Source organism: Serratia sp. CMO1 (genome assembly GCF_015689115.1).
GTDB lineage: Bacteria > Pseudomonadota > Gammaproteobacteria > Enterobacterales > Enterobacteriaceae > Serratia > Serratia marcescens.
Map to the genome: position 1 here is coordinate 3,577,353 of NZ_CP065032.1, position 57,671 is coordinate 3,635,023.

The following is a 57,671-nucleotide window of genomic DNA, read 5'->3' on the forward strand; positions in this document are numbered from 1 at the left end:
ATCGGGAAAATCGGGTTTTATTGAGCGAGTTATTCAATTTATTGCAACGACTGCGCCCAGTCGCGCCAGTAGCGGCAGTGCTGCGCATTCAGCTGTTCCAGCGCCTGCGCCGTTTCGTGCCGCCAGTAGCGCAGCAAGGCTTTCTGGCCGCTTACGCCCGCCTGCTCCACGCAGGCCGCCGGGGATTGCCGCCGCTGCAGATGGCCGCGCAGCGCGGACAGCGGCAGACTGCTGGCCAACAGCAAACGCTGCAATGCCCCCAGGCTGGCCTCCAGCGGCCGATGGGCGAAAGCGAACCCGGCAAGCTCGCGCCAGTCCTCTTCGCCGAGCGACGTATCGCCGTCGTCGCCCGGGATCGCCAGCGTCAGCTCGATACGCTGCCGCAGCCAGGGCCAGTCACGCGCCAGGTGCTTGTGCGCCGCATGCCGCAGCGCCTCCCCTTGCTCGCTCAGGGGCAAGATAGCCATCGCGGTATAGCAGCCGCTGCTGGCCTCCGGCTTGCTGCCGATGCGCACCAGCTCGAAACCGCAGGATTGCCAAAAGCGCCACAGCGGCTCGGTATAGCCGAAGCTGACCGACAGGAAGTCCAGACCCTGCGCCTGGCAGCGTTGCCGCTCGACCAGCTGACGCGCGATACCCTGCCGCCGCAGCGCCGGCAGCGTCGCGATGCGGGTAATGCGCCGTGACCGCAGCGTCGGCGCCCACCACTGGCCGCCATGCGCCGCCAGCGACTGCGCCACCAGGTTGCCGCGCGGCCGGCGGCGGCCGGCCCACACGTCGTGCGCCAACTCGGCGCTCAAGCCGCCTTCTTCCGCCAGCCACACGGCGCCGACCACTTCCTGTCCGGCCTGCGCCAGCCCGAAATGCATGCCTGGCGCATCCATCAGCCGGCGTAAGTCCAGCGGCGAGGTGCGGTAATGCGCGCTGCTCAGCAGAGCATAGAAACGCGCCAGCCGCTGCGGATCGGCGCACAGTTCACGCTGTTCCGCCTGGCTGTAATCGATCGCCTGGCCGTCCGCCGGCCAGGCGGGCAGCTCGTTGAACAACAGCGCATTGTCCGTTATCCGTTCCAGCGCATCCCCCTGCGCCCAGCGCATCGGCTGTTGCAGGCTCAACGCCTGATAGGACGGCAGCCCGGCGCAAAACTTCAGCAGAAAACCGCGGCCGGTGCCTTCATAGCCCTGCACCGTGGTGGTCAACAGCACGCGAGGAAAATAACCGATCAACTGCTGCAACAGCGGCGCGGGGATCGCCGCCGCCTCATCCACCAGCAGCCAGCCCACCTCACTGACGTCGCCTTCCCGGCACTGCGCCAGCAAGGCATCGGGCGCCCAAAACTGCGCGCGCCCCTGCGCCCATTCCCCGGCCACCTCAGTGGCGGCGCGGCTCGGCCCGGTGATCCAGCAAGTCAGCGGCGACTGCGCCACCAGCATGCCGGCCAGCGTCGATTTGCCGCGGCCACGGGCGGCGGTCAGCACCCACACGCCGGACTCGGCCTGCAGCAGCGCCGTCAAGATCGCCTGTTGTTCCTCGGTCGGGCGGCCATCCGGCGGCTGCCACCCCTCACGCGCCGGCAGCGCGGCCAGCGTCAGGGGCTCATCCTGCCGCCAGATCGTCACTTCGCTGTCATCGGCCAGATGCTGCTGCAGATGATGAATGAAATGCGGCGTGGTGATCGGCTGCGGACAATCGCTCCAGCGCAGACTGTCGCCGTCCGGCAACTGAGGCCATTGCCGCCAGGGCGGCGTCAACAGCAGCAGCCAACTGCCGGCGCGCAATGCGCCGCACAGCGCCGCCAACGCCTCCACGTCCAGCGACTGACCGGCGTCGAACACTGCGTGCAGCCGCTCCTGCCCCAGCAATTGGCGCACCGCGCGGCTCGGCAAAGCCGTCAGGCCGGGCGGCGGGTTTTCCCCCACCCACGGCCAGTCGCCCGGCAGCGTCGCCGCCAGCCGCTGCGCCTGTTCGCGGCACCAGTCAGGTTCACCGCTGAGCACCAGCAGGCGTCGGATGCCCTGCCGCCGCATGAGTTGTTGCGCTGCCTGTAACATAAGGCTGTATCTCAATCCGAAAAAAATGCCGGAGTCAGGCTCCGGCACTTGAGGCGTTAACGGGATGCAAAGGTATTGCAGGTATTGGGATCGCCGCTGTCGAAGCCTTGTTTAAACCAGGTGTAGCGCTGCTGCGAGGTGCCGTGAGTGAAGCTGTCCGGTACAACGCGGCCCTGGCTCTGCTGCTGCAACCGATCGTCGCCAATCGCCTGCGCGGCGTTCAGCGCCGCCTGCAGGTCGCCCTCTTCCAGCATCTGCTGCTTCTCGGCGTATTTACCCCACACGCCGGCGAAGCAGTCCGCCTGCAGCTCCATTTTCACCGACAGGCGGTTCACTTCCGCCTGGCTGGCGCCTTGCTGCATCTGGCGCACCTTCGGCTCGATGCCCAACAGGTTCTGCACGTGGTGGCCGACTTCGTGCGCCACCACATAGGCCTGAGCGAAATCACCGCCGGCGCCCAGTTTGGTCTTCATGTCCTGATAGAAAGACAGATCGATATACACCGTTCTGTCGCCCGGGCAGTAGAACGGCCCCATCGCCGACTGACCGGTGCCGCAGCTGGTGCGCGTCACGCCGCGATACATCACCAGCTTCGGCGGTTGATAGGTTTTGCCCATGCGCTGGAAAATCTCTTTCCAGTTGTCCTCGGTCGAAGCCAGCACCACCGAGGTGAATTTGGCCAGCTCATCGTCTTTCGGACTGATGCTGGCGCTCTGTTGTTGACCCTGCGGCGCGACGTTACCGCCGTTCAACAGCGGCGACAGATCGATGCCGTAATAACCGGCCACCAGCACCACCACCAGAATGACGATGCCGCCCTTGCCGCCCACCGGCACGCGGAAACCGCCGCCACCGCCGCCCAAACCTGAAGACTGCCCGCGACGATCCTCAACATTGTCACTTTCCCGACGCCCTTGCCAACGCATAAATACACTCCAGATATTTCCCCTGCTCGTTGAAGTTGCGCCGCGATCGTAAGCGCAAAGGCAGCTTCAAGCCTGAGTGGGATAGGTTTTAGTCATCTCGCATCCATCATTATAAATGGTCTGCCGCGGAGGAAATGTAGAAATTTTCTGGAAAAACGCAGAATAGCGGGACGATCCGGCCGGATCGCCCCGAATGGCGGTGCCGACGCTTAGTCGAGTTTCACGCCGATGCGGCGCGCCACTTCTTCGTAGGCTTCGATCAGGCCGCCCAGGCTTTGACGGAAACGGTCTTTGTCCATCTTGTCCAGGGTGTTTTTGTCCCACAGGCGGCTGCCGTCCGGCGAGAACTCATCGCCCAGCACCACTTCGCCGTTGAACAGACCGAACTCCAGTTTGAAGTCGACCAGGATCAGGCCGGCGTCGTCGAACAGCTGGGTCAACACGTCGTTGGCGCGGTAGCTCAGCTCGCGCATGCGCGCCAGATGCTCTTTGCTCACCCAGCCAAAGGTTTCGCAGTAGGATTCGTTCACCATCGGATCGTGCATGGCGTCGTTTTTCAGGAACAGATCGAACAGCGGCGGGTTCAGCACCAGGCCTTCTTCGATGCCCAGACGCTTCACCAGCGAACCGGCGGCGCGGTTGCGGATCACGCACTCCACCGGCACCATGTCCAGCTTCTTCACCAGCACTTCGTTGTCGGACAGCAGACGCTCCATCTGGGTCGGGATGCCGGCTTCTTCCAGTTTGCTCATGATGAAATGGTTAAACTTGTTGTTCACCATGCCTTTGCGATCGAACTGCTCAATGCGCTGACCATCCAGTGCTGACGTATCGTTGCGGAACTCCAACACCAACAGATCGGGATTCTCGGTGGTGTAAACGGTTTTTGCCTTTCCGCGATACAGCTCAGCTAGCTTTTGCATCTTACTTACTCCAGTGATGTATCCCCGTTGTCTCCCGAGCGCGGCCCGAAATTAGGGGGTATAGAATTGACCTAATGAATTCTTTGGCGTGCCGGACACTATTGTGCCAAACCTGCGACGCAAACGATACCGTATAGACAAAACAAAAAGGGGCCGAAGCCCCTTTTTGATTAGTTAACGCTGGTTTTGCTGAAGGCTGACTGGAATGCCGCCACCAGTGCGTCGTTTTTCGACTGGGTGAGCGGTTTGCCTTTCGGATCGATGAATTGCAGGCTGGTGCGGTTGTTGAGATCGCCGACCTGCAGTTTGTAATCGCCTTCCGTCAGTTCAGGATCCTTGACGCCCAACGCATCCCAATCGCTGCTGCTCAGGGACTTGTAGGTCACGGCGACGGTGCCCTGCGGACGGCTGCGGTCACCCACTTTCATCCCCAGTTTTTCGAGCGCCGGCGGCAGGCGATCCCACACTACGGTGTACGGGCCGCGCACCACCAGCATCGGCAGGCCGGTGTCATCGGCGCCGCTCTGCACGTCCAGCGCGCCGAAGCGGCTGGCCGTCTGGCTGCTCGCCAGGTTATCCTGCTTGTCCAGGCCTTCGATCAGGGTGTTGATCATCATGCCGTTGTAGCGCTGGATCTCAGACTGATCGGTCACCTGCTCGGTCTTGCCCTGCTGCTGCAGGCCAACGCTTTTCACCACCAGCGCCTGCTGGTAGCCCTGCTGCTGCACGCTGATCTGATAACGGCCTTCGTACTGGTTGTCTTCGTCCAGACGGTTCCACTTCACCCAGTCGGTGGTCAGGGTCTGACCGGCGTCCTGGCGGGAAGCGATCGCGATGTTCTTCGCCTGCAGCAGGCTGACCACGCGCGACCACAGGTTCTGGTTCTGCGGGCTGTTTTCCAGCAGCAGCGTGCCGCTGTCGCCGGCATATTGCGCGCGCGAACCGCTCAGCAGCGCCAACGGCTGCACCGGCGGACGAATGTCCAGCTGCTTGCCGACGTTGCCTTGCACCGTTGTGGCCGGCACGTCATAGTTGCCGCTCTGCACCGGCAGGATCATGCCGGACGGCGCGTTCAGCGCCTTGAGCGGAGCCGCGTCGAGGTAGGCCTCGTCGCCGCTGACCTGGCGCTTGTAGCGCTGATCGCTGCTGCAGGCTGCCAGCATCATCACCAATGAGATGCCCACTACTTTTGCTACCGTCGACTTTTGCAATGAATAAGCCATCAAATTTCCCTTAGAGTTACAGCAAACCGACGCTTTTCAGCGCGCGCTCCACCACCGGGCGGGCGGCTTCGCTCAACGGCGTCATCGGCAGACGCAGCGTATCGGTTGCCATCAATCCCAACGCCTTACAGGCCCACTTCACCGGAATTGGGTTTGCTTCTACAAATAGATCCTGATGCAACGGCATCAAGCGCTGATTTAAGCGGCGCGCTTCGGCAAATTTGCCCTGCGCCGCCAGCGCGCAAAGTTGCGCCATCTCGCGCGCGGCCACGTTGGCCGTCACGGAAATCACCCCTTTGCCGCCCAGTTGCATGAAGTCCAGCCCGCTGGCGTCGTCGCCGCTCAGCAAAATGAAATCTTCATCGTCAACCAGCACTTGGATCTGACTAACGCGACTTAAGTTCCCCGTCGCTTCTTTTACAGCAACAATATTCTTGATTTTCGCCAGCCGAGCGATGGTCGGCGGCAGCATGTCGCAGCCGGTGCGCGAAGGCACGTTATACAGGATCTGCGGCAGTTCGGTGCTCTCGGCGATCGCCTTGAAGTGCTGATACAGCCCTTCCTGCGTCGGCTTATTGTAGTACGGCGTCACCGTCAGGCAGCCCACCACGCCGGTGTTGGCGAAGCGGGTGGTGAGCGCGATGGCTTCGGCGGTGGCGTTGGCGCCGGTGCCGGCGATCACCGGAATGCGGCCGTCGGCCAACTCCAGCGTCTGCAGCACCACGTCAACGTGCTCGTCATGGGCAAGCGTTGCGGACTCGCCGGTGGTCCCTACGGAAACGATCGCCGCGGTGCCACTGGCTACATGATAATCGATCAATTTTTTCAGGCTCGCGCGATCGACAGCACCTTTGTCGTCCATCGGCGTAACCAGTGCAACAATACTTCCCGTAAACATTGGCCGTCCCCTCCACAAACAAGTCACTCATGGTACTTTTGCTGCCTATCCAAAAGCAAGCGCACAACCGCGTTGTAAGCGCTTGGCAGGCGGTTTTTTTTATGTTTACCATGGTAACCCCATTGAGCACGACAGGAAGCGCTATTTTGCCTCAGTCAGACGAACACTATCTCGTGATTACCGCGCTCGGCGCCGACCGCCCCGGAATCGTCAATACCATCACCCGCCACGTCAGCAGTTGCGGATGCAATATCGAAGATAGCCGTCTGGCCATGCTGGGAGAGGAGTTCACGTTCATCATGCTGCTGTCCGGCAGCTGGAACGCCATCACCCTGATCGAATCCACCCTGCCGCAAAAAGGCGCGGAGCTGGATCTGCTGATCGTGATGAAGCGCACAAACTCGCACGAAAGGCCGCCGATGCCGGCCACGGTGTGGGTGCAGGTGGAAGTGAAGGACTCGCCGCACATCATCGAACGCTTTACCGATTTGTTCGACTCCAGCCAGATGAATATCGCCGAACTGGTCTCACGCACGCAGCCGGCGGACGGCGACCTGCCGCCGCAGCTGTATATCCAAATCACCGCCCACAGCTCCGGCGATCGGGACGCCTCAAATATTGAGCAAGCCTTCCATCGCCTATGTACAGAATTGAACGCGCAAGGCAGTATTAGCGTGGTGAACTATCCACAGCATGACGAGAAAGATGGAGAGTAGTGATGAGCCCATTGAAAGCCGGTGACACAGCGCCGAAATTTAGTTTGCCTGACCAGGACGGTGAGGAAATTAATTTGGCCGACTTCCAGGGACAGCGAGTATTGGTCTATTTTTATCCGAAGGCGATGACGCCGGGCTGCACCGTGCAAGCCTGCGGCCTGCGGGACAACATGGACGAATTAAAAAAGGTCGGCGTCGAAGTGCTGGGCATCAGCACCGACAAACCGGAAAAACTGTCGCGCTTCGCCGAAAAGGAGCTGCTCAACTTCACGCTGTTGTCTGATGAAGATCATCAGGTGTCACAACAGTTTGGCGTGTGGGGCGAGAAAACCTTCATGGGCAAGACCTACGACGGCATTCACCGCATCAGCTTCCTGATCGATGCCAACGGCAAGATTGAAAAAGTGTTTGATGATTTCAAAACCACCAATCACCACGACATCGTTCTGAACTACCTGCAGCAGTAATTCTCACGAAGCGCAGCGGCCTGCTGCGCTTCGTTTCTTCCCTGTCAGTCGGCCTTGTCTTCCACCTCGACCCGCAGTTCATCCGGCCAGGCATGGATCACCGCCTTCACCAGCGTCGCCAGAGGTATGGCAAAAAACACGCCCCAAAAGCCCCACATCCCGCCGAACACGATCACCGACAGGATAATCACCAGCGGATGCAGGTTGACCGCTTCGGAGAACAAAATGGGCACCAACAGGTTGCCGTCCAGCCCCTGCACCACCAGATAGGCGACGATCAGCGTCCAAAAATCGGCGCCGACGCCCCACTGGAACAGCGCCACCACTACCACCGGTATGGTGACCAGCACCGCGCCGATGTAGGGGATCAGCACCGAGAACCCCACCAGCACCGCCAGCAGCAGCGAGTAGCGCATGTCCAGCACGGCGAACACCAGGTAGGTCGCCACGCCGACAATCACCATCTCCAGCACTTTGCCGCGAATATAGTTGGTGATCTGCTGATTCATCTCGTTCCAGACCTGCCCCGCCAGGCCGCGATTGCGCGGCAGCACGCGGCGCACCGCGTTCAGCAGCTGTTCTTTGTCCTTCAGCAGGAAGAACATCATCATCGGCACCAGGATCAGATAGATAGCCAACGTCAGCAGGCCGACCAGCGACGCCAGCGAGAATTTCACCACCGATTCGCCCATGCCGGACAACCGGCTGCGCAGGTTTTCCGCCATCATGTCGATGATGCCGGCATCCACCAGCGCCGGATAACGCTTCGGCAGCGTCGCGGCGAAGTTATAGAACTGATTGAGCATGCCCGGCAGATCGCTCATCAGATTGATGCCCTGCTGCCAGGCGGTCGGCGCGACGACGAACACCAGCAGCATGGCGACGCCCGAGAACACCAGCAGCATGATGCTCGCCGCCCAGGTGCGCGAACAGCCGATGCGCTGCAGGCGCGCGGTCGGCCACTCGAGCAGATACGCCAGCACGATGGCAACCAGCAACGGGGTCAGAATGCCGTGCAAAAAATAGAGAATAAGGAACCCGGCAACCAGGATCACCAGCAGCGCGATGGCCTGAGGATCGGTGAAGCGGCGGCGGTACCACTGTAATAACATCTCCAGCATCAGAGCGGGCTCCTTGAGATTTGGCGGGCGGGCATGGCGATTCCTGTGATGGGCCTGATTAAAGCATAGATAGAACGGGCGCACGCGGGATGTGCAAAGCACTCAGAGTACTCAAAGTTCGCCATACATCAACAGCGATCTGGCTGATTTTATCGCGCGGGCAGGCGATCGACGCAAAAATCCGCAGACGCGGCGACTGGCTCGATGAGCGGCCCCGAACGGGGCCGCGGAAGATTACAGCGAAGTAGCGACAGAAAGGGGCGAACCGACCGCCAATGCGAACAACAACACACAGCCAATCGCGATCGCCGCCGCCAGATCATTTTTCATTGTCCCGTCCCCTGATGCTTAAACTGGTTATCGTCACGAACTCTGTCGGTTCTACGTTCACGGCCTTTTCCGATGCACGTCATTAAAAACCCCCGCCTAAGCGGGGGAGAAAACGTTCTGGTGCATCAAGTGTTACAAGGAGGTCATGAGGGATTGCTAACCCTAAATGACTATTTCAAGCTAGGATTATTCCCAGAACATGGCAAGCGATCGCGTCGAGGTTATCCGCACTTTGGGATAAACCTCATAAAAAAATCCCGCACGGCAGCGGGATGAAGGGATGATAACGTCATGAATTTTTTATGCGGACAATGAGGCGGTATTGTCGTCATTTGGCGACAATACCGCGCCGGCACGGTGGTCACAAGGGAAATTTGGCCACGGTGAGGAAATCAGAATTTCGCCAATGCCCGCGATCGTGCGCCCGTCAGCATCAACGAAAAAATGGGATTTTCGTCAGACAGCCACCGGGAAAAAACCGGTAGCATGGCCGATATAATCCCAAATGCCGTAGGGGGAAAAATGAACAGCAAACCGTGTGAATTTGATGAAGCCATCTGTCTGGCGATCGGGCGTGGCGTTTGCGAAGTCGTAAAGATAGGAGATGAAATCAGCGTCTTCTCCCTGTTGGAAGCCATCGAGAGCTTCATCGAACGGCAGGCGCTCAGCGAAAGCGAAATCGCGGCGGCGGACGACGCGCTGGATTTGATCAGCGTCCTCACCCATCGGTCATGCTGAAAAACGCCCCCCCGGTGGCGAAGGAACCGGCGACCCATCGCATGTGGGCCGCCGTCGTTTCTGTATCGATTAGAAGTCGTAAGTTACCGACGCTTTCAGCGTCCTCGCCTGTCCCTGGAAGACGTAAGTGCCATTGCTTTCTACGCCAGACCAATACTTCTCATTCGTGACGTTGTCCAACCCCACACGCCATACCAGCGTATTTTGATCCTCATTCAAACGCATGCGATAGCGAAGGCCGAGATCCAGGGTCGTGAAACTATCGAGCTTTTTGGTATTGGCGGAGTCGGCATATTGCGAACCGGTATGCCGCACTTTCGCCGTTGCCGTCAGGCCATCGACCGGCTTGATATCGTACTCCGCTCCCAGCACCGCATAGAAGTGCGCTACGCCGATAGCGTCTTTGCCATCGTTACGGCCGCCCTGGGTTTTGGTCAGCTCGGGCGAAAGCCAGGTAGCGCTGCCGTTGAGGCGCAGGCCGAATGCCGGCTCGCCGAACACATTCAATTCCACGCCGCGGTTGCGTTGTTCGCCGTTCAACGTGTAGTAGTTGTTGCTGTCGATCAGGGTGGCCGGCTTTTTGATTTCAAACAGCGCCAACGAGCCGCCTACGCGTTCGAAATCAACTTTCACGCCCACTTCATTTTGCTTGGAACGGGCGATACCGGTACTCTGCCCGAAGTTAGCCGCCTCTTTCGGCGCGATGCCGCCAGGCTGTAACGCCTCGGTATGGTTGGCATAAAGCGACACCGTTTCCCACGGCTTGTAGACCAGCCCGAACGTCGGCATCCAGCGGCTTTGCGTATAACGGGAGGCGGTATCCTCCAGGCCAGTGGCGTTGCTGTAATTACGCACCACCACTTTCTGATGGCGCGCGGCCGCCGTTAACAACACCCGGTCGCCGAAAAAGCCCAACGTATCGCTGAATAACCAGCCCTGCGTCCGGTTGCGCGCCGTAGTCAGCGGATCGCTGTAGTTGCCGCCGAAATAGGCGTTGTCCGGTATTGCGACATCATGGTTATCGTAGATATTGGTCGTCGGATTGTTGGCGGACATGCGCCACGCGGTTTTGTCGCGTTTAATCTGCGCGGAATAGCCAACGTTGACCCGATGCGAAACCGCCCAGGTCGTGAACTTGCCCTCAAGCCCCGCCATACCGCTGAAAGCGTCGATGATGCGATTGGTGTCCAGGCGCCCAACCGTGGCGTCGCCGTTGGCGTTGATGAGCTTCGGCGCGCTGTAAACACCGGTTTCATGGCCGTGCTGCGCGCCCAACCCGGCATAGGCCTTCCAGTCGCGGGTTAAATCATATTCCGCTTTCGCCATGCCGAATTCGTTCTCGATATCGCTGTAGCCCCACTGCTGACCGTAATTTTTACGGGTGTCAGGCACCGCGGGTACCACATCGATGCCGCTGATGTTGACCCCCATCGTTCCGCCATGGAAGGTCTTTTTCTGATAACCGAAGTCCAACGATGAACGGAAACGATCGCCGCGATAGTCCAGCCCGACCGATGCCAGCGTGGTGCGCCGCTTATCATCCTCAACCGCCGTTTCCCCCTCTCGGTGCACCAGGTTGACGCGAGCGCCAAACTGGTTGTCGTCACCGAAACGGCGGCCCAGATCCAGCTTGCCGCCCACCTGAGAGTCGGAGGTGTAGTCGATACCGATCTGAGTGGTCGGCGTTTCTTCCGCCCGCTTCGGTTCAAGATTGATCATGCCGCCAACGCCACTGGAAGCCAGGCCGTTCAGCAAGGCGTTCGCCCCTTTGAAGATCTCAACCCGCTCCAGCATCTGGGTATCCACTACCTGACGCGGCACCACGCCCGGCAGCCCGCCCATCGTCATGTCGTCGCCGTCCAGTTGGAAACCGCGGATGCGATAGGTTTCGGCGAAGTTACCGTATCCCTGCACCGCCTGCACACCCGCATCGTTGCTGACCACGTCGGCGATGGTCTTCGCCTGCTGATCCTGTACCAGCTTTGCGGTATAGCCTATGACGTTGAACGGAACGTCCATCGCTTTCTGTTCGCCCAGCATCCCCAGGCGGCCGCCGTGGGCGACCTGTCCATCCAGGTAGGCGGGGACCAAATCATTGCCGCCGGAGTTGAAATCGGCGTGTTTTTCGGCCCGGACGACCAGGGTGTCCTCCCGGTTTTTCTTGGCGTCGCCGTCTGCGGCCAGTGCGCCCTGGCTCAGCGCGCCGATAGTCAGCGCCAGCAGCGTTTTACGTAAAGGGAAATTCGTTGTACTGGTGTTGTGCATAATTCACTCATGAATGAGGATAAAAGTTAAATGGCCCGTCGCCGGGCCGATGGGGCTTATTTATTCAACGCGATGCGAACCACGCTGTCCGGCCCCTGCGTGGAATGATCTTTGTTAAACGGTTGTTTGACCGTAACGAACAATGTCTGGCCGTCTGCCGACAACAACAAGCTGTTTGGATTCGGCGGCAGCGCCCAGCGCTGTTTCACCGCATAGGTCGTCGCATCCAGGCTCAGTACATTGCCGGATTCACGCTGCGAGATATAAATTTCGTTGCGCCGTGAATTGAAAACGACAGTCAAAGAGTCGCCCACATCAAGCCGCTTCAATAACTTTCCGGTGTGAATATCCAAGACCAGCGTGGTCTTCGCCTTGGAGTTGTCAGTGACGAACAAACGACCGGTAGCCTCGTCCTCCGCCATATTGAGCAGCAGTGCCGGTTGGTCTCCCAACGGTTTCCAGCGTTTTTCGATGCGGTTGGAACGCGGGTTGATCACCAGGATCTCGCCGCTGCCATTGGCGGCATACACGCGTTGGGTCTGTTCGGAGTAATGCAGGCCGGTCATCCATTTTCCGGTATTTTTAATGCGCGTTTTCAGCTTGAGCGTTTCGGCGTCAACCACCCAAATTTGCGCCGGATCGGCCACCGCCCCCACATACAGCGTGTTGTTGTGAGCCAGGATTTGGCGCGCACCATACGGCAACCCTTTCTCATTGCGCTCGCTGAACAGCAAACGCCCTTTCACCTTACCGTCGGCAGCGTCGATTGCGCTGATACCGCCGTCCAGCGAATTGCTGACATAAAGGGTTTTCCCATCCGCAGAGGCCTGCATGGCGAAATTTTTCAGGTCGGTATGCGTCGTGCCAAGGGTTTTCAGAGTTTTGGCGTCCAGCTTATAGACCACGCCGCCCTGCACAGCTTTAAAACTTTCGGCGCTGGCGACGTACAGCGCATCTCCCCCTGGCGTCAGCGCCATTTCATACAAGCCATAAGCCAGTTGGCGTTTGACGACGCTGTCGGATTGCGCCACTTGCGCGAGAGGTTGCACAGCAGGAGAAGAGGAATTGGTTTGGTGCGGCGCGCAGCCGCTTAGCGCCATACCCGTCAGCAGGGCGAGCACAGAGATTTTCATTTTCATCGGGGAAATCCTTGACCATTTAAAACGGCGTTAACGGGGGCTCTGCAGTTTAGTTTTGAGCTTTCTCATAACGAGAAATGAGCGCCACCGCGCGTCTCAGTGTTTCCCTGTGAATCAACTATCACGCTAATGCAGGCTAATAACTCCTTCATGCGCCCGCGAACAACAAAGAGAATGAGAAACATACTCATTATTATTTACGCAATCAAGCGTAAATATTTTCCTTCCCTCTCTAAAAGTCATGGCGGCATCTCGTATTATCAAAGCCAATACGTCAGCTATCGATCGCGGTGCCGGGCATGATTATCTCGCCTTACACCGTCGATAGACTGCCTCACCCTGCGTACAGGCAATTAACGGCAAACGAGCAAACAACAGGAGAAGAACCCTCATGACAACGCCTGCCCCACGGGAGTGGCGGCGTGCGGACTATCTCGTCAGCACCGATCCCGTTCTGCTGGATCTCGATGCCATCCACGCTTTTCTGACCCGTTCGTCATGGGCGGAGGGAATCGATAAAGAGACCGTCCGCCAGTCGCTCGCCCACAGCCTGTGCTTCGGTTTGTATCACGAGGCCAGGCAGATCGGTTTCGCCCGGCTGGTCACCGATTACGCCACTTTCGGCTATCTGTGCGACGTGTACGTGCTGGAAACGTACCAAAAGAGCGGGCTGGGCCTATGGCTGGCAGAATGCTGCCAGGCCCATCCGCTGATGGCGACGCTGCGGCGAGTCATGCTGGTCACCAGCACCGCCCCCTGGCTCTACGAAAAAGTGGGCTATAGCGCCATCAACCGCCCCGACTTTGTCTGGCAGATCGCCCGGCCGGACATTTACCGACGGTAGCGCTATTTCAGCGCCTGCTCGGCCAGCAGCCCGAGGGCGATGACGATCATCGCCGCGCCGGAAATGCGCCCCACTACCTTCGCGGCCTGCGGGCGCGTGCGCAGCACCGACTGCGAACCAAACCCCACCAGCAGATACACCAGGCCGCAGCTGATCAAATGCACGACGCCCAACGCCAGCATCTGCATCGGCACCGACCATTCGGCTCGGGCGTCGGTAAACTGCGGCAGCAGCGCCAGAAACAGCAGAAACACCTTGGGGTTCAAGCCGCTGACGCACACGCCCTTGCCGGCCCAGCGCAGCCAGGAATCGGAACGCTGATCTTCACCGGCGCCGGGCACTGGCGGGTGCAGCAGCATGTTGAAACCGATCCACAACAGATAAGCCGCCCCCAGCAAGGTGAGCGCCGTCAGCGCCAGCGGGTTGCCGACCAGCAGCGCGCCGACGCCCGCCACCACGATCGCAATCATCAGCAGGTGGCCAAACAGCAAGCCGGCGACGGCGGGCACCACCACCCGGCCGCGAATGCCCGCCGAGATCACATAGGCCCAATCCATACCTGGCGTGATCACCAACAAAATCGACACCGCCCAAAACGCGGCGAAAAGAGCGAGCGTCATGCCAGCGCCCTCTCAAACGCGCCGCGCCACATCGAACAGAGAACCATTGCGCTTTCCTCGTGGAAGAAGAACGGCCTCCGCCTGCCGCGGCGGCCGTAAAACCGTTCAACAGATGGCAAGAATATCCTCATGACGTTAAAATGTGCTTTCAATTACTTGCCTGAAATCGGCGTAAACGGGGAAATTTTTCCAAATGGATAAGATTGATCGCAAGATTCTTGCTGAACTGCAGGCCGACGGCCGTTTGTCGGTGACCGAGCTGGCCGAGCGGATCGGTTTGAGCGTGTCCCCCTGCCACCGCCGGGTGCGGGCATTAGAGGAGTCCGGGGTGATCAGGGGTTACCGCGCCCAGCTCGATCCCGGCAGCCTGGGCTATAACTTTTCCGCCCTGGTGTTCGTCACCATGCGCGAAGGCGATCGCCGCGCCGTTGAAACCTTCGAAAACGCCATGGTGGACATTCCGCAGGTGGTGCAGGCACAGCGGCTGTTTGGCGACCCCGACTATCTGTTGCACGTGATCGCTCGCGATCTGCCCGCCTTTCAGCAGCTTTATGACGAGAAACTCTCCGCCCTGCCGGGCGTGCAACGCCTGAGCTCCACGCTGGTGATGAAAACCGTGGTGCCGGAGCGTTCATTCCTGCCGTTGGGAAAATGACGACGGGAACGTTGCCGCTCCCGTTTTGACGACCTTAAGGCACAATCACGAAATCCGGATTGGCGATGGCGAACAGCGCCTCGCGATCCGCCGCCGGTGGATAAATCCACTGCGTGTTGATCTCCTGCTTAATCTTTTTGCCTGCCTGACGGGTAAAGCGCACCTGGCGCTCCCAGCCTTCGGTATACAGCGCGCCCCAGGGGCCCAGATCCAGACAGGTCACATACTTCGGCTGGCTGTACGGGTGCGTCGGCAACCCCGCCAGCTCCGCCGCCGCATTGTGGCCGGCCACGCGGCCAAGGCTCAGCGCATGCTGGCAGGTCATCAGGTTGTGGTTACCGAGATCGTCGGTCGCCGCCTTCACCGTATCGCCGGTCACGAAAATGCCCGCCGCCGCCGGCGCGCGCAGGAAGGCGTCGCCGATCACCCGGCCGCTGCCGTCGCGCTCGCCGGGGATTTGTTCGGTCAGCGGGTGCGCACGCACGCCCGCCGCCAGGATCACCGTGTTGGCGGCGATGCGCTCACCGTTCGACAGCATCACTCCCTCAGCGTCGATAGCCGAGACGCGCAGGCCGGTCCGCGCTTCCACGCCGCACTCCGCCAGCGCCTGGCGAATCACCGCCCCCGGCTCCGCGCCCATTCCGGCGCCCACTTCCGGCGCGCTATCGACGATCACCACGCGCACATTCTCGTCTTTGCCCAGTGCATCACGCAGCCGCTGCGGCATCTCTGCTGCACTCTCCAGGCCGGTCAGCCCCGCCCCCACCACCACGGCGGTGTTGCGCGCCGGCGTCGACGGTTTGGCCGCCAGCGCTTTAATATGGGCATCCAAACGCTGCGCGCTTTCCAGCGTATCGACGTTGAAGCCGTATTCGGCAAAGCCCGGCACCGCAGGCACGGACAGCCGGCTGCCGGTGGCCCACACCAAACGATCGTAGGCCAACTCCAGGGGTTCCCCCGCCGCCGGCGCCACCGTGAGCGTTTTAGCAGCGGCATCGATACGCTCTACAACCCCGGCCAGGTGCCGCACGCCGACGGCGGCGAGCTGCGCGGAAATGTCCGGGTTCATGTTTTCCAACACGGCTTCATACAGGCGCGGCCGGATGGTAACGGTTGGCGTCGGTGAAACCATGAGCACCTCGATATCGTCATGCTTACCGGCGAGGGTAATGGCGCGCATGGCGGACACGGCGGCCCAAAAACCGGCAAAACCGGAACCGGCAATCACTATTTTCTGCGTCATGGGATGACTCCTTCATACAGGGTTAACCGGGCGATAAGGCTTGCCCGCAGTGTTTTCGGATGAACGATGCCGTTCCGCTCCCGTAACAGGGTGCAGAAGGCCCGCCCGCCCCTTCCGAAGAGGCGGGAAAAAGTGTGTTTCGCTTTTTTAAGGAAAGGCGGAGCTTAGGTTTTGGCGCGCGCCGTTTTGCCGCTGCGCGCGGTGCGTTCCGTCATGCGTTCGTCGAGCCAGAGGTTGACCTCACCGAAGAAGCCTTGCGGCGCTTTGCGGCCAAAGCGGGCCGCGACGTCGCCGAGGGTCTGCGCCGCCAGTGCGTCGCGCATCGCCTTCTCCGCCTGCAGCATCACCGCATGGATAGCGCATTTGCCGGAGACCGCCCAATCCGGCGGGGAATCATCGAACACCGCACAGCGCCCGCGCACCTCTTGGCAATCGAACAGCGGCTTGTGCCCCTCGATGGCGTCGATAATTTCCAGAAAACTGATCTCATCCGCCGGACGGGCCAGCCGGTAACCGCCGCGCACCCCTTCGCTGGCGGCGACGATCCCCGCCTTTTCCAGCTTGGGAAAAATCTTGGCCAGAAAGCTGGGGGAGATGCCTTGCAGCTCGGCGAGTTCGCGGCTGCTGAGCGCGCGCTGGTTATCGCCGACCAGCCACAGCAGGCAGTGAATGCCATATTCAACGCTGGTTGTGATGTACGCCATATGTCCGTTTTCGACCGTCAGTGAATCTTCAATAACGCAGACTATATGAGTCTGCGTTTATCTTGTCAATAAAACACAGACTAACTTTGTCTTCGTTTTATTAAAAATGCATGTCGCCAGCGACAAAAAAGCGCCCTTCAAAATGAAAAATAAAACTTTTTTGCTCGATTCGCGCTCGGCTAACGTTTCCTTGTCGCCTGCGGCTGACTATGATGTGATGGGTGCCGCCGCCGCGGTTTGTGAGCCGCCGCACTTTCGCGCGGATTACGCCGCGGGAATAAAGAACTCTTGTCTGCTGCTGACGTCTTAGAAATGATTATTTAAGGGAAACGCCTGACTATGACCAACCGGTTGACCAAAACCGCGTTAGCGGTGCTGCTGCTCAGCACGCTGAACGCCACCGCCCTGGCGCCAGCACAGGCGGAAAGCCAGGACCAGTTGCCGGATATGGGCACCTCCGCCGGCGGCACCCTGAGCATCGGACAAGAACTGGCGATGGGCGATTTCTATGTGCGCCAACTGCGCGCCAGCGCCCCGCTGATCAACGATCCGCTGCTGAGCCAATACATCAATCAGCTGGGCAACCGGCTGGTGGCCAGCGCCTATTCGGTGCGCACGCCGTTCCATTTCTATCTGGTGCGCAACGACGAGATCAACGCCTTCGCCTTCTTCGGCGGCAACGTGGTGCTGCACTCCGCGCTGTTCCGCGTCAGCGACAACGAAAGCCAGCTGGCTTCGGTGCTGGCGCACGAAATCTCGCACGTCACCCAGCGCCACCTGGCGCGCGCAATGGAAGATCAACAGCGCAACGCCCCGCTGACCTGGGTGGGCGCGCTCGGTTCCATTCTGCTGGCGATGGCCAACCCGACCATGGGCATGGCGGCGCTGAGCGGCACCATGGCCGGCACCCAGCAGGGCATGATCAGCTTTACCCAATCGAATGAACAGGAAGCCGACCGCATCGGCATTCAGGTGCTGCAACGCGCCGGTTTCGATCCGGAAGCCATGCCCGACTTCCTGCAGAAACTCTCGGATCAGTCGCGCTACGCCTCCAAGCCGCCGGAAATGCTGCTGACGCACCCGTTGCCGGACAGCCGCCTCTCAGACGCGCGCAACCGCGCCAACCAGATGCCGAAACACATCGTGCAGTCTTCGCAGGATTACCTGATGGCCAAGGTGCGCGCACTGGGCATGTACAGTTCGGAAGGCTATGGCCTGAACGAAGAGCTGCTCGGCTCGCTCAGCAAGGGCAACGTGCGCGAACAGGCGGCCGCCAAATACGGCCGCGCCATTCTGTTCTATGAAGCGAAAAAATACGACGACGCGCGCAACATCATTCAGCCGATGCTGGCGCAGGATGCGAAAAACGTCTGGCTGATCGACCTGATGACCGACATCGATCTCGGCCAGAAACGCGCGCCGCAGGCGATCGCACGCCTGCAGGCGGCCAATGCCGCCCAGAACAACAACCCGGTGCTGCAGCTCAACCTGGCCAACGCCTATGTCGAAGGCAACCAACCGGCGCAGGCGTCGAAGATCCTGAACCGCTACACCTTTGCCCATCCGGACGATCCGAACGGCTGGGATCTGCTGGCGCAAGCCAGCGCCGCTCAGGGGCTGCGCGATGAAGAGCTGTCGGCCCGCGCCGAAAGCCTGGCGCTGACCGGCCGGCTCGATCAGGCCATCGGCCTGCTCAGCAATGCCAGCTCGCTGCAAAAACTCGGCAGCCTGAAACAGGCGCGTTACGATGCGCGCATCGACCAGCTGCGCCAACTGCAACAGCGCTTCCGCCAATACCAGCGCAGCTGATTCAACAAGGAATGAACGCCATGAAAAACGTCACGATTTACCACAACCCACGCTGCTCCAAGAGCCGTGAAACCCTGGCGCTGCTGGAACAGCACGGCGTCGATCCGAAGGTGGTGCTGTACCTCGATACGCCCCCTACGGTCGATGAGCTGAAAAAGCTGTTGAAGGAACTGGGCTTCACATCGGCGCGCGATCTGATGCGCAAAAAAGAAGATCTGTATAAGGAATTGAAGCTGGCGGACGACAGCCTGAGCGAAGAGCAACTGTTGGCGGCGATGACGGCGAACCCGAAACTGATCGAACGCCCCATCGTGGTGAAAGGCAGCAAGGCGCGCATCGGCCGGCCGCCGGAGCAGGTGCTGGAGATTTTGTAAATTCGAATTCGGGCGCGGACTATTGCGCCCTTTCTTTTACGGTAGCGGCTACAGCCCCAGAATTTCTTTAACGAACGGAATGGTGAGCTTGCGTTGGGCAGTGATCGAGGCGCGATCGAGCTGATCGAGAGTCATAAACAGCGTGCGCATCTCGCGATCCAGCCGTTTCAGCAGGAAGCGGCCCACGTCTTCCGGCAGCTCGAAGCCGCGCAGTTTGCCGCGCAGCTGCAGCGCCAGCAGCTTCTCTTCGTCCGACAGCGGCTGCAGCTTGTAGATCTGCCCCCAGTCCAGACGCGAAGCCAGATCCGGCAAACGCAGGTTCAGCTGACGCGGCGGGCGATCCCCGGTGATGAACAAACGGGTGCGGCCGGTTTCCAGGATGCGGTTGTAAAGGTTGAAGATCGCCATCTCCCACTCTTCGTCGCCGGCGATGCATTCGATATTGTCGATGCAGACCAGCGCCAGCTGTTCCATGCCGTCCAACACTTCAGGCACGAAGTAAGCGCGCTTGTCGAGCGGCACATAGCCCACCGCTTCCCCCTTCTGCGAAAGCTCGGCGCAGGCCGCATGCAGCAAATGGCTGCGCCCGCCGCCTTCACGCGACCAGAAATAGATATAGCTGCCATGTTCCTGACGGACGGCGGATTGGATCGCGGCTAATAGGGATGGGTTCTCGCCCGGATAAAAACTGGCGAAAGTTTCATCATCGGGAAGATAAAGTGGCAGTGAAAGCTGTGCCGGCGTATTCAGAGAAGCACCTCAACCAAAACTGGCAGAAAAACGTGGGCAGTTTAACACAGAAAACGGGCGCTGTTGAACCGGCTGGATCTTATGCCGCAATAGTGAACAATGCCTAAGCGCCGCTTGATTGGCTGCGGCCCCCGCCAAGGCAAGAATTATCCGAGTTAATTCCCTAACCCCATGCCTGCGCAGGTTAAATTTGTCATTTAAGCCAAATCTGGCCTAGTATAGGTAGGCTAAACGCAATCACCATCAACAAGGTTTCTGCAAGGATATAGACGATGAAAGTATGGAATAAAGTGCTGTTGGCCTCCTTTATCGGGTTGTTGGTTGCCGGCTGTGATGACTCGTCCAAGGTTGACGCCAACCTGGATAAAGCCAAAGACAGCGCCGAGCAGATGAAAGACGCCGCCCAGAAAAAAGCGGACGATCTGACGGACAAGGCGAAAGCGACGGCGGATGAAATCAAAAAAGAGGCCGCCACTCAGGCGGATCAGCTGAAAGACAAAGCTTCGGCGATTAAAGAAGACGCCGCCAAGCAGGCGGACGCCATCACCAACGACGCCAAGGCCAAAGCCGCCGCGATCAAAGACGACGCAGGCAAACAGAGCCAGCAGTTGGTGGATCAGGCCAAGGCCATCAAAAACGACGCCATCAACGGCGCCAACGATCTGACCGAGCAGGCCAAGGCGAAGACCGAAGCCATCAAGAACAGCGCCGAAAACAAAGCGCAAGAGTTGAAACAAGAAACCGATGCGGCGGTGAACGGCAATACTCAGCCGGCCACCCAGCAGTAAGCTATTCTCAGCCACAAAAGAAAGGAGCAGTAAATGGGGATTATTTCCTGGATTATCTTCGGCCTGATCGCCGGTATTTTGGCTAAGTGGATCATGCCCGGCAAAGACGGCGGCGGCTTTATTCTGACCGTCGTGCTGGGGATCATCGGCGCCGTGGTCGGCGGCTATATCAGCACCTTCTTCGGCTACGGCAAGGTTGACGGCTTCAACTTCGGCAGCTTCGTGGTGGCGGTTATCGGCGCCATCGTGGTGCTGTTCGTGTACCGCAAAATTCGCAGCTAAGGCGAATGCCATAAGTCAAAAGGGCAGCCCTTGGGCTGCCCTTTTCGTTACTTCTGCTCCGCCGGTTCGTCCGGCGCGTCGAGCACCTCTTCTTCCTTGCGGAACAGGCTGATGACCTTGAACAGCAGGCTCAAGCCAATGCCGACGATGGTCGCCAGCGCCATGCCTTTCAGCTCCGCCGCGCCGATATGCACCTTGGCGCCGCTCACGCCGATAATCAGGATCACCGAGGTTAAAATCAGGTTTTGCGCTTTGTTGTAATCCACTTTGGATTCGATCAGCACGCGAATGCCCGAGGCGCCGATCACGCCGTACAGCAGCAGGGAAACGCCGCCCATCACCGGCACCGGCACCGCCTGGATCGCCGCCGCCAGCTTGCCGATGCAGGACAGCAGGATCGCCAGCACCGCCGCGCCGCCGATCACCCAGGTGCTGTAGACCTTGGTGATGGCCATCACGCCGATGTTCTCGCCGTAGGTAGTGTTCGGCGTGGAGCCGAAGAAGCCCGAGAATACCGTCGAGATGCCGTTGGCGAACATCGAGCGGTGCAGGCCCGGATCGCGGATCAGGTCTTTCTTCACGATGTTGGCGGTCACCACCAGGTGGCCGACGTGCTCGGCGATCACCACCAGCGCCGCCGGCAGAATGGTGAAGATGGCGAACCACTCAAAGCGCGGGGTGTAAAAGGTCGGCAGCGCGAACCAGTGCGCCTCGCGGATCGGAGTCAAATCCACCACGCCCATGAAGAACGACAGCGCATAGCCCACCAGCACGCCGATCAGGATCGGGATAATCGCCAGGAAGCCGCGGAACAGCACCGAGCCGAGCACCGTGACCGCCAGCGTCACCAGCGAAATGGTGATGGTGGTCGAGTCGGCGCTGGCGCCTTCCGCCGGCAGCAGCCCCGCCATGTTGGCCGCCACGCCCGCCAGCTCCAGGCCGATGACGGCGACGATCGCCCCCATCGCCGCCGGCGGGAACATCACGTCCAGCCAACCGGTGCCGGCCTTTTTCACGATCAGCGCCACCAGGCAGAACAGCACGCCGCACATGATGAAACCGCCCAACGCCACTTCGTAACCGAGCGGCAACAGCAGCAACACCGGCGAGATAAACGCGAAACTGGAACCGAGGTAGGCCGGGATCTTGCCTTTACAGATGAACAGATACAGCAGCGTGCCGATGCCGTTGAACAACAGCACGGTCGCCGGGTTGATCTTGAACAGGATAGGCACCAGCACGGTGGCGCCGAACATGGCGAACAGGTGCTGGAAGCTGAGCGGAATGGTCTGGAGCAGCGGCGGGCGCTCGCTGACGCCGATGGCGCGACGGGTCATGTGTGCTTTTCCTCTGAGTCATTAATCGTTATGCAAGCTGAATTGTCTATGCTCAATGGATTTCAAGTTACAGCCAGGCGGCCAGGGCAATAATCCCCAGGAGCTTATATCAAATAAGTGACTGGGGTTATTGCCTGCAGCCAACAACGCTGTAGCTTGAAAGACGAAGAGCATAAAAAAGCCGACTCGTTAAGTCGGCTCAAATGTTTACTTGGTACCAAATATCTTGTCGCCCGCATCGCCCAGGCCAGGCACGATGTAGCCCTTATCGTTCAGACACTGATCGATGGAGGCGGTGTACAGTTCAACGTCCGGGTGCGCTTTCTCCAGCGCGGCGATGCCTTCCGGCGCCGCCACCAGGACCAGCACCTTGATGCTGTGGCAGCCGGCTTTCTTCAGCAGATCGATAGTGGCGATCATCGAACCGCCGGTGGCCAGCATCGGGTCGACGACCAGCGCCATGCGCTCTTCGATGTTGGAAACCAGCTTCTGGAAGTACGGCACCGGCTCCAGGGTTTCTTCGTCGCGGTATACGCCCACCACGCTGATGCGCGCGCTCGGCACGTGCTCCAGCACCCCTTCCATCATGCCCAGACCTGCGCGCAGGATTGGCACTACGGTAATCTTTTTCCCTTTGATCTGATCCACTTCAACTGGCCCGCACCAGCCTTCGATGGTGACTTTTTCCGTCTCCAGATCGGCGGTCGCTTCATAGGTCAGTAAACTACCCACTTCTGAGGCCAGCTCACGGAAGCGTTTGGTGCTGATGTCATTTTCGCGCATCAGGCCAAGCTTGTGTTTTACCAGCGGGTGTTTCACCTCAACGATCTTCATCATTTTTCTCCTATTAAGGTGGTTGCGGCCAAAAAAATCGCGGGATTATACCTCCTTTTTTTCGCCGCGCCACCCACAATAGCCCGATCGGGATCAACAAAAGTTTGAATATCAGTATAGATGACGAAAAAGCGGAGCCGGTTCATAAGCCGCTCGCAAACGTTTGCCTGCGCTGTTAGAATTGCCGCGCCTTATTCCGGAATCAACATCGGAAGCACAGTTTTCAAACCGCAAACCGTCGTGGGGAATCGCGCAGTGACCGACAAAACCTCTCTCAGCTATAAAGACGCAGGTGTCGATATCGATGCAGGCAACGCATTGGTAGATCGCATCAAAGGTGTAGTTAAACAGACCCGTCGCCCGGAAGTGATGGGCGGTCTGGGCGGGTTTGGCGCCCTGGGTGCGTTGCCGCAGAAATACCGCGAGCCGGTGCTGGTTTCCGGTACCGACGGCGTGGGCACCAAGCTGCGTCTGGCGATGGATTTGAAACGCCACGACACCATCGGCATCGATCTGGTGGCGATGTGCGTCAACGATCTGGTGGTTCAGGGCGCCGAGCCGTTGTTCTTCCTCGACTACTACGCCACCGGCAAGCTGGATGTGGACACCGCGGCCAGCGTGATCACCGGCATCGCCGAAGGCTGCAAGCAGTCCGGCTGTGCGCTGGTCGGCGGCGAAACCGCTGAAATGCCGGGCATGTACCACGGCGAAGACTACGACGTGGCCGGTTTCTGCGTCGGCGTGGTCGAAAAATCCGAGATCATCGACGGCAGCAAAGTGCAGTCCGGCGATGCGCTGATCGCCCTGGGCGCTTCCGGCCCGCACTCCAACGGCTACTCGCTGGTGCGCAAGATCCTGGAAGTGAGCAACACCGATCCGACCGCCACTCAGCTGGAAGGCAAGCCGCTGGCCGACCACCTGCTGGCGCCGACCAAAATTTACGTGAAGTCCGTGCTGGAGCTGATCGAGAAGGTTGACGTACACGCCATCGCTCACCTCACCGGCGGCGGCTTCTGGGAAAACATTCCGCGCGTGCTGCCGGAAGGCATGCAGGCGGTGATCGACGAAGCCAGCTGGCAGTGGCCGGCGGTGTTCACCTGGCTGCAGCAGGCCGGCAACGTCAGCCGTCATGAAATGTACCGCACCTTCAACTGCGGCGTAGGCATGGTCATCGCCCTGCCGGAAGCCGAAGTGGAAGCGGCCATCGCGCTGCTGACCGCGGCAGGTGAAAAAGCGTGGAAAATCGGTAAACTGACCGCCTCTTCCGACGAACAACAAGTGGTCATCAACTGATGAAAAAGATCGTGGTGTTGGTCTCCGGCCAGGGGAGCAATCTCCAGGCGCTGATTGACGCCTGCCAGCAGGGCCGCATCGCCGCCGAAATCGTGGCGGTGTTCAGCAACAAGGCGCAGGCTTATGGCCTGCAACGCGCCGAAGCGGCGGGCATCGCCGCCCAAGCGCTGGATGCCAAGGCCTACGCCGATCGCACGGCGTTCGACGCCGCGTTGGCGGACGCCATCGACCAGTACCAGCCCGATCTGGTGGTGCTGGCCGGCTACATGCGCATCCTCAGCCCGCAGTTCGTGCAGCGCTATGCCGGCCGCATGCTGAACATCCACCCTTCCCTGCTGCCGAAATACCCGGGGCTGCATACCCACCGTCAGGCCATTGACAACGGCGACAGCGAACACGGCACCTCGGTGCACTTCGTGACCGAACAGCTCGACGGCGGCCCGGTGATCTTGCAGGCCAAGGTGCCGATTTTCGCTGACGACGAAGAGGATGACGTGGTTGAACGGGTACAAACCCAGGAACACACGATCTATCCGCTGGTGGTGAGCTGGTTCGTCGACGGCCGCCTGGCGATGCGCGACGGCGCCGCCTGGCTGGACGGCGAACGCCTGCCTGAACAGGGTCACGCCGCCGACTGATGCGCGCAGCCTGAACCTTGCCTAAACGGCGCCCGCGCGGCGCCGTTTTTTTTCGCCTTCATCCATTCTGTGAAGTTATACTTTGCACAATTTCACGGCACAGAGGAGCCCACATGTCCAGCACTGCCAGCGTCAGGTTACGCCCATTGGAACGGGACGATCTGTCGTTCGTCCACCAGATGGACAACAACGCCAGCGTCATGCGCTATTGGTTTGAAGAACCCTACGAAGCCTTTGTCGAGCTTTCCGATCTCTACGACAAACACATCCACGATCAGAGCGAGCGCCGCTTTATCATCGAGCACGAAGGCGCCAAGGTCGGCCTGGTAGAGCTGGTGGAGATCGATCACATCCACCGCCGCGCTGAGTTCCAGATCATCATCGATCCCGCCCACCAGGGTAAAGGCTATGCCAGCACCGCCGCCCGCCTGGCGATGGACTACGGTTTCTCGGTGCTGAACCTGTACAAGCTGTACCTGATCGTCGACAAGGAGAACCCGAAGGCGATCCACATCTATAGCAAGCTGGGCTTCAACGTGGAAGGCGAGCTGATCGACGAGTTCTTCGTCAACGGCGAATACCGCACCGTGCTGCGCATGTGCATCTTCCAGCCGCAATATCTGGCGAAGTTCAAAACGCCCAATGATAAGCCGCTGGTGAAGTGATACTTAGCGAGAAAAAGTGAAAACCCGCCCAGGCGGGTTTTTTATTGGGAAATAAGTGGCTAGTATTAAGGGATGCTATTTATCGTCAGGAAATAGCCTGATGAATGTGGAAATAAATAATATTTAATCGAGATAATTAATCGAACAATAATTAATAGTGATAGTAAGAGTTACCCTCTGCCTCTACAAAGGAAAAATGCCATGACGACCGTCTCAAACCTGCTGCTTTTTATCGGCCTGGCGATGCTCGCCATCGCCGCCGGCCTGAATACCTATAGCGGCTACGCCTCCGCAGATCCCAATAGCACCCCGCTGTTTTCCCCGCTCTGGTGGACGCGCTGGTTCCCGCTCTATGCCTCGGGGGCCGCGTTGCTGCTGGTGGGGGGCGTGTTGAAGCTCGCCGATAAAACGCGTTAAGAACCATGTGATGGTATGGCGCTTAGAGGTTAGTTATTTTTCTTGCCCAGCCTACGCATCAGCCATCCACGCAGTGGCTTTTCGGCCGGTGGCAAATCAGCAACGGTCTCCAAAGTGATATCAGGTACGTTTTCCTGTGCCGCAACATTGCACGCATGCTGACAATGCGCCTGATATTCCGCTTCGTTTTGATACAGGTGGGGCTGCCACTTCAGCCAGAAAGCCTTGGCGTGCTGCAGGGATCCCCATTCATTAATCGACCAAGCCACAACGAACAACGCCAAGAACAAATAGGCGAAAAAGAATAATGAAAACAAAAATATATTACTGGCAGTGGCTTCGCTTGCCCCCAACGGAAGCACGCTGGTATAGACACCGTAAGCGATAGCCAACGCACTGACGACAAAGAATATCAGTACAAAAAAGCGCTGCTTACACAACTGGTTGACATCGAGGGCAAATACTTTGTTGTCTTCATTTTTGCTAGCTGTAAGCGAAGTACGACGCAAGAAACTGTTCAACGCAAGGTCGTTCAATGCCACCGGTCCACGGCCCAAATAGTCCACTAGTTGATGCGCCACCCATACCGGCAGGCGGATCCCAATACTTTCATATAGCGCTTTAATTTGCAGCAACGTCATGCCACTCTGCGGCGCATCCCGCAATTTCTGAATACGCGACAGGACGGACAAGCGTTTTACATCGCTGACGCTATCAAACTGGCAACGTCGTCGGGAATCATATCCCTTCAACCAACGTAAAAACCACCATGCCACTCCAGAGATCAGTAGGGGTAATAACTGGAGAGATAATTCTTTGATATAAACCTCATCAATATTCATACTTATAATTTCCTTTTATAGACAGTTATTAATCCATCGATAAAACGCAGAAACAAATGAAATGATGAATTAAAAAATCACCAAGGGTCCGATTTTTATCGAGAATCCTCTATATAGCATGAATAATGTAGGAAAAATAATTATGAAAGGATTTTGATTGCGATACCGAACCATATCTGCTGGACTTTAAATTCAATGAGCGGCGTAAACCCACAGGTTTGCGCCGCTCATCCCTCACCCATACCGCCCGGTAATATAATCCTCGGTGCGGCGCTGGCGCGGCGAGGTGAAAATGGCGTCGGTGTCGTTGTACTCCACCAGCCGGCCCTGATGAATAAAGGCGGTGTAGTCGGAGACCCGCGCCGCCTGCTGCATGTTGTGCGTCACCAGCACCACGCTGTAGCGCTGCTTGAGTGCGGAAATCAGCTCTTCGATGGTCAGCGTGGAGATCGGATCGAGCGCCGAGGTCGGCTCGTCGAGCAGCAATACTTCCGGCTCGATGGCGATGGCGCGCGCGATCACCAGGCGCTGCTGCTGGCCGCTGGACAAGCGGAACGCATTTTCGCGCAGCCGGTCCTTCACCTCATGCCACAGCGCGGCGGCGCGCAGCGAACGCTCCACCGCTTCATCCAGCAAGCGCCGGTCGCGCACGCCCTGCAGCCGCAGGCCGTACACCACGTTTTCATAGATCGATTTCGGGAACGGGTTCGGCCGCTGGAACACCATGCCCACCCGCCGCCGCAGCGCCGCCACGTCGATCTGCGCGCCGGAGATCGCCGCGCCGTTCAGCTGCAGATCGCCCTCGATGCGGCAGTTGTCCACCAGATCGTTCATGCGGTTGAAACAGCGCAGCAGCGTCGATTTGCCGCAGCCCGAGGGACCAATCAAAGCCGTCACCCGGTGCTTCGGGATACGTAACGAGATATCGTGCAACACCTGCTTGTCACCATAAAACAGGTTCAGGCCGTTGACCGCCAGCGCGGTCTGTTCATCGTCGAGATGCTGGACATCCAGCCGGGGCAAACTGCCTGGCGTCATCAAACCCATTACGCACTCCCCAAAAATAGCGTCATTGTTACTGCGACCATGCTCGGTACCGCTCCCTCAACGAATGGCGGATACCCATCGCCGCCAGATTCAAACTCACCACGATCGTCACCAGCAGGAAGGCGGTGGCGAACACCAGCGGCCGCGCCGCCTCTACGCTCGGGCTCTGGAATGCCATATCGTAGATCTGGAAGCTCAAATGCATAAACTTCCGCTCCAGGTGCAGATACGGGAAAATCTCGTCCACCGGCAGCACCGGCACCGATTTCACGACCCCCACCAACATCAGCGGCGCGGTCTCCCCGGCGGCGCGCGCCACCGCCAGGATCAGGCCGGTCATCATCGCCGGCGCCGCCATCGGCAGCACGATGCGCCACAGCGTCTCGGCCCGGCTGGCGCCCAACGCCATCGAGCCCTGCCGCAGCGAGGTGGGAATGCGCGACAGCCCTTCCTCGGTGGCGACGATCACCACCGGCAGCGTCAGCAGCGCCAGCGTCAGCGCCGCCCACAGCACGCCGGGCGTGCCGAAAGTCGGGTTGGGCAAGGATTCAGGATAGAACAGCTGATCGAGCGTGCCGCCGATCATATAAACGAAGAAGCCGAGGCCGAAGACGCCGTAGACGATCGAGGGCACGCCGGCCAGGTTGACCACCGCGATGCGGATCACCCGCGTCAGCAGATTGTTGCCGGCATACTCGTGCAGATATACCGCCGCGATCACGCCAAACGGCATCACCACGATCGACATCAGGATCACCATCAACACCGTGCCGAAAATGGCCGGGAACACCCCGCCTTCGGTATTCGCTTCGCGCGGGCTGTCGGTGAGGAACTTCTTCACCTGCTCGCCCCAGTGCGCCAGCTTCTCGGCGGTGTTCATGGCGTTCGGGTACCAGGCATCGCGCACCTGACTGAGCGGAATGGTCAACGTCTGCCCGTGCATGTCGCGCAGCAGCAGCGCGTCGCGCTGGCGATCGCGGTTCAGCCCCGCCAGACGTTCGGACAGCAGCTGATACTGCCGCTGCAGCTCCAGCCGTTCGGCCTTGATGGCGTCCTGCGCGCGGGCGTCCAGCTTATCGTCGCGCTGCAGGCGCTTTTCCCGCAGCCGCAGCGCGTCAAACTGCTGATTGATGCGCGCCATGTCGCGGAATTGAATGTCGTGCGCCTGGCGCGAGAGCGCGGCGATTTGCGGCAGCCGCTGCTGCAGCGCCTGCCCCAGATTGCGGCCGGTCAGCGGTTGCCCATCCTCCAGCAGCCCTGCCAGATAGCCGTAGGCGGTGCCGTGGCTATCACGCTCCAGCACCAGCAGGCTGCGCGGCGTGCTTTGGCTGCGGATGTCTCTGGCCAGCAGCGTGCGGAAATCCTGCCCCTCGCGCTCGCGGTTGCCGACCTTAATCAGATAGCGTTCGACGCTCTGCGCCTCGCCCGGCGGCGTGACGCCCGCCTCGGCCAGTTGGCGCCGGGAAATGCTTTGTTGCTGGTACAACTCGCCGATCACCGTCACCGGCCCGGCGCCGTTCTGATTCAGTTCGAACTGATAAACCGGGCTCGGCCAGAAATAGCGCATCCCCTGCCCGGCCAGCAGCAACAGAATGCCGATCAGCGCCAGCAGGCTGACGGCCACCGAACCGGCGGTCAGCCATATCCACGGCGACCCGCTCTTCACCCAGCTCTTCATGGCGCCTCCTGATTCGGCGTGTAACGCTTGCGCAACCGCAGGCGCACCGCCTCCGCCAGCGTGTTGAACACGAAGGTGAAGACAAACAGCACCAGCGCGGTCAGGAACAGCACGCGGTAATGGCTGCTGCCGGAGACCGCCTCCGGCATTTCAATGGCGATGTTGGCCGCCAGCGCGCGCAGCCCCTGGAACAGGCTGCCGTCGATAATAGGCGTGTTGCCGGTGGCCATCAGCACGATCATGGTTTCCCCCACCGCGCGGCCAAAGCCGATCATCAGCGCGGAGAAAATGCCGGCGCTGGCGGATGGCAGCACCACCTTGATCACCGTCTGCCACTGGGTGGCGCCCAGCGCCAAAGAGCCCTGGCTCAAGGTTGCCGGCACGCTGAACAGCGCGTCCTCCGCCAGCGAGAAGATGATCGGCACCAGCGCGAAGCCCATCGCCACGCCCACCACCAGCGCATTGCGCTGATCATAATTATCCCCCAGCCAGAAATGCAGCGGCTCACCGAACAACGCCACCTCCAGCCGCGGCCCCAGGCTGAGCGCCAGCCACACCGTCAACGCCAGCAGCGGTAATAGCAACAGCAGATCGACGCCCGGCCGGCAGCGCGGCATAAAGCGATGGGTCAACGCGCCGCACAGCAACACCGCCGCCGCCAACAGCAGCGGCAACGCCAGCACCGCCAACAGATACTGCTCGATGATCGGCGCCAGCCAAATGCCGGCCACCAGCCCGATCACCACCGTCGGCAGCGCGCCCATCACTTCGATAGCCGGTTTGATCACCCGCCGCAGCCCCGGCGTCATAAAGTAAGCGGTATAGATGGCGCCGGCCAAGGCCAGCGGGATGGCGAACAGCATCGCGTAAGCCGCCGCCTTAAAGGTGCCGAAGATCACCGGCATCAGGCTGAATTTGGGTTGGTAACTGTCTTCGCCGGAGGTGGACTGCCAGACATAGGCCGGCTGCGGGTAGTTCTCATACCACACCTTGCCCCACAACGAACGCCAGGTGACGTCCGGATACGGGTTGTCGAGCGCATAGCGCTGCCAGCCCTGCGCGCTCTCCAGCAGCAGGCCATCGCCGCGCGGCGCGAACGCCATCTGCCGCACCTCGGCGCCCAAACGGGTATTCAGCAGCGGCTGCGGTTGAATGGCGGAGAACAGCGAGAAGCCGCCATCGGGCCGCAGGGTGGCGAACACCCGGCGATAAGGTTCAGCCACCGTCAGCTCCTGCCCGTCGGCGCCGTGGTCGAAATGCTGCACCGGCGTCAGTCGCCAGCGCTGCTCTTTTTCCACCTCGAACCACTCGCGCAGGTTGCCGTCGGCGCCCTTGATCAGCAGTGCGCTGCCGCCGGGAAGCGCCGTCATCTGATACGGCGCATGTTCGCCAAGGGTACGCGTTTCACGCAGCTGCACCTGTGCGCCGTCGATCTGATAACGCGCCAGCCGGTTGCCGGTCAGCAGATAAAGCTGGCGGCCATCTGGCGTCAGCACCAGCTGCTCGGCGTCGTGCTCCAGCGGCCGCTCGCTGAACTGCGGCGGCCGGTCGGGGCTGAAGCGGCCGAACACCAGACGCCGATCGTCGGTCACCCCGGCCAGCAGATACTGCCCGCGATGCGCATCCGCCAGCGACAGCAATTTCAGCGGCTTGCGCTGTGGATCCAGCGCCAATGGCTGCTGCCCGAGCGGGAACTGCCACTGCGGCCGGCCGTTTTCCGCCGTGGCGAAATCCGCGCGCGCCACCACCAACCGGCCGTCGGCCTGCGCCAGCGCAAACAGATCGCGCTCTCCGGCGGCCTGCGCGAGCAGCGCCGGTTTGGCCAGCAGCGTTTGCTGCGCCAGCGGCGTCTGGGCCTGGCTGCTCGGCGCCGGCGTCAGGCGATAAAATTGCCCCGCGCCCTGCGCGTCGATGCGATAACCGACGCGCTGCTGCACGTCCATGCCCAGCGCCAGCGCCGGGGCCGATACCGTGAACGGCAGCGGCTGCGCCTGGCTGAGCGAGGCCGGTTTGAACAACGGCAGCACCGCAAACAGCAGATAAACGAAGATCAGCATCAACGTCATCAGCACCATCAGCCCGCTGGCGGTCACTGCCGCCTGCACGCCGCGGTCGATGCGCCCGCGCATGCGATCTCGGGGATGTTGATTGGCCGTCGTCTGTGTCATGTGTCTCGCTGTCGCTGATGTAATCGGGCTTGCGCCGTAAGATAACCGGGCATCTTATGTCAGTTTTATGACGTTTGCATGACAAAGTTACCCGTCATAACTCAGGTTTTTTACACTGCCATCAGACAATATGAATTTGATATATTGCTGAAAAATGACCATAAATACGCTTTATAACGCCAAGAATAAGCCTGCTAACCGTCATTTCATGCTGATCGTTTCACTGCCGGGCATCCCGCCGCGGGGAAAATTTATTGCCGCCGAAAAACGCCGCGCGCCAACGCAATGGATATGTTGGACTTTCCTGTCAATCTCTCGCAATAATGATGAAGGACACTAGAGCGGCATCCGGGCGCTGCGTCCCGGATCCTATTCTAAATTTGAACTGGAGTGGCAATGGGTCAGGAAAAGCTCTACATCGAAAAAGAACTAAGCTGGTTATCCTTTAATGAGCGCGTGTTGCAGGAAGCCGCAGATAAGAGCAATCCCCTGATTGAACGTATGCGTTTTCTGGGCATTTACTCCAACAACCTCGACGAGTTCTATAAAGTCCGCTTCGCCGATCTCAAACGGCGCATCCTGATCAGCGAAGAGCAAGGCTCCGCCGGTTCTTCACGCCATCTGCTGAAAAAGATCCAGGCCAAGGTGCTGAAAACCGATCAGGAGTTCGACGGTCTGTACAACGATCTGCTGCTGGAAATGGCGCGCAACCAGATCTTCCTGATCAACGAACGCCAGGTGTCCGAGAACCAGCAAATCTGGCTGCGGCAATATTTCAAACAGCACCTGCGCCAGCACATCACGCCGATCCTGATCAACCACGACACCAACCTGGTGCAGTTCCTGAAAGACGATTACACCTATCTGGCGGTGGAGATTATCCGCGGCGCGCGCACCGACTATGCGCTGCTGGAGATCCCGTCGGACAAGGTGCCGCGCTTCGTCAATCTGCCGCCGGAAGCGCCGCGCCGCCGCAAGCCGATGATCCTGCTCGACAACATCCTGCGCTACTGCCTGGACGATATCTTCAAGGGCTTCTTCGACTACGACGCGCTCAACGCCTATTCGATGAAGATGACCCGTGACGCCGAGTACGATCTGGTCACCGAAATGGAATCCAGCCTGCTGGAACTGATGTCCTCCAGCCTGAAACAGCGCCTCACCGCCGAGCCGGTGCGCTTCGTTTATCAGCGCGACATGCCGAACGAGATGGTGGAGCTGCTGCGCGGCAAGCTGGGCATCTCCAACTACGATTCGGTGATCGCCGGCGGCCGCTATCACAACTTCAAAGACTTCATCAGCTTCCCGAACGTCGGCAAGGCCAATCTGGTCAACAAGCCGCTGCCGCGCCTGCGCCACATCTGGTTCGACGGTTTCCGCAACGGCTTCGACGCCATTCGCGAAAAGGACGTGCTGCTCTACTACCCGTACCACACCTTTGAACACGTGCTGGAGCTGCTGCGCCAGGCGTCGTTCGATCCGAGCGTGCTGGCGATCAAAATCAACATCTACCGGGTGGCGAAAGACTCGCGCATCATCGAATCGATGATCCACGCCGCGCACAACGGCAAGAAAGTCACGGTGGTGGTCGAACTGCAGGCGCGCTTCGACGAAGAGGCCAACATTCACTGGGCGAAGCGCCTGACCGAGGCCGGCGTACACGTGATCTTCTCGGCGCCGGGGCTGAAAATCCACGCCAAACTGTTCCTGATTTCGCGCCGTGAAGGCGATGAAATTGTGCGCTATGCTCATATCGGCACCGGCAACTTTAACGAAAAAACCGCGCGCATCTACACCGACTATTCGCTGTTGACCGCCGACTCGCGCATCACCAACGAGGTGCGCCGGGTGTTCAACTTTATCGAGACCCCCTACCGGCCGGTCACCTTCGACAACCTGATGGTGTCGCCGCAGAACTCGCGCCTGAAGTTGTATGAGCTGATCGACAACGAAATCGCCAACGCCCAGGCCGGGGAACAGGCCGGCATTATGTTGAAAATAAATAATCTGGTGGATAAAGGGCTGGTAGATCGGTTATATACCGCGTCCGGCGCCGGCGTGAAGATCCGTCTGCTGGTGCGGGGCATGTGTTCCCTGATTCCCAACCTGCCGGGGATCAGCGACAATATTCAGGTGATCAGCATCGTCGATCGCTTTTTGGAACACGATCGGGTTTACGTTTTCGACAACAAAGGTGACAAACGGGTGTATCTGTCCTCCGCCGACTGGATGACCCGCAACATAGATTACCGTATCGAAGTGGCGGTATCGCTGCTGGATCCGGCGCTGAAACAGCGCGTTCTGGACATTCTGGAGATCCTGTTCAGCGATACGGTCAAGGCCCGTTATGTGGATAAAGAACTGAGCAACCAGTACGTGCCGCGCGGCAACCGCCGCAAAGTGCGCGCCCAGGTGGCTATTTACGAGTATTTAAAAGCTCTGGAACAACCAGGACAGTAGGCCAGCAACTATGCCGCTAAAAAACACTGCAACGAACAAACCGCAGGAAATCGCCGCCATCGACCTCGGGTCGAACAGTTTCCACATGGTGATCGCCCGCGTCGTCAACGGCGCCTTACAGGTATTGGGCCGTTTAAAACAGCGGGTGCATCTCGCCGACGGATTGGACAGCAACAACGTACTCAGTGAAGAGGCGATAGAACGCGGCCTGGCCTGCCTGGCGCTGTTTGCCGAACGGCTGCAGGGCTTCCCGGCGGATAACGTCACCATCGTCGGGACCCACACCCTGCGTCAGGCGGTGAACGCTGAAGTGTTCCTCAAGCGCGCCGCCAAAGTGATCCCCTACCCGATCGAAATCATCGCCGGCCAGGAAGAGGCGCGTCTGATCTTCATGGGCGTGGAACACACCCAACCGGAGAAGGGCCGCAAGCTGGTGATCGACATCGGCGGCGGCTCCACCGAGCTGGTGATCGGCGAAGACTTCGAGCCGCTGCTGGCGGAAAGCCGCCGCATGGGCTGCGTCAGCTTCGCCCAGCTGTTCTTCCCGGGCGGCGAGATCAGCAAAAACAACTTCCGCCGCGCGCGGCTGGCGGCGGCGCAGAAGCTGGAAACGCTGGCCTGGCAGTACCGCATTCAGGGCTGGCAGTACGCGCTGGGCGCCTCGGGCACCATCAAGGCCGCCCACGAAGTGCTGGTGGCGATGGGCGAAAAAGACGGTCTCATCACCCTGGATCGTCTGGAAATGCTCGCCGAACAGGTGCTGCAGTTCAAAAGCTTCGGCTCGTTGAGCCTGCCGGGGCTGTCGGAGGATCGCCAATCGGTGTTCGTGCCGGGGCTGGCTATCCTGTGCGGCGTGTTCGACGCGCTGGCGATCCGCGATCTGCGCCTGTCCGACGGCGCGCTGCGCGAAGGCGTGCTGTATGAAATGGAAGGCCGCTTCCGCCACCAGGACATCCGCAGCCGCACCGCCAAAAGTCTGGCCGATCACTACAACATCGACCGCGAACAGGCCAAGCGGGTGCTGGAAACCACCGAGCTGCTCTACTCGCAGTGGATGGCGCAAAACACCAAGCTGGTGCATCCGCAGCTGGAGGCCCTGCTGAAATGGGCCGCCATGCTGCACGAGGTGGGGCTGAGCATCAACCACAGCGGCATGCACCGCCATTCGGCCTACATTCTGCAAAACTCCAACCTGCCCGGCTTCAACCAGGAACAGCAGCTGCTGCTGGCGGCGCTGGTGCGTTTCCACCGCAAAGCGATCAAGCTGGAAGAGCTGCCGCGCCTCAACCTGTTCAAAAAGAAACACTACCTGCCGCTGATCCAGCTGCTGCGTCTGAGCACCCTGCTCAACAACCAGCGCCAGTCGACCACCACGCCGGAAACGCTGCGCCTGACCACCGACGACAACCACTGGACGCTGCGCTTCCCGGCCGGCTACCTGGCGCAAAACAACCTGGTGCAGCTGGACTTCGAGCGCGAGCAGGCCTACTGGAACGACGTCGTCGGCTGGAAGCTGCTGATCGACGAAGAAGGTTCGCAAGACGAACAGCGCTCCGCCTGATCCCCCGCCCCCTGCCAGCCAGGGGGTTTTTCTTTCCGCCCCCGCTCCGCCAACCTAAACGAAACCCTAATACGGCGCGCCGCTCGCCGGAAAAAAATGGACAACTTTTGTCATCAGCGCCTAAAATCCGGTTACAAATTCTCGAGCGAATAACACATGACACCGGCATACCGGGTGATATATGCGCAAGAAAACCACCGGACAGATGACGAAGATAGTGTTGTTTATCAGCTTTATCATTTTAGTCGGCCGACTGCTGTACGCCGCCGTGGTGGCGGTGCCTCATCATCAGGAAAAAAAGCAGGCCGCTGCGCAAAACGCCGCCGAAGTCAGCGCGCTGCAACAGGACGCCTCCTCTGAATAACCGCCGCGCCCCGTCCGTTTCATAAAAATGACTCCGGCACTCGCTATGCTCTATCTTTTAATGAGCCTGCGTCAGGAACGCCGAGCGCCCGTTAAGGAACACCATGTCAGCCGCAACCCATAACGTCAAAAAAGTCGCTGAACACCGCCAGCGCATTCTCACTCTGTTGTTGAACAATAAGGAATTGGTCGACGGCATTCTCGGCCGGCCAGGGGATGAACACGCCCTCAGCCAAAGCGAACTGCTGAACCAGACGGCGGAAATCACCGGCCTGCTGGACGACATGCACGCCGCCGACCTTGCGGACCTGCTGGAGGCGCTGCCGCAGGACGAACGTATGGCGCTGTGGCGGCTGGTGGGCAACAGCAAGCGCGGCCAGACGCTGGTGGAAGTCGCAGAACCGGTCTGGGACAGCCTGATCGAGGAAATGAGCGACAAAGACCTGCTCAAAGCGATCAAAACGCTGGACGTCGACGAACAGGCCTACCTGGCGCAATACCTGCCGCGCAACCTGATGGGCCGGTTGCTGACCTCGCTGGAGCCGGAACAGCGCGCCCAGGTGCGCGAGATGAGCCAGTACGCCAAAGACAGCGTCGGCTGGATGATGGATTTCGAACTGGTGACGGTGCGGCCGGACGTCACGCTCGGCGCGGTGCACCGCTTTTTGCGCATGCGCAAAACCATTCCCGACGCCACCGATAAACTGTTCGTCACCGACCGCAAAAACACCCTGCTGGGCGAACTGCCGCTGACCGCAGTGCTGCTGAACGACCCGGAGATCCCGGTGCGCGAGGTGATGGACAGCGATCCCGCCACCTTCCAGCCCGAAGACAAGGCCGATGAAGCGGCCGGCGCGTTCGAACGTTATGACCTGATCAGCGCCCCGGTGGTTGACGCCAAAGGTAAACTGATGGGCCGCCTGACCATCGAAGAGATCGTCGACGCCGTCAACGAAGAGAGCGACACCAACCTGCGCCGCATGGGCGGTTTAAGCCCGGAAGAAGACGTGTTCGCCCCGGTCAGCAAAGCGGTCAAAACCCGCTGGGCCTGGCTGGCGATCAACCTCTGCACCGCATTCATCGCCTCGCGGGTGATCGGCCTGTTCGAGCACACTATTTCCCAGCTGGTGGCGCTGGCGGCGCTGATGCCGATCGTCGCCGGCATCGGCGGCAACACCGGCAACCAGACCATCACCATGATCGTGCGCGCGCTGGCGCTGCACCAGATTGAAGTCGGCAACATCTCGCGCCTGATGCTCAGAGAGCTGGGCGTCGCCATCATCAACGGCGTGGTGTGGGGCGGCATCATGGGCGTGATCACCTGGCTGCTGTACGGCGACGCGGCGATGGGCGGCGTGATGACGTTGGCGATGCTGCTCAACCTGCTGCTGGCGGCGCTGATGGGCGTGGTGATCCCGATGACCATGCTCAAACTGGGCCGCGATCCGGCGGTCGGCTCGAGCGTGCTCATCACCGCGCTGACCGATACCGGCGGCTTTTTCATCTTCCTCGGCCTCGCCACCCTGTTCCTGCTGTAAGACGCTCAAAGCCGGCCCCGCGCCGGCTTTTTCGTCATTCTGTCGCCGGGTTTGCGCTAACGCAGTAAAGTCGGCCCTCCCGATAGGTTTTCCTCCCGCGCTGTACTACCCTTTTTCAATAAATCATCTTGATTCATCCACGTCATGAATCCAATCACAGGCAGAGGTCATCGGTAAGGATGTCTATGGATATCAGCGCGCCGAACGCGTTCGGCACACACAAAGGCGTTATGCTGACACATTCTCTGTTCGTGGCGCTGGCGACATTTTTGCTCGCCTTGCTGAGCCTGTCGTTATCCAGTGAGGCTCATCACTTCACGCCGCTGTGGTTCCCGACCGCTGCCGCGATCGCCGTGCTGTATCGTCATCCTCCGCGTCATTGGGGTTTGCCGCTGCTGGCCAGCGGCACAGGCATCGTGCTCGCCAGCTTCCTGCTGTTCGGCTTCAGCGCCATTCCGGTCAAGCTGGCCGCCATCAACCTGCTGGAAGCGGCAGTGTGCGCTCTGCTGCTGCGCCGCACGCTGCCGGCGATCGATCCGCTGAGCGATCTGGGCTGTTGGCTGCGCTTCGTGGTCTGCGCGGTGATCTTTACCCCGTTGTTCAGCGCGCTGCTGGCCGCCGGACTGACCCCCACGCCGGACCTGACGTTTTGGCAATCGTTCGGCACCTGGTTCATCTCTGAAGCGATAGGGGTGCTGTCGCTGGCGCCGCTCGGGCTCACCTATCACCGCCGTCTGTTGGCCGGGCTGAATCCGTATCCGCTGCTGTTGACCCTGATGGGCTCGCTGGCCTTCAGCTATCTGGCGCTGACGCATCTGCCCTTCCCCTTTACCTTCGTCATCCTGCCGCTGCTGTGGGCGGCTATCGCCCTGTCGCGCTTCGAAACCTTCACCGTCTGTTTCTGCACTCTCCTGCTGATCACCGTCCTGCTGTCGCTGGGCCTGCTGCGCCTTCAGTCTTCCCAGCACACTTTCCTGGGCGAACTCGGCCTCTATCTGCCGATGTTGCTGATCCTGATCCCGGCGCACGCCATGGCGATGGTGATGCACACCTTCCGGGTGGAAAAGCAACATATCGTCGAGAGCGAAAGCCGCTTTCGCAGCGCGCTGGAGTATTCCGCCATCGGCATGGCACTGGTGTCGCCGGAGGGCAAATGGCTGCAGGTTAACCAGGCGCTGTGCAAGCTGCTCGGCTATCCGCCCGAAAGACTTTATCGCCTGACCTTTCAAGAGATCACCCACCCGGACGATCTGAACGCCGACCTGACCCAACTGCACGAACTGCTCGACGGCCATATCAGCAGCTACACCATGGAGAAGCGTTATATCCGCAGCGACGGGCAGACGGTCTGGGCGCTGCTGGCGGTCTCGCTGGTGCGCGACGGCGAAGGCCGGCCGTTGTACTTCATCTCTCAGGTGGAGGACATCAGCGACCTTAAGCGCAGCGAGGCGGAGAACAACCGGTTGGTGGAGCGCATCACGCTGGCCAACCAGGTGGGCGGCGTCGGCATCTGGGAATGGGTGATGAGCCAGGAAAACTTCACCTGGGATCAGCGCATGTTCGAACTCTACGATCTCCCCCCCGACCAAACGCCGACGCTGGCGTTGTGGCGCACCCTGCTGGTGCCGGAAGATCGCGAGCGTACCGATCGCGAGCTGGCCGAGATCCTGGCGCAGCCGCGACCGTTCGTCATGGAATTTCGCATCACTACGCGCAGCGGCAAAGTGCGCCATATCCGCGGCCAGGGCAACGTGATCCTCGACGATCAGGGCCGGCCGCTGCGCCTGATCGGCACCAATATCGACATGACCGAGCTCAAGAGCCTCGCCGAGGCGCTGCACGAAGAGAAAGAGCGCCTGCACATCACCCTCGACGCCATCGGCGAAGGGGTGATCTCCACCGACAGCCACCTGCGCATCACCTTTATGAATCCGGTGGCGGAACAGATGTGCGGCTGGCCGCTCGACCTGGCGATCGGTATGCCCGTCGCCGGCGTGGTGCGCCTGACCAACGGCAAAGACGGCCCGGAAATCGAAAACCTCACGCAATACCCACGGCAATGGCCGGCGGATTATGCGCTGGTGCTGCACAGCCGCGACGGGCGTTATTTCGACGTACAGCAGTCGGTCTCACCGCTGAAAACCCTCGACGGGGAAACCATGGGTGCGGTGATGGTGCTGCAGGACGTCACCGCCTCGCGCGAACTGATGAAAAAACTCAGCTACAGCGCCTCGCACGATGCGCTGACCGGATTGCCGAACCGCACCCGCTTCGAGAAACAGCTGAAAGCGGCGATCGTCGCCGGCGGGGAACCGTCGTCGCCGCATTCGCTGGTGTTCCTCGATCTGGATCGGTTCAAGGCGGTGAACGACACCGCCGGCCATGCGGCGGGCGATGCCCTGCTGCGGGACATCGCCCAGCTGATGCGGCATCAGCTGCGCCATAGCGATTGCCTGGCCCGGCTGGGCGGCGACGAGTTCGGTCTGATCCTGTACGACTGCCGGCTGGAACAGGCCAAATCGCTGGTGCAGCAAGTGGTTAATCAAATCAGCCAGCACCCGTTCTACTGGGAAGGGAAGATTTACCGCGTCGGCGCCAGCGCCGGCATCACGCGCATCAGCGCCGACGCCAAAAGCAGCGAACTGCTGGCGCAGGCCGATATCGCCTGCTACACCGCCAAGCACCAGGGGCGCGGCCAGGTTTATCTGTACGAAACGCGGCAGAAACAGCTGCTGGAGCGGCAGCACGAGGTGCTGAGCCTGCAGGAAGTGCAGACGATCATCAGCGAGGGGCAACTGCGGCTGCTGACTCACGCGGTCGCGCCGCCGGCGACGCCGCTGTCGGCCGCGTTTCACCAGGTAACACTGCAGGTGATGGCGCCGGACGACCGCCCGCTGTCGCACGAGGCGTTCATCGCCGCCGCGCAGCTGTACGGCCTGATGCCGGACATCGACCGCTGGACGGCGGCGCAACTGCTGGTGAAATATGCCGACGACATCAAACGCAAAGGGCTGTCGCTCGCGCTGCCGCTGGCCATCGACAGCCTGCTGAGCGCCAACTTCCAGCGCTACCTGACAGAAACGGTGCTCGCTTCCTCGCTGCCGCCGCAGGCGCTGCTGTTCAGCGTCGATGAGGCCGCGATACTGGAGCACGCCGCGCAGTGTCGGGCATTTCTTCGCGAACTGCAGCAGCAGGGCTGCCGGCTGATCGTCAACGGCTTCGGACATAACATCAATGCGTTCGATGAGCTCAGCGATCAGAAGATCGACATCATTCGCATCGATGAGCGCTTTATCACCAACGTGCACTGCAACCAGATGGACGAGCTGATGGTCTCGATGCTCAACGGCGCGGCGCATCGCATTAAAGCGCAGACCTTCGCCGGGCCGGCTCACCAGCCGGTGACGCTGCAGGCGCTGCGCGATATCGGCGTCGATCTGGCGGACGGCGACCAGGTGGCGCTGGAGCAGCCGCTGGCGGTGTTGCTCAGCGACGGCTATTTCGGCATCCGTTAACCTTCTCCCCCCTCTCAGGCGCCGTCTCCCGGGCGGCGCCTCGCATCTCGTTCGTTACATGATATTAACCAAGACAAGATTAGTGATATAAATAACACCTGAAGCTTAAACGATTAAGTAAGATGAAGCGCCCATGCGACTATCAGCGTTTCCGTTGATTTTCCTCGGCAGGTGATGGCTCAGGGATAAGGGACTATGGAAAAGAAATGGTTTTCCGCCAGGGAACTGATGGGTAAGGCGGGGTTGCCTTCAACTCCGCAAGGGGTCAATTTGATGGCCCGGCGTGAAGGCTGGGTCAGCCGCCGCCGCAGCGGCGTACAGGGCAAAGCGCTGGAATACCATATCGACAGTCTGCCGTTCGGCGCGCGCAGCCTGTCGGCGTTGCGCGAAACCGACCATCCGGATTACGACGTCAAACGCCAGGATCCGATACGGGTCTGGATCGAGTATTACTACCACCTGACGCCGGCCGAGCGGGAAAAGCTGCTGGCGTTCCTGATGCGCGAGGGCATGAGCCGCCTGCTGCAGCTGATCGACACCCCTCGCTAGCTCTGCGTTCAACTCTCCCCTTTCGGCGCCCAGCCGTCGTTGTGCCACAGATGCAGCGTGGCGTAAGAGCGCCACGGGCGCCAACGTTCAGCGTAGCGTTCTATCTGGCGCGGCGTCATGCCGGGAAAACGCTGTTTGATCAGGTAATCGCCGGCCAGGAACACGTCCGGCCACGACCAGGCGCGCATCGCGATATAGCTGGCGGTCCAGCTGCCGATGCCCGGCAGCGCGGTCAGCGCCTCGATGCCCTGTTCGATATCCAGCACGTTATCGAGCTGCAGCCGCCCTTCGCCCAGCGCGCGGGCGATCTCGATCAGCGCCGCCGCGCGCTTCAGCTGCACCCCGAGCGGGCGCAGTTCTTCGGGCTGCAGCTGCGCCACCCGTTCTGCGGTGGGGAAGACATGGGTGATGCCCTCATGCGGCGTCGCCAGGGCTTCCCCCCAGCGTTCAGCCATCCGCCCGGCGAAGGTCGCCGCCATTTTCACGCTGACCAACTGCCCCAGCACCGCCCGCGCCGCCTGCTCGAAACTGTTCACGCAGCCCGGCAGGCGCAGCCCCGGCGCATCGGCCGCCAGCGAGCCCAGCGCCTCATTGATGCGATCCGGCGCGGCATCCAGATCAAACAGCAGGCGCACCCGGCGCAACACCTCCGTCGTCACCAGACTGAGCGCAGGCGCGATCTCGACCCGAACCCGATTGCGCGTTTCTTCCGGCTGCACGCTGACCCAGCCGCGGTGTTCCGTGCCGCCCTGGCTGACGGCGATCGAGCGCAGGTAGCGGCGTCCGTCGACCCGCTCCACGCCCTGCACGGCGCGCGCCTGCAAGAAATTCAGCATGCGCTCCCAGTCATAGGGCGGCCGATAGCCCAGGTGAAACACCAGCCCACTGGCGGCGGCCCGTTCACCGCGCGCGCCGCCGCTGCGCAGCGCTGACGGTATCAGGCGATAGCGCGCCTTGAACAGCTCATTGAAACGCCGCAGGCTGCCGAAACCGGCGGCGAACGCCACTTCGCTGAGCGGCAGATCGGTGTCCGCCAGCAGGCGCTTGGCCTGCAGCAACCGGTGCGACTGCGCGTAATCGATCGGCGAGGCGCCAAACTGTTCGGCGAAGATGCGCCGCAGATGGCGATCGGAAATGCCCAGCCGCGCCGCCAGCGCTTCGCAACTGTGTTCGGACAGATAGCCCTGCTCGATGAGCTGCACCGCCACCTGCGCATAGCGGTTGCCCAGGTCGATCAGCGCCAGGCCGGGCGCCAGCTCCGGCCGGCATTTGAGGCAGGGGCGAAACCCCGCCAGTTCAGCCGCCGCCGCGCTCGGATAAAAGGTGCAATTTTCCCGCTTCGGCGTGCGGGCGCTGCACACCGGACGGCAATAGATACCGGTTGAAGAGACGCCGACGAAAAAGCGTCCGTCGAATTTGCGGTCACGCGCGCGCAGCGCGTCGTACAACGCTTGCTGTTGGGTATTCATGGCAACGCTCGGGTTCGGTTTTTTCTGCATTATGGGGCTCGGCTGGCGTGCTGACGTGCGGAATTCGGACATTAAGTTAAGCACGCCGCCGCCGCGCCAGCTAAATTTTTCGACACTCGCGCATTGGCGCATTGCCCGCCGGCCCCGTCTCGGGTAAAGTCGCCCCCCTTCATTGGCATGGGGACAAAAAAGAGATGTTTATTGGATTCGACTACGGGACAGCCAACTGTTCCGTTGCAGTGATGCGCGACCACGGCCCCGAGCTGTTGACGCTGGAAAACAACGCGCCGTATCTGCCTTCGATGCTGTGCGCGCCGACCCGTGAAGCGGTGAGCGAATGCCTGCACCGCCATTGGCAGATCCCGACCGGCAGCGAAGAAAACCAGCAGTTGCTGCGCCGCGCCATCAGTTACAACCGCGAAGAAGACATTCCGGTCAACGGCGACAGCGTGCTGTTCGGCCTGCAGGCGCTGGCGCACTACATGGAAGATCCGGAAGAGGTGTACTTCGTGCGCTCGCCGAAATCCTTCCTCGGCGCCAACGGCCTGAAGCCGCAGCAGATCGCGCTGTTCGAAGACCTGGTGTGCGCCATGATGTTCCACATCAAACGCCAGGCGGAAAATGTGCTGCAGACCGGCATCGATCAGGCGGTGATCGGCCGGCCGATCAACTTCCAGGGCATCGGCGGCGACGAAGCCAACCGGCAGGCGCAGGGCATTTTGCAGCGCGCCGCCGAACGCGCCGGTTTCAAGGACATTGAATTCCAGTTCGAGCCGGTGGCGGCGGGGCTGGACTTCGAGGCGACGCTGAGCGAAGAGCAAACCGTGCTGGTGGTGGACATCGGCGGCGGCACCACCGACTGCTCGGTGCTGCTGATGGGGCCGCAGTGGCGCGACCGCGCCGATCGCCAGCAGAGCCTGCTGGGCCACAGCGGCTGCCGGGTCGGCGGTAACGATCTGGACATCATGCTGGCCTTCAAACAGCTGATGCCGCTGTTCGGCCTCGGCGGCGAAACCGCGAAGGGCATCGCCCTGCCGGCGCTGCCTTACTGGAACGCGGTGGCGACCAACGACGTGCCGGCGCAAAACGATTTCTACAGCGCCGCCAACGGCCGCGTGCTGCGCGATCTGATCCTCGACGCGGCGGAGCCGGAAAAGGTGAAACGCCTGCTGAAAGTGTACCAGCAGCGCCTGAGCTACCGACTGGTGCGGGCGGCAGAAGAGAGTAAGATCGCCCTGTCCGGCCAAACGGCCATCAGCGCGCCGCTCAATTTCGTGCAGGCCGATCTGGCGGAGAACATCAGCCAGGCTCAGCTCGCCGACGCCATCTCGCAGCCGTTGATGCGCATCCAGGAGCAGGTCAGCGCCGCGCTGGCCAGCAGCCAGACCGCGCCGCAGGTGATCTACCTGACCGGCGGCAGCGCGCGCTCACCCCTGCTGCGCGCCGCGCTGCAACAGCAGCTGCCGGGCATTCCGATCGTCGGCGGCAACGACTTCGGCTCGGTCACCGCCGGGCTGGCGCGCTGGGCGCAAACGCTGTTCCGTTGACTGCCCACGGGCGCGGCTCGCCGCGCCCTTGTTCATTGGAGGCTATGCATCATGTCGACCATCCTTACCCTCGACAGCGCCAGGCTGCGGCTGCGCCCCTGGCGTGATGACGATCTGCCGGCCTTCGCCGCGCTCAACGCCGATCCGCAGGTGATGCGCTATTTCCCGGCGCCGATGACGGCCGAGGGAAGCCGCGCGCAGGCCGAACGCATCCGCGCCTTCATGCAACAACACGGCTGGGGGCTGTGGGCGGTGGAAGTGAAAAGCGGCGCGCCCTTTATCGGTTTTGTCGGGCTGGCGCGGCCGGGCGACGACCTGCCTTGCGCCCCCTGCGTGGAGATTGGCTGGCGGTTGGCGGCGGCCCACTGGGGCAACGGCTACGCCGCTGAGGCGGCGCGCGCCGCGCTGGCGTGCGCCTTCGACACGCTGCACTTGCCGGAAGTGGTGTCCTTCACCGCCGAAGATAACCAGCCGTCGCGCCGGGTGATGACGCGCATCGGCATGCGCTTCGACGGCGAAACCTTCCTGCACCCGCGTCTGCCGGCGGGCCATCCGCTGCAACAGCACGTCTTGTACCGGCTGAACCGGCAAACGTGGCGCGAACGCCACGGCGATTAATACAGCGTATCCTTCAGCCGCTGCGGCAGCGCGCTATCGTACTCCTCACCGTCGAAGCGCGTTTGGCTCACCGCGGCCAAGATTTGGCCGGGGCTGGGCAGCGCCGAACGTTCGAGGCGGCGGCCCTCTTCCCACAACCCCGAACGCAAGATCGCCCGGCTGCACTGGAAGAACACCGCCTCCACCCGAATGCGCAGCACCGAACGCGGCAGCTGGTTGCGGTGGGCGAAGCGCTGCAACACCGCCGGCGCCACCACGATCTCCGCCCGCCCGTTAATCCGCAGCGTTTCGCCGATGCCGGGGATCAGCAACAGCAGCGCCACCCGGTTATCGTGCAGGATATTGCGCAGGCTATCGATGCGATTATTGCCGCGCCGGTCCGGCAGCAGCAGGGTTTTCTCGTCTTCGATCTGGATAAAACCGGCCGGATCGCCGCGCGGGGAGACATCCATGCCGTCCGGCCCGACGGTCGAGAGGGCGGCAAACGGCGCCGCCTCGATAAACGGACGGTACGCCGGGTGGATATAGCTGACTTCTTTAAAAACCGAGGGCGCGGCGGGTTTGCCGTAAAGCTGTTCCAGCGCCGCGAGGTCGTTGATGATATCGCCAGACATTGCAGTTTCCTGAATAAGTCATATTGACCCCTTCAGCATAGAGCAAAATCGCCGGCGGCTTTTACTCAGCGCTGGCGTGGTTCAGCGTCTGAATGTCGTCCGCATCCAGCGTCAGGCGGGTGGCGCTGACCAACTCATCCAACTGCGGCAACGAGGTGGCGCTGACGATCGGCGCGGTGATGCTCGGGCGCGCAATCAGCCAGGCCAGCGAGACCTGCGCCGGGGAGCTGCCGTGTTTGCCCGCCACCTGATCCAGCGCCGCCAGAATGCGGAAACCGCGCGGGTTCAGGTAGCGTTCGACGATGCGATCGCCGCGCTGGCTTTTGCCCTCGTCCGCTTTGCTGCGGTATTTGCCGGTCAGAAAACCGCTGGCCAGCGCGAAGAAATTGATCACCCCGAGCCCGTGGCGCTGCACCACGCCTTCCAGCTCGGCTTCATACCCTTCGCGCGCATACAGATTGTACTCCGGCTGCAGGGTTTCGTAGCGCGCCAATCCGTTGTTCTCGCTCACCCGCAGCGCTTCTTCCAAGCGATCCGCCTGATAGTTGGAGGCGCCGATCGCCCGCACCTTGCCGGCTTTGATCAGCGCATCGAACGCCGCCAGCGTCTCTTCCAGCGGCGTATCGCGGTCATCGTCGTGCGACTGGTAGAGATCGATATAATCGGTTTGCAGACGGCGCAGCGAATCTTCCACCGCCTGCTGAATATAGCGCGGCGACAGCCCCTGTTTGCCTTCGCCCATCGGTTTGCCCACCTTGGTGGCGATGATCACCTGGTCGCGCTTGCCGCTCTTCTTCAGCCATTCGCCGATGACGGTTTCCGATTCGCCGCCCCGGTTGCCCGGCGCCCAGCTGGAATAGACATCGGCGGTATCGATAAAGTTGAGCTGATTGTCCACCAGCGCATCCAGCAGACTGAACGAGGTCGCTTGATCCGCCGTCCAGCCGAACACGTTGCCGCCAAAGGTCAACGCCGGCACCTGAATGCCCGAACGGCCCAGTTGTTTCTTGCTCATCACAAAGGCTCCATGGGTTAAATGATTTGCCTGTTAATTATTAGCGCCAAATGCAGGAAATCGTTAAAACGTATTGGCTATAAGCCGGAATAAATCACTTATAAACATAGCACGCGCAAATCACCCACTTATTAAGACAATGCTGACGGTTCCTCCATATTTCCTTCATTTTTATGCCGTCTTCGCTGGCTAAACTAGTATCCTGTAAGGAGTGTCATTTTTGTGGCAATGAGTGCCCGCGCCCCTGCCTTTTGGAGAGAATTTTCACCACCATGAATGCAAAACCCCAACGTCGTTCCCTGCTGCTGCGCCTGCTGGCTGCGGCGATTGCGATCATCGTCGCCGTTCTGGCCTGGCGCCATTTCAGCGCCGTTCAACCGACCGCCGGGACGACGCCGGGCGCGCACCAGGCCGCCGGTAAAACGGGAGCGGGCCGCGCGGCGGGCGGCAGACGCGGCGCGCCGATGTCGCCGGTGCAGGCGGCGACAGCCACGCAACAAACCGTGCCGCGCTATCTTTCCGGCTTGGGCACCGCCACCGCCGCCAATACCGTGACCGTCACCAGCCGGGTCGATGGCCAACTGATGGCGATCCACTTTACCGAAGGCCAGCAGGTCAAAGCCGGCGATCTGCTGGCGGAGATCGATCCCCGGCCGTTCCAGGTGCAGCTGACCCAGGCTCAGGGGCAGTTGGCAAAAGATCAGGCCACGCTGGCCAACGCCCGGCGCGATCTGGCGCGCTATCAGCAGTTGGTGAAAACCAATCTGGTTTCCCGTCAGGAGCTGGATACGCAGGCCTCGCTGGTGCAGCAGACCGAAGGCGCGATCAAGGCCGATCAGGGCGCGGTCGACAGCGCCAAACTGCAGATCACCTACAGCCGCATCACTGCGCCAATCGACGGCCGCGTCGGCCTGAAACTGGTCGACGTCGGCAACTATGTCACCAGCGGCAGCACCACCGGTCTGGTGGTCATCACGCAGACGCACCCGATCGACGTAGTGTTCACGCTGCCTGAAGGCAACATCGCCGATCTGCTCAAGGCGCAAAAAGCCGGGCCGGTGAGCGTCGAAGCCTGGGATCGCACCAACCAGAACAAGCTGACGACCGGTTCGCTGCTGAGCCTGGACAACCAAATTGATACCGCCACCGGCACCATCAAGCTGAAAGCGCGTTTCACCAACGAAGATGACGCGCTGTTCCCCAACCAGTTCGTCAACGCGCGGCTGCAGGTGGATACCCTGCACGACGCGGTGGTGATCCCGACCGCCGCGCTGCAGATGGGCAACGAGGGCAACTTCGTCTGGACGCTCGGCGAAGACAACAAGGTCAGCAAACATCGGGTCACCGCCGGCGTGCAGGACAGCCGGCAGGTGGTGATCAGCGCCGGCCTCAACGCCGGCGATCGGGTGGTGACCGACGGCATCGATCGCCTGACCGAAGGCATGCAGGTGGAAGTGCTCGCGCCGAGCGAAGCGCCTGCGGCGGCCAACCCCAAGCGCGAACCTGACGTTCAGAGGAAGTCCTGATGCAGGTGATGCCTCCCAACGCCGGCGGCGGTCCGTCCCGCCTGTTTATTCTGCGCCCGGTCGCCACCACGCTGCTGATGGTGGCGATATTGCTGGCGGGGATTATCGGCTATCGCGCGCTGCCGGTGTCCGCCCTGCCGGAGGTGGATTACCCCACCATCCAGGTGGTGACGCTATACCCCGGCGCCAGCCCGGACGTGGTGACCTCCGCCATTACCGCGCCGCTGGAACGCCAGTTCGGCCAGATGTCCGGCCTGAAGCAAATGGCGTCGCAAAGCGCCGGCGGCGCCTCGGTGGTGACGCTGCAGTTCCAGCTGGCGCTGCCGCTCGACGTCGCGGAGCAGGAAGTGCAGGCGGCGATCAACGCCGCCACCAACCTGCTGCCGAACGATCTGCCCTACCCGCCGATCTACAGCAAGGTTAACCCCGCCGATCCGCCGATCCTGACGCTGGCCGTGACCTCCACCGCCATGCCGATGACGCAGGTAGAAGACATGGTGGAAACCCGCGTGGCGCAAAAAATTTCTCAGGTGACCGGCGTCGGCTTGGTGACCCTGGCCGGCGGCCAACGCCCGGCGGTGCGCGTAAAATTGAACGCCGCGGCGGTCGCCGCCTATGGCCTGGACAGTGAAACCATCCGCGCCGCCATCAGCAACGCCAACGTCAACTCGGCGAAAGGCAGCCTTGACGGCCCGACCCGATCGGTCACCTTGTCCGCCAACGACCAAATGAAATCTGCCGACGACTATCGCCAGCTGATCGTCGCCTATCAGAACGGCGCGGCGATCCGCCTGCAGGATATCGCCACCATCGAACAAGGGGCGGAAAACACCCGGCTGGCGGCCTGGGCCAACAAGCAGCAGGCGATCGTGCTGAACATCCAACGCCAGCCCGGCGTCAACGTCATCACCACCGCCGACAGCATCCGCGAAATGCTGCCGACGCTGATTAAAAGCCTGCCCAAGTCGGTCGACGTCAAGGTGCTGACCGATCGCACCACCACCATCCGCGCCTCGGTCAGCGACGTGCAGTTCGAGCTGCTGCTGGCAGTCGCGCTGGTGGTGATGGTGATCTACGTGTTCCTGCGCAACGTGCCGGCGACCATTATCCCCAGCGTGGCGGTGCCGCTGTCGCTGGTGGGCACCTTCGCCGCCATGTACTTCCTCGGCTTCTCCATCAACAACCTGACGCTGATGGCGCTGACCATCGCCACCGGCTTCGTGGTGGACGACGCCATCGTGGTGATCGAGAACATCTCGCGCTACATCGAGAAAGGGGAAAAACCGCTCGACGCCGCGCTGAAAGGGGCCGGCGAGATCGGCTTCACCATCATCTCGCTGACCTTCTCGCTGGTGGCGGTGCTGATCCCGCTGCTGTTCATGGGCGACATCGTCGGCCGCCTGTTCCGCGAGTTCGCCGTCACGCTGGCGGTGGCGATTTTGATTTCCGCCGTGGTGTCGCTGACGCTGACGCCGATGATGTGCGCGCGCATGCTCAGCCACGAATCGCTGCGCAAGCAGAACCGTTTTTCCGCCGCCTCCGAACGCTTTTTCGAGCGGGTGATCGCGCGATACGGCCAGTGGCTGAAAACGGTGCTTAACCATCCCTGGCTGACGCTCGGCGTGGCCGTGGGCACCCTGGCGCTGACGGTATTGCTGTATCTGCTGATCCCGAAAGGTTTCTTCCCGGTGCAGGACAACGGCATCATTCAGGGCACGCTGGAAGCGCCGCAGAGCGTCTCGTTCAGCAACATGGCCGAGCGCCAGCAGCAGGTCGCAGCGCAGATCCTCAAGGATCCGGCGGTGGAAAGCCTGACCTCGTTCGTTGGCGTCGACGGCAGCAACGCCACGCTCAACAGCGGCCGGTTGCAGATCAACCTGAAGCCGCTGAGCGAACGCAGCGACCGCATTCCGGCGATCATCAGCCGCCTGCAGCAGCAAACGGCGCAGTTTCCCGGCGTGAAGCTGTACCTGCAGCCGGTGCAGGATCTGACCATCGATACCCAGGTCAGCCGCACCCAGTACCAGTTCACCCTGCAGGCGATGTCGCTGGACGATCTCAGCCTATGGGTGCCGCAGCTGATGGATGAGCTGAAACAAACCCCGCAGTTGGCGGACGTCACCAGCGACTGGCAGGATCAGGGGTTGGTGGCCTACGTCAACGTCGATCGCGATTCGGCCTCCCGCCTCGGCGTCACCATGAGCGACGTGGACAATGCGCTGTACAACGCGTTCGGCCAGCGCCTGATCTCCACCATCTACACCCAGGCCAACCAATACCGCGTGGTGCTGGAGCACGACGTCAGCGCGACACCGGGGTTGGCGGCGCTCAATGAGATCCGTCTGAGCGGCAACGATGGCGCCGTGGTGCCGCTGAGCGCCATCGCCAAAATCGAAGAGCGCTTCGGCCCGCTGTCGGTCAACCATCTCGATCAGTTCCCGTCGGCCACCGTTTCGTTCAACGTCGCCGACGGCTACTCGCTCGGCGAGGCGGTGGACGCGGTCACCCAGGCGGAAAAAAATCTCAACATGCCAAGGGACATCACTACCCAATTCCAGGGGGCGACCCTGGCCTTCCAGGCGGCGCTCGGCAGCACGCTGTGGCTGATTTTGGCGGCGGTGGTGGCGATGTACATCGTGCTGGGCGTGCTGTATGAAAGCTTCATTCATCCGGTCACCATCCTCTCCACCCTGCCGACCGCCGGGGTCGGCGCGCTGCTCGCGCTGATGATGGCCGGCAGCGAGCTGGACGTGATCGCCATCATCGGCATCATCCTGCTGATCGGCATCGTGAAGAAGAACGCCATCATGATGATCGACTTCGCGCTGGCGGCGGAACGCGAGCAGGGCTTATCGCCGCGCGACGCCATCTATCAGGCCTGCCTGCTGCGTTTTAGGCCGATCCTGATGACCACGCTGGCAGCCCTGCTCGGCGCGCTGCCGCTGATGCTGAGCACCGGCGTCGGCGCGGAGCTGCGGCATCCGCTCGGCGTCTGTATGGTCGGCGGTTTGATCATGAGCCAGATCCTGACGCTGTTCACCACGCCGGTGATCTACCTGCTGTTTGACAAACTGGCGCGCAACACGCATCGCCAGCCGGATACGCAGGAGCTGCCGTGAAATTCTTCGCCCTGTTCATTCACCGGCCGGTGGCCACTACCCTGCTGACGCTGGCCATCGCCATCAGCGGCGCGATCGGCTTTCGCCTGCTGCCGGTGTCGCCGCTGCCGCAGGTGGATTTTCCGGTGATTTCGATCAGCGCGTCGCTGCCGGGCGCCTCGCCGGAAACCATGGCGTCCTCGGTGGCGACGCCGCTGGAGCGCGCGCTAGGCCGCATCGCCGGGGTTAACGAAATGACGTCGATGAGCTCGCTCGGCAGTACCCGGGTCATTTTGCAGTTCGATCTCGATCGCGACATCAACGGCGCCGCGCGCGACGTGCAGGCGGCGATTAACGCCGCGCAAAGCCTGCTGCCGACCGGCATGCCGAGCCGCCCCAGCTACCGCAAGGTCAACCCATCCGACGCGCCGATCATGATCCTGACGCTGACCTCGGACACCTACAGTCAGGGGCAGCTTTACGATTTCGCCTCCACCCAGCTGGCGCAGAAGATCAGCCAGACCGAGGGCGTCGGCGACGTTTCCGTCGGCGGCAGCTCGCTGCCGGCGGTGCGGGTGGAGCTGAACCCTTCGGCGCTGTTCAATCAGGGCGTGTCGCTGGACACCGTACGGCAGGCCATCGCCAACGCCAACGTGCGCCGCCCGCAGGGCGCCGTGGAAAACCCGCAGCAGCGCTGGCAGATCCAGGCCAACGACGCGCTGAAAACCGCCGATGCTTATCGTCCGCTGATCATTCATTACAACAACGGCTCGGCGGTGCGTTTAGCCGACGTGGCCGAGGTCAAAGACTCGGTGCAAGACGTGCGCAACGCCGGGATGACCGACGCCAAACCGGCGATCATTCTGGCCATCAGCCGCGCGCCGGACGCCAACATCATCGAAACCGTCGATCGCATTCGCGCCGAGCTGCCCGCCCTGCAGGAGAATATCCCGGCCTCGATTCAACTCAACGTCGCGCAGGATCGTTCGCCGACCATCCGCGCGTCGCTGGCCGAGGTGGAACAGTCGCTGGCGATCGCCATCGGGCTGGTGATCCTGGTGGTGTTCATCTTCCTGCGCTCCGGGCGCGCCACGCTGATCCCGGCGGTCGCCGTACCGGTATCGCTGATCGGCTCGTTCGCCGCCATGTATCTGTGCGGGTTCAGCCTCAACAACCTGTCGCTGATGGCGCTGACCATCGCCACCGGCTTTGTGGTGGACGACGCCATCGTAGTGCTGGAAAACATTTCCCGCCACGTCGAGGCCGGCATGAAACCGATCAACGCCGCGCTGCTGGGCGCGCGGGAGGTCGGTTTCACCGTGCTGTCGATGAGCGTTTCGCTGGTGGCGGTGTTTATCCCGCTGCTGCTGATGGAAGGCCTGCCCGGCCGGCTATTCCGCGAGTTCGCCGTCACCCTGTCGGTGTCGATCGGGCTGTCGCTGATCGTCTCGCTGACGCTCACGCCGATGATGTGCGCCTACCTGTTGCGCCACCAGCCGCCGCGTTCGCAGCGGCGGGCGCGCGGCTTCGGCAAAATGCTGCTGGCGCTGCAGCAGGGCTACGGGCGCTCGCTGAACTGGGTGCTCGGCCACTCTCGCTGGGTGCTGGCGGTGTTCCTCGCCACCGTTGCGCTCAACGTCTGGCTGTATATCAGCATCCCGAAAACCTTCTTCCCGGAACAGGATACCGGGCGTCTGATGGGCTTTATTCAGGCCGACCAAAGCATTTCGTTCCAGGCAATGCGCGGCAAACTGGAAGACTTCATGAAAATCGTGCGCGAAGATCCGGACGTGGAAAACGTCACCGGTTTTACCGGCGGTTCGCGCACCAACAGCGGTTCGATGTTCATCTCACTGAAACCCCTGTCGGTACGCAGCGACGACGCGCAGAAAGTGATCGCCCGCCTGCGCGCCCGCCTGGCCAAAGAACCGGGCGCCAGCCTGTTTTTGATGGCGGTGCAGGATATCCGCGTCGGCGGCCGGCAGGCCAACGCCAGCTACCAATATACGTTGCTGGCGGACGATCTCGCCGCGCTGCGCGAATGGGAGCCGAAGATCCGCACCGCGCTGGCCGCATTGCCCGAGCTGGCGGACGTCAACTCGGATCAGCAGGATAAAGGCTCGGAGATGGATCTGGTCTACGATCGCGAAACCATGGCGCGCCTCGGCATTTCGGTGTCCGACGCCAACAACCTGTTGAACAACGCCTTCGGCCAGCGACAGATTTCGACCATCTACCAACCGCTCAACCAATATAAAGTCGTGATGGAAGTGGCGCCGCCCTACACCCAGGACGTGAGCTCGCTGGACAAAATGTTCATCATCAACAACGAAGGCAAAGCGATACCGCTCTCCTACTTCGCCAGTTGGCGGCCGGCCAACGCGCCGCTGTCGGTCAACCATCAGGGGCTGTCCGCCGCCTCGACCGTCTCCTTTAACCTGCCGGACGGCGGCAGCCTGTCGGACGCCACCGCGGCGATAGAGCGCACCATGACTCAGCTCGGCGTGCCGTCCACGGTGCGCGGCGCGTTCGCCGGCACCGCCCAGGTGTTCCAGGACACCCTGAAGTCGCAGCTGATCCTGATCCTGGCGGCGATCGCCACGGTGTATATCGTGCTCGGCGTGCTGTATGAGAGCTATATCCATCCGCTGACCATCCTTTCCACGCTGCCTTCCGCCGGCGTGGGGGCGCTGCTGGCGCTTGAGCTGTTCGGCGCGCCGTTCAGCCTGATCGCGCTGATCGGCATCATGCTGTTGATCGGCATCGTGAAGAAAAATGCCATCATGATGGTCGACTTCGCGCTCGAAGCGCAGCGCAACGGCGGCATCAGCGCCCGCGAGGCGATTTTCCAGGCCAGCCTGCTGCGTTTCCGGCCGATCATGATGACCACGCTGGCGGCGTTGTTCGGCGCGCTGCCGTTGGTGCTGACCAGCGGCGACGGCGCGGAGCTGCGCCAGCCGCTCGGCATCACCATCGCCGGCGGCCTGGTGATGAGCCAGCTGCTGACGCTGTACACCACCCCGGTGGTCTACCTTTACTTCGACCGGCTGCAGGCGAAGTTCCGCCGCAACAAGCAACTGGCTCCGCTGCCCCATTAATGGCCGACTGATGTTGATGAAACACGCCGCCACGGTACGCTGGCAACTCTGGATAGTGGCATTCGGCTTCTTTATGCAGACGCTGGATACCACTATCGTCAACACCGCCCTGCCCTCAATGGCCGCCAGCCTGGGGGAGAACCCGCTGCGCATGCAGTCGGTGATCGTCTCCTATGTGCTGACGGTGGCGGTGACGCTGCCGGCCAGCGGCTGGCTAGCGGACAAAGTCGGCGTACAGCGGGTGTTTTTCAGCGCCATCGTGCTGTTCACCCTCGGCTCCCTCCTCTGCGCCCGTTCGGAAACCCTGAACGAGCTGATCGCCTCGCGCGTGCTTCAGGGCGTCGGCGGCGCGATGATGGTGCCGGTCGGGCGCCTGACGGTGATGAAGATCGTGCCGCGCGAGCAGTACATGGCGGCGATGACCTTCGTGACGCTGCCGGGCCAGATCGGCCCGCTGATGGGGCCGGCGCTGGGCGGTTTCCTGGTGCAATACGCCAGCTGGCACTGGATTTTCCTGATCAATATTCCGGTGGGCATCGTGGGCGCCATCGCCACGCTGCTGCTGATGCCCAACTACCAAATGCAGACCCGCCGCTTCGATCTCAGCGGCTTTATCCTGCTGGCGATCGGCATGGCGTCGCTGACGCTGGCGCTCGACGGCCATAAAGGCATGGGGCTGTCCGGCGGCGCCATCGCCGGCCTGGTGGCGCTGGGCGCAGCGGCGCTGTTGGGGTATGTTTGGCATGCCTACGGCAATAGCCGCGCCCTGTTCTCGCTGCGGCTGCTTCGCACCCCGACCTACAAAATCGGGCTGCTGGCCAGCCTGCTGGGGCGCATCGGCAGCGGCATGCTGCCGTTCATGACGCCGCTGTTCCTGCAGGTGGGCATGGGTTTCACGCCGTTCCACGCCGGGCTGATGATGATCCCGATGATCATCGGCAGCATGGGCATGAAGCGCATCGTGGTGCAGGTAGTCAACCGCTTTGGCTACCGCAACGTGCTGGTGGCCGCCACGCTGCTGCTGGCGCTGGTCAGCCTGAGCTTCCTGCTGGCGGCGATGCTCGGCTGGCTGTGGCTGCTGCCGGTGGTGCTGTTCTTCCAGGGGATGATCAACTCACTGCGCTTCTCGGCGATGAACACTCTGACGCTGAAAGATCTGCCGGACCGGCTGGCCAGCAGCGGCAACAGCCTGCTGTCGATGGTCATGCAGCTGTCGATGAGCCTCGGCGTCAGCGTCGCCGGCATCTTGATCGGCAGCTTCGCCCATCACCAGGTGGTGGCCGATAGCCCGGCCATCCACAGCGCATTCATTTACAGCTACTGCTGTATGGCGTTGATTATCGCTCTGCCCGCGCTCGCCTTCGCGCGCGTGCCGGCCGATAGCGCGCCCAACCGCACGCTGACCAAAGAGCCGGGTACCGGCTCAACGAGGTTGCAATGAGGATAGGCATTACCGGAAAACTGTTCCTGGCCATTTTCGCTACCTGCATGCTGGTGTTGATCACCATGCATTGGGGGGTCCGTGTCAGCTTTGAGCGCGGCTTTATCGATTACATCAAGAGCAGCAACGAGCAGCGCATCAACATGCTTAGCGAAGCGCTGGAGGAACAGTACAGCCATCATGGCAACTGGATATTCCTGCGCAACAACGATCAGGTGGTCTACCAGATCATGCGTTCGTTCGAGCAGAATAGCGACAGCAGCCACAATCTGCCGCCCAAGGGGTGGCGCACCCAGTTTTGGGTGGTGGACAGCCAGTTCAACCGCTTGGTCGGGCATTCGGGCCCCTTGCCGAAGGAGGGGCCGCGCCACCCGATCCGCTACAACAACGAGATCGTCGGCTGGGTGCTCACCACCCCGGTCGAGCGCCTGACGCGCAATACCGACATCAACTTCGATCGCCAGCAGCGGCGCACCAGCTGGATTATCGTCGCGCTCTCCACCCTGTTGGCGGCGGCGGTGACCTGGCTGCTGTCGCGCGGCATGCTGGCCCCGGTCAAGCGCCTGGTGGCGGGCACCCACCGCCTGGCGGCGGGCGATTTCACCACCCGCGTGGCGGTCAGCAGCCAGGATGAACTGGGCAGGCTGGCGCACGACTTCAACCAGTTGGCCACCTCGCTGGAAAAAAACGAGCAGATGCGCCGCGCCTTTATGGCCGATGTATCACATGAGCTGCGCACGCCACTGGCAGTGCTGCGCGGCGAGCTGGAGGCGCTGCAGGACGGCGTGCGCCAGCCAACGCCGGCGTCGCTCAGTTCGCTGCAGGCCGAGGTATCCACCCTGACCAAACTGGTCGACGACCTGCACCAGCTGTCGCTCTCCGATCTCGGCGCGCTGGCCTATCGCAAGGCGTCGGTGGACTGCGTGCACCTGGTGCAGATCGCCGTCGCCGCCTTCCGCGAACGCTTCCGCGCCAAAGGGCTGGAGATCGTCACCCATCTGCCGGCGCAAGCGCCGCTGTTCGGCGATCCCGATCGCCTGAACCAACTGTTCAATAACCTGCTGGAAAACAGCCTGCGTTACACCGACGCCGGCGGCCGGTTGGAGATCGGCGTCGAGCAGCAGCCGGGGCGGCTGCTCCTTTACTGGCAGGACAGCGCGCCGGGCATCAGCGATCAGCAACTGACGCGCATTTTCGAACGTTTCTACCGGGCGGAAGGTTCACGCAACCGCGCCAGCGGCGGTTCCGGGCTGGGGTTGGCGATCTGCCACAACATCGTGGAAGCGCACGACGGGAAAATCCGCGCCGAGCATTCGCCTTTAGGCGGCGTGCGCATTACAGTAGAATTTGCTACCCCGATAAAAAATAAGGCGCCCTGATGGACATTCAGAATCAACCCGTGCAGATCATGATTGTTGAAGATGAGCCCAAGCTGGGCCAACTGCTGGTGGATTATCTCCAGGCGGCGGGCTAC

General features: G+C 61.1%; 48 protein-coding genes (1 of these 48 only partly in view). 26 read left to right on the forward strand and 22 right to left on the reverse strand.

Features of this window, described 5'->3' with window-relative positions; translation table 11 throughout:
• Nucleotides 1-38 precede the first annotated feature (38 nt).
• The 5 genes from IT763_RS17125 to dapA all read right to left on the reverse strand — a co-directional run bounded on the left by IT763_RS17125 (nt 39) and on the right by dapA (nt 6,021).
• Nucleotides 39-2,051: a tRNA(Met) cytidine acetyltransferase TmcA gene (locus tag IT763_RS17125; RefSeq protein WP_049299946.1), complete on the reverse strand. Its 2,013-nt coding sequence runs from the start codon at nt 2,049-2,051 to the stop codon at nt 39-41.
• Nucleotides 2,052-2,107: 56 nt separating this feature from the next.
• Nucleotides 2,108-2,977: a neutral zinc metallopeptidase gene (locus IT763_RS17130; RefSeq protein ID WP_048325299.1), complete on the reverse strand. Its 870-nt coding sequence runs from the start codon at nt 2,975-2,977 to the stop codon at nt 2,108-2,110.
• A 209-nt stretch (nt 2,978-3,186) separates the two neighbouring features.
• Nucleotides 3,187-3,900: a phosphoribosylaminoimidazolesuccinocarboxamide synthase gene (gene purC / locus IT763_RS17135; protein WP_004941708.1), complete on the reverse strand. Its 714-nt coding sequence runs from the start codon at nt 3,898-3,900 to the stop codon at nt 3,187-3,189.
• A gap of 170 nt (nt 3,901-4,070) precedes the next feature.
• The gene (gene bamC / locus IT763_RS17140; protein ID WP_015378707.1) at nt 4,071-5,123 is read right to left on the reverse strand and encodes an outer membrane protein assembly factor BamC; all 1,053 of its coding nucleotides are present in this window, start codon (nt 5,121-5,123) and stop codon (nt 4,071-4,073) included.
• A 16-nt stretch (nt 5,124-5,139) separates the two neighbouring features.
• The gene (dapA, locus tag IT763_RS17145; protein ID WP_029988781.1) at nt 5,140-6,021 is read right to left on the reverse strand and encodes a 4-hydroxy-tetrahydrodipicolinate synthase; all 882 of its coding nucleotides are present in this window, start codon (nt 6,019-6,021) and stop codon (nt 5,140-5,142) included.
• 110 nt (nt 6,022-6,131) lie between these two features.
• On the opposite strand from dapA, the gene IT763_RS17150 reads away from it, so the two are divergent.
• Nucleotides 6,132-6,737 carry a glycine cleavage system transcriptional repressor gene (locus IT763_RS17150; RefSeq protein WP_369783268.1) on the forward strand — a complete coding sequence of 202 codons (606 nt, stop codon included), beginning with the start codon at nt 6,132-6,134 and terminating at the stop codon, nt 6,735-6,737.
• Between the two features lie 2 nt (nt 6,738-6,739).
• Nucleotides 6,740-7,204 carry a thioredoxin-dependent thiol peroxidase gene (gene bcp / locus IT763_RS17155; RefSeq protein WP_015378709.1) on the forward strand — a complete coding sequence of 155 codons (465 nt, stop codon included), beginning with the start codon at nt 6,740-6,742 and terminating at the stop codon, nt 7,202-7,204.
• Between the two features lie 44 nt (nt 7,205-7,248).
• Here the strand turns inward: bcp and IT763_RS17160 are convergent, their stop codons facing one another.
• From IT763_RS17160 to IT763_RS17175, 4 genes are all read right to left on the reverse strand, one after another.
• Nucleotides 7,249-8,325 (reverse strand): AI-2E family transporter, encoded by a 1,077-nt coding sequence (locus tag IT763_RS17160; RefSeq protein ID WP_015378710.1) that lies wholly within the window; start codon nt 8,323-8,325, stop codon nt 7,249-7,251.
• 786 nt (nt 8,326-9,111) lie between these two features.
• Nucleotides 9,112-9,381, reverse strand: coding sequence for a hypothetical protein (locus IT763_RS17165; protein WP_206194870.1), 270 nt, complete (start codon nt 9,379-9,381; stop codon nt 9,112-9,114).
• A gap of 81 nt (nt 9,382-9,462) precedes the next feature.
• Entirely contained in the window at nt 9,463-11,658 is a 2,196-nt protein-coding gene (locus tag IT763_RS17170) for a TonB-dependent siderophore receptor (RefSeq protein WP_206194871.1), read from the reverse strand.
• Nucleotides 11,659-11,714: 56 nt separating this feature from the next.
• A complete protein-coding gene (locus tag IT763_RS17175; RefSeq protein WP_206194872.1) occupies nt 11,715-12,797 on the reverse strand; it encodes a YncE family protein in 1,083 nt (360 codons plus the stop codon).
• 391 nt (nt 12,798-13,188) lie between these two features.
• Here IT763_RS17175 and IT763_RS17180 point away from each other — a divergent pair, with 391 nt between their 5' ends.
• Entirely contained in the window at nt 13,189-13,641 is a 453-nt protein-coding gene (locus IT763_RS17180) for a GNAT family N-acetyltransferase (RefSeq protein WP_016926733.1), read from the forward strand.
• 2 nt (nt 13,642-13,643) lie between these two features.
• On the opposite strand, the gene IT763_RS17185 is transcribed toward IT763_RS17180, so the two are convergent.
• Nucleotides 13,644-14,261, reverse strand: coding sequence for a LysE family translocator (locus IT763_RS17185; RefSeq protein WP_004941674.1), 618 nt, complete (start codon nt 14,259-14,261; stop codon nt 13,644-13,646).
• Between the two features lie 193 nt (nt 14,262-14,454).
• Between IT763_RS17185 and IT763_RS17190 the strand changes: the two genes are divergently transcribed.
• Nucleotides 14,455-14,916, forward strand: a complete 462-nt coding sequence (locus tag IT763_RS17190) for an Lrp/AsnC family transcriptional regulator (protein ID WP_004941672.1) — start codon at nt 14,455-14,457, stop codon at nt 14,914-14,916.
• 34 nt (nt 14,917-14,950) lie between these two features.
• Here the strand turns inward: IT763_RS17190 and IT763_RS17195 are convergent, their stop codons facing one another.
• Nucleotides 14,951-16,159: an NAD(P)/FAD-dependent oxidoreductase gene (locus IT763_RS17195; RefSeq protein ID WP_206194873.1), complete on the reverse strand. Its 1,209-nt coding sequence runs from the start codon at nt 16,157-16,159 to the stop codon at nt 14,951-14,953.
• 164 nt (nt 16,160-16,323) lie between these two features.
• Nucleotides 16,324-16,863 (reverse strand): Rrf2 family transcriptional regulator, encoded by a 540-nt coding sequence (locus IT763_RS17200; protein WP_015378716.1) that lies wholly within the window; start codon nt 16,861-16,863, stop codon nt 16,324-16,326.
• A 339-nt stretch (nt 16,864-17,202) separates the two neighbouring features.
• On the opposite strand from IT763_RS17200, the gene IT763_RS17205 reads away from it, so the two are divergent.
• A complete protein-coding gene (locus IT763_RS17205; RefSeq protein ID WP_004941664.1) occupies nt 17,203-18,672 on the forward strand; it encodes a M48 family metallopeptidase in 1,470 nt (489 codons plus the stop codon).
• Nucleotides 18,673-18,692: 20 nt separating this feature from the next.
• Nucleotides 18,693-19,046 carry an arsenate reductase (glutaredoxin) gene (gene arsC / locus IT763_RS17210; protein WP_015378717.1) on the forward strand — a complete coding sequence of 118 codons (354 nt, stop codon included), beginning with the start codon at nt 18,693-18,695 and terminating at the stop codon, nt 19,044-19,046.
• Between the two features lie 48 nt (nt 19,047-19,094).
• On the opposite strand, the gene hda is transcribed toward arsC, so the two are convergent.
• Nucleotides 19,095-19,796, reverse strand: a complete 702-nt coding sequence (hda, locus tag IT763_RS17215) for a DnaA inactivator Hda (protein ID WP_025159568.1) — start codon at nt 19,794-19,796, stop codon at nt 19,095-19,097.
• Nucleotides 19,797-20,068: 272 nt separating this feature from the next.
• On the opposite strand from hda, the gene IT763_RS17220 reads away from it, so the two are divergent.
• Both IT763_RS17220 and IT763_RS17225 read left to right on the forward strand, forming a co-directional pair.
• Nucleotides 20,069-20,584, forward strand: a complete 516-nt coding sequence (locus IT763_RS17220; protein WP_016926729.1) for a hypothetical protein — start codon at nt 20,069-20,071, stop codon at nt 20,582-20,584.
• A gap of 33 nt (nt 20,585-20,617) precedes the next feature.
• Nucleotides 20,618-20,866 carry a GlsB/YeaQ/YmgE family stress response membrane protein gene (locus IT763_RS17225; protein WP_016926728.1) on the forward strand — a complete coding sequence of 83 codons (249 nt, stop codon included), beginning with the start codon at nt 20,618-20,620 and terminating at the stop codon, nt 20,864-20,866.
• A 47-nt stretch (nt 20,867-20,913) separates the two neighbouring features.
• Here the strand turns inward: IT763_RS17225 and uraA are convergent, their stop codons facing one another.
• Together uraA and upp are read right to left on the reverse strand one after the other, a co-directional pair.
• Nucleotides 20,914-22,203: a uracil permease gene (gene uraA, locus IT763_RS17230; RefSeq protein WP_004941645.1), complete on the reverse strand. Its 1,290-nt coding sequence runs from the start codon at nt 22,201-22,203 to the stop codon at nt 20,914-20,916.
• A gap of 207 nt (nt 22,204-22,410) precedes the next feature.
• The gene (gene upp, locus IT763_RS17235; RefSeq protein ID WP_004941642.1) at nt 22,411-23,037 is read right to left on the reverse strand and encodes a uracil phosphoribosyltransferase; all 627 of its coding nucleotides are present in this window, start codon (nt 23,035-23,037) and stop codon (nt 22,411-22,413) included.
• Nucleotides 23,038-23,292: 255 nt separating this feature from the next.
• Here upp and purM point away from each other — a divergent pair, with 255 nt between their 5' ends.
• From purM to IT763_RS17255, 4 genes are all read left to right on the forward strand, one after another.
• The gene (gene purM, locus IT763_RS17240; RefSeq protein ID WP_206194874.1) at nt 23,293-24,330 is read left to right on the forward strand and encodes a phosphoribosylformylglycinamidine cyclo-ligase; all 1,038 of its coding nucleotides are present in this window, start codon (nt 23,293-23,295) and stop codon (nt 24,328-24,330) included.
• The gene (purN, locus tag IT763_RS17245; protein WP_004941635.1) at nt 24,330-24,968 is read left to right on the forward strand and encodes a phosphoribosylglycinamide formyltransferase; all 639 of its coding nucleotides are present in this window, start codon (nt 24,330-24,332) and stop codon (nt 24,966-24,968) included. Before purM ends, purN begins: the two co-directional genes overlap by 1 nt.
• Nucleotides 24,969-25,081: 113 nt before the next feature.
• A complete protein-coding gene (gene speG / locus IT763_RS17250; protein WP_004941631.1) occupies nt 25,082-25,633 on the forward strand; it encodes a spermidine N1-acetyltransferase in 552 nt (183 codons plus the stop codon).
• Between the two features lie 201 nt (nt 25,634-25,834).
• Nucleotides 25,835-26,050 carry a hypothetical protein gene (locus IT763_RS17255; RefSeq protein ID WP_206194875.1) on the forward strand — a complete coding sequence of 72 codons (216 nt, stop codon included), beginning with the start codon at nt 25,835-25,837 and terminating at the stop codon, nt 26,048-26,050.
• Nucleotides 26,051-26,079: 29 nt separating this feature from the next.
• Here the strand turns inward: IT763_RS17255 and IT763_RS17260 are convergent, their stop codons facing one another.
• The 4 genes from IT763_RS17260 to IT763_RS17275 all read right to left on the reverse strand — a co-directional run bounded on the left by IT763_RS17260 (nt 26,080) and on the right by IT763_RS17275 (nt 31,785).
• Nucleotides 26,080-26,892 (reverse strand): hypothetical protein, encoded by an 813-nt coding sequence (locus tag IT763_RS17260; protein ID WP_049299951.1) that lies wholly within the window; start codon nt 26,890-26,892, stop codon nt 26,080-26,082.
• Between the two features lie 234 nt (nt 26,893-27,126).
• On the reverse strand, nt 27,127-27,939 hold the full coding sequence (pstB, locus tag IT763_RS17265) for a phosphate ABC transporter ATP-binding protein PstB (protein WP_019452422.1): 813 nt from the start codon (nt 27,937-27,939) through the stop codon (nt 27,127-27,129).
• Nucleotides 27,940-27,967: 28 nt separating this feature from the next.
• The gene (gene pstA / locus IT763_RS17270; protein WP_016926722.1) at nt 27,968-29,617 is read right to left on the reverse strand and encodes a phosphate ABC transporter permease PstA; all 1,650 of its coding nucleotides are present in this window, start codon (nt 29,615-29,617) and stop codon (nt 27,968-27,970) included.
• Nucleotides 29,614-31,785 (reverse strand): ABC transporter permease subunit, encoded by a 2,172-nt coding sequence (locus tag IT763_RS17275; RefSeq protein ID WP_206194876.1) that lies wholly within the window; start codon nt 31,783-31,785, stop codon nt 29,614-29,616. Before IT763_RS17275 ends, pstA begins: the two co-directional genes overlap by 4 nt.
• A gap of 396 nt (nt 31,786-32,181) precedes the next feature.
• Here IT763_RS17275 and ppk1 point away from each other — a divergent pair, with 396 nt between their 5' ends.
• From ppk1 to IT763_RS17305, 6 genes are all read left to right on the forward strand, one after another.
• On the forward strand, nt 32,182-34,245 hold the full coding sequence (ppk1, locus tag IT763_RS17280; RefSeq protein WP_206194877.1) for a polyphosphate kinase 1: 2,064 nt from the start codon (nt 32,182-32,184) through the stop codon (nt 34,243-34,245).
• A gap of 10 nt (nt 34,246-34,255) precedes the next feature.
• The gene (gene ppx, locus IT763_RS17285; protein WP_016926719.1) at nt 34,256-35,806 is read left to right on the forward strand and encodes an exopolyphosphatase; all 1,551 of its coding nucleotides are present in this window, start codon (nt 34,256-34,258) and stop codon (nt 35,804-35,806) included.
• Between the two features lie 181 nt (nt 35,807-35,987).
• Entirely contained in the window at nt 35,988-36,170 is a 183-nt protein-coding gene (locus tag IT763_RS17290; RefSeq protein ID WP_049299954.1) for a YfgG family protein, read from the forward strand.
• Nucleotides 36,171-36,273: 103 nt separating this feature from the next.
• On the forward strand, nt 36,274-37,707 hold the full coding sequence (gene mgtE, locus IT763_RS17295; RefSeq protein WP_004941597.1) for a magnesium transporter: 1,434 nt from the start codon (nt 36,274-36,276) through the stop codon (nt 37,705-37,707).
• A 185-nt stretch (nt 37,708-37,892) separates the two neighbouring features.
• Complete coding sequence (locus IT763_RS17300) at nt 37,893-41,222, forward strand: diguanylate cyclase (protein WP_206194878.1); 3,330 nt, start codon at nt 37,893-37,895, stop codon at nt 41,220-41,222.
• Between the two features lie 195 nt (nt 41,223-41,417).
• Entirely contained in the window at nt 41,418-41,771 is a 354-nt protein-coding gene (locus tag IT763_RS17305; protein ID WP_004941591.1) for a DNA-binding protein, read from the forward strand.
• 8 nt (nt 41,772-41,779) lie between these two features.
• Here IT763_RS17305 and alkA read toward each other — a convergent pair whose 3' ends face one another.
• Nucleotides 41,780-43,270, reverse strand: coding sequence for a DNA-3-methyladenine glycosylase 2 (alkA, locus tag IT763_RS17310; RefSeq protein WP_049299957.1), 1,491 nt, complete (start codon nt 43,268-43,270; stop codon nt 41,780-41,782).
• A 164-nt stretch (nt 43,271-43,434) separates the two neighbouring features.
• On the opposite strand from alkA, the gene yegD reads away from it, so the two are divergent.
• Both yegD and IT763_RS17320 read left to right on the forward strand, forming a co-directional pair.
• Nucleotides 43,435-44,787 (forward strand): molecular chaperone, encoded by a 1,353-nt coding sequence (yegD, locus tag IT763_RS17315; RefSeq protein ID WP_033639655.1) that lies wholly within the window; start codon nt 43,435-43,437, stop codon nt 44,785-44,787.
• Nucleotides 44,788-44,838: 51 nt separating this feature from the next.
• Nucleotides 44,839-45,405, forward strand: a complete 567-nt coding sequence (locus tag IT763_RS17320) for a GNAT family N-acetyltransferase (RefSeq protein WP_151254627.1) — start codon at nt 44,839-44,841, stop codon at nt 45,403-45,405.
• On the opposite strand, the gene IT763_RS17325 is transcribed toward IT763_RS17320, so the two are convergent.
• Nucleotides 45,402-46,019, reverse strand: a complete 618-nt coding sequence (locus IT763_RS17325; protein WP_004941582.1) for a pyridoxamine 5'-phosphate oxidase family protein — start codon at nt 46,017-46,019, stop codon at nt 45,402-45,404. The two genes, IT763_RS17320 and IT763_RS17325, sit on opposite strands and share 4 nt — an antisense overlap.
• A 61-nt stretch (nt 46,020-46,080) precedes the next feature.
• Complete coding sequence (locus IT763_RS17330) at nt 46,081-47,034, reverse strand: aldo/keto reductase (protein WP_151254626.1); 954 nt, start codon at nt 47,032-47,034, stop codon at nt 46,081-46,083.
• Between the two features lie 272 nt (nt 47,035-47,306).
• On the opposite strand from IT763_RS17330, the gene IT763_RS17335 reads away from it, so the two are divergent.
• The 6 genes in view from IT763_RS17335 to baeR are tightly spaced (at most 10 nt apart) and all read left to right on the forward strand, a layout consistent with a single transcriptional unit that may run on beyond the window.
• Entirely contained in the window at nt 47,307-48,560 is a 1,254-nt protein-coding gene (locus tag IT763_RS17335) for an MdtA/MuxA family multidrug efflux RND transporter periplasmic adaptor subunit (RefSeq protein ID WP_206194879.1), read from the forward strand.
• On the forward strand, nt 48,560-51,679 hold the full coding sequence (locus tag IT763_RS17340; RefSeq protein WP_110147268.1) for an MdtB/MuxB family multidrug efflux RND transporter permease subunit: 3,120 nt from the start codon (nt 48,560-48,562) through the stop codon (nt 51,677-51,679). Before IT763_RS17335 ends, IT763_RS17340 begins: the two co-directional genes overlap by 1 nt.
• A complete protein-coding gene (gene mdtC / locus IT763_RS17345; protein WP_206194880.1) occupies nt 51,676-54,756 on the forward strand; it encodes a multidrug efflux RND transporter permease subunit MdtC in 3,081 nt (1,026 codons plus the stop codon). Before IT763_RS17340 ends, mdtC begins: the two co-directional genes overlap by 4 nt.
• Nucleotides 54,757-54,766: 10 nt before the next feature.
• Nucleotides 54,767-56,197, forward strand: a complete 1,431-nt coding sequence (mdtD, locus tag IT763_RS17350) for a multidrug transporter subunit MdtD (RefSeq protein WP_016926706.1) — start codon at nt 54,767-54,769, stop codon at nt 56,195-56,197.
• Entirely contained in the window at nt 56,194-57,576 is a 1,383-nt protein-coding gene (gene baeS / locus IT763_RS17355; protein ID WP_016926705.1) for a two-component system sensor histidine kinase BaeS, read from the forward strand. The genes mdtD and baeS overlap by 4 nt, the downstream gene beginning before the upstream one ends.
• On the forward strand, nt 57,576-57,671 hold the 5' end (the start) of the coding sequence (gene baeR / locus IT763_RS17360; protein WP_004941568.1) for a two-component system response regulator BaeR. Its footprint extends 621 nt past the window's final position; only the first 96 of its 717 coding nucleotides appear in the window; it begins with the start codon at nt 57,576-57,578; its stop codon lies beyond the right edge, outside the window. Before baeS ends, baeR begins: the two co-directional genes overlap by 1 nt.

Bases quoted from the DNA above. Each gene is read 5' to 3' on its own strand.
- IT763_RS17125 (WP_049299946.1), bottom strand. From the start codon at position 2,051: ATGTTACAGGCAGCGCAACAACTCATGCGGCGGCAGGGCATCCGACGC.
- IT763_RS17130 (WP_048325299.1), bottom strand. From the start codon at position 2,977: ATGCGTTGGCAAGGGCGTCGGGAAAGTGACAATGTTGAGGATCGTCGC.
- purC (WP_004941708.1), bottom strand. From the start codon at position 3,900: ATGCAAAAGCTAGCTGAGCTGTATCGCGGAAAGGCAAAAACCGTTTAC.
- bamC (WP_015378707.1), bottom strand. From the start codon at position 5,123: ATGGCTTATTCATTGCAAAAGTCGACGGTAGCAAAAGTAGTGGGCATC.
- dapA (WP_029988781.1), bottom strand. From the start codon at position 6,021: ATGTTTACGGGAAGTATTGTTGCACTGGTTACGCCGATGGACGACAAA.
- IT763_RS17150 (WP_369783268.1), top strand. From the start codon at position 6,132: ATGGTAACCCCATTGAGCACGACAGGAAGCGCTATTTTGCCTCAGTCA.
- bcp (WP_015378709.1), top strand. From the start codon at position 6,740: ATGAGCCCATTGAAAGCCGGTGACACAGCGCCGAAATTTAGTTTGCCT.
- IT763_RS17160 (WP_015378710.1), bottom strand. From the start codon at position 8,325: ATGCTGGAGATGTTATTACAGTGGTACCGCCGCCGCTTCACCGATCCT.
- IT763_RS17165 (WP_206194870.1), bottom strand. From the start codon at position 9,381: ATGGGTGAGGACGCTGATCAAATCCAGCGCGTCGTCCGCCGCCGCGAT.
- IT763_RS17170 (WP_206194871.1), bottom strand. From the start codon at position 11,658: ATGCACAACACCAGTACAACGAATTTCCCTTTACGTAAAACGCTGCTG.
- IT763_RS17175 (WP_206194872.1), bottom strand. From the start codon at position 12,797: ATGAAAATGAAAATCTCTGTGCTCGCCCTGCTGACGGGTATGGCGCTA.
- IT763_RS17180 (WP_016926733.1), top strand. From the start codon at position 13,189: ATGACAACGCCTGCCCCACGGGAGTGGCGGCGTGCGGACTATCTCGTC.
- IT763_RS17185 (WP_004941674.1), bottom strand. From the start codon at position 14,261: ATGACGCTCGCTCTTTTCGCCGCGTTTTGGGCGGTGTCGATTTTGTTG.
- IT763_RS17190 (WP_004941672.1), top strand. From the start codon at position 14,455: ATGGATAAGATTGATCGCAAGATTCTTGCTGAACTGCAGGCCGACGGC.
- IT763_RS17195 (WP_206194873.1), bottom strand. From the start codon at position 16,159: ATGACGCAGAAAATAGTGATTGCCGGTTCCGGTTTTGCCGGTTTTTGG.
- IT763_RS17200 (WP_015378716.1), bottom strand. From the start codon at position 16,863: ATGGCGTACATCACAACCAGCGTTGAATATGGCATTCACTGCCTGCTG.
- IT763_RS17205 (WP_004941664.1), top strand. From the start codon at position 17,203: ATGACCAACCGGTTGACCAAAACCGCGTTAGCGGTGCTGCTGCTCAGC.
- arsC (WP_015378717.1), top strand. From the start codon at position 18,693: ATGAAAAACGTCACGATTTACCACAACCCACGCTGCTCCAAGAGCCGT.
- IT763_RS17220 (WP_016926729.1), top strand. From the start codon at position 20,069: ATGAAAGTATGGAATAAAGTGCTGTTGGCCTCCTTTATCGGGTTGTTG.
- IT763_RS17225 (WP_016926728.1), top strand. From the start codon at position 20,618: ATGGGGATTATTTCCTGGATTATCTTCGGCCTGATCGCCGGTATTTTG.
- uraA (WP_004941645.1), bottom strand. From the start codon at position 22,203: ATGACCCGTCGCGCCATCGGCGTCAGCGAGCGCCCGCCGCTGCTCCAG.
- upp (WP_004941642.1), bottom strand. From the start codon at position 23,037: ATGAAGATCGTTGAGGTGAAACACCCGCTGGTAAAACACAAGCTTGGC.
- purN (WP_004941635.1), top strand. From the start codon at position 24,330: ATGAAAAAGATCGTGGTGTTGGTCTCCGGCCAGGGGAGCAATCTCCAG.
- speG (WP_004941631.1), top strand. From the start codon at position 25,082: ATGTCCAGCACTGCCAGCGTCAGGTTACGCCCATTGGAACGGGACGAT.
- IT763_RS17255 (WP_206194875.1), top strand. From the start codon at position 25,835: ATGACGACCGTCTCAAACCTGCTGCTTTTTATCGGCCTGGCGATGCTC.
- IT763_RS17260 (WP_049299951.1), bottom strand. From the start codon at position 26,892: ATGAATATTGATGAGGTTTATATCAAAGAATTATCTCTCCAGTTATTA.
- pstB (WP_019452422.1), bottom strand. From the start codon at position 27,939: ATGGGTTTGATGACGCCAGGCAGTTTGCCCCGGCTGGATGTCCAGCAT.
- pstA (WP_016926722.1), bottom strand. From the start codon at position 29,617: ATGAAGAGCTGGGTGAAGAGCGGGTCGCCGTGGATATGGCTGACCGCC.
- IT763_RS17275 (WP_206194876.1), bottom strand. From the start codon at position 31,785: ATGACACAGACGACGGCCAATCAACATCCCCGAGATCGCATGCGCGGG.
- ppk1 (WP_206194877.1), top strand. From the start codon at position 32,182: ATGGGTCAGGAAAAGCTCTACATCGAAAAAGAACTAAGCTGGTTATCC.
- ppx (WP_016926719.1), top strand. From the start codon at position 34,256: ATGCCGCTAAAAAACACTGCAACGAACAAACCGCAGGAAATCGCCGCC.
- IT763_RS17290 (WP_049299954.1), top strand. From the start codon at position 35,988: ATGCGCAAGAAAACCACCGGACAGATGACGAAGATAGTGTTGTTTATC.
- mgtE (WP_004941597.1), top strand. From the start codon at position 36,274: ATGTCAGCCGCAACCCATAACGTCAAAAAAGTCGCTGAACACCGCCAG.
- IT763_RS17300 (WP_206194878.1), top strand. From the start codon at position 37,893: ATGGATATCAGCGCGCCGAACGCGTTCGGCACACACAAAGGCGTTATG.
- IT763_RS17305 (WP_004941591.1), top strand. From the start codon at position 41,418: ATGGAAAAGAAATGGTTTTCCGCCAGGGAACTGATGGGTAAGGCGGGG.
- alkA (WP_049299957.1), bottom strand. From the start codon at position 43,270: ATGCAGAAAAAACCGAACCCGAGCGTTGCCATGAATACCCAACAGCAA.
- yegD (WP_033639655.1), top strand. From the start codon at position 43,435: ATGTTTATTGGATTCGACTACGGGACAGCCAACTGTTCCGTTGCAGTG.
- IT763_RS17320 (WP_151254627.1), top strand. From the start codon at position 44,839: ATGTCGACCATCCTTACCCTCGACAGCGCCAGGCTGCGGCTGCGCCCC.
- IT763_RS17325 (WP_004941582.1), bottom strand. From the start codon at position 46,019: ATGTCTGGCGATATCATCAACGACCTCGCGGCGCTGGAACAGCTTTAC.
- IT763_RS17330 (WP_151254626.1), bottom strand. From the start codon at position 47,034: ATGAGCAAGAAACAACTGGGCCGTTCGGGCATTCAGGTGCCGGCGTTG.
- IT763_RS17335 (WP_206194879.1), top strand. From the start codon at position 47,307: ATGAATGCAAAACCCCAACGTCGTTCCCTGCTGCTGCGCCTGCTGGCT.
- IT763_RS17340 (WP_110147268.1), top strand. From the start codon at position 48,560: ATGCAGGTGATGCCTCCCAACGCCGGCGGCGGTCCGTCCCGCCTGTTT.
- mdtD (WP_016926706.1), top strand. From the start codon at position 54,767: ATGTTGATGAAACACGCCGCCACGGTACGCTGGCAACTCTGGATAGTG.
- baeS (WP_016926705.1), top strand. From the start codon at position 56,194: ATGAGGATAGGCATTACCGGAAAACTGTTCCTGGCCATTTTCGCTACC.